Below are 54,360 nucleotides of genomic sequence, written 5' to 3' on the forward strand. Positions count from 1 at the left end.
AGCGTCTCGCTGCGCGAGGCCGCGAGATTGGCGACCTCCTCGGCAGCCTTTTCCTTTTCGGCCTCGGCCTCGGCCTTGCTCGTGTGAGCCTCGTCGAGCAGCTTGGAGATGGCTTGCTGGCGCTCCTTCACGATCGTGGCGACCGGGCGGAACAGGAACCGGCTGAGCAGCCAGATGAGGACGAGGACGTTGATCGTCTGAAGGCCGAGTGTCCACCAGTCGATCTTCATCGCGGTGCGAGGCTCAATGCACGAAAGGGTTGGCGAAGAGGACAAGCAACGCGATCACGAGGCAGTAGATTGCCATCGTCTCGATCATGGCAAGCCCGACAAAGAGCGTCCGCGACAGGGTTCCGGCCGCCTCGGGCTGGCGAGCGATGGCGTCCATCGCTGCGGCCACCGCACGGCCCTCGGCGAGCGCCGGCCCGATGGCGCCGAAGGAGACGGCAAGCGCCGCTGCAATGATGCTGACGATCTCGATCACGTTCATGGCGTGTCCGGCTCCTGGTACGCGGTTTGGGAGGATGTGCGGCGCTCGCCGACGGCAGCTCCGATGAACACGCTCGACAGCACGGCGAATATGTAGGCCTGTACCGCCCCCGTCAGCAGATCGAGCGCCATGAGCGGAATTGGCACGAGGAGACCTGCCAGCGAGAGGATGATGCCGACGATGAAGACGCCGCTCATGACATTCCCGAAAAGGCGCACCACCAGCGAAAATGTGCGCGTGACCTGCTCGACGAGATTGAGCGGGATCATCACCCAGCTCGGCTCCGCGAAAGTCTTGAGATAGCCGGCAAAGCCGCGGCTGCGGACGCCGTAGAGGATGGTCGCGCAGAAGACGATCAGCGCCAACGCTGCATCCGTCTCCAGATGTGCGGTCGGCGGTTCGATGCCCGGTACGAGCGACGACCAATTGGCAACGAGCACGTAGATGAAGATCGTCCCTATCAGAGCGCGATAGGGACCTGGATCGGTTTGCATCGTCTCATTGATCTGCGTGTCCATCGCGCCGATCATTGTCTCGACCACGGCCTGCGCCGTGGAAGGAACGAGTGTGAGGCTCCGCGTGGCGAGCCTCGCCAGCACGGTCACGAGGATCAAGATCATCCAGGTGACGACAACCGGCGCCGTGATCGGCACTGGGCCGGCAAAGAAGAGCGGCTGTGTCATCAGCGGCGAGTTCATGGCGCTGACCCAAGGCGCCTCAGCACGAAGCCGCGTGCGGCCAGAAGGCCGAACGCGCCACCGACGAGGGCGGCTACGGCGACCTTCGCCAGGGCTGCAAGAATGGCGATCAACAGCCCGAACCGGAGGATCTTGATGGCGACGGCCCGTGCCGCTCCTCCCTCGACGTAGAGCCGGACGATCACCCGAAGGGAAACGAAGTGAAACAGCCCGAGGAGCGCCCCCACGAACAGGCCGAGAGATGCATAAAGCGCCTGAGCGCCGGAAAGAGTTTGGATCAACACAGTCTCCATCAAGCGCGGTGCATCCATTTCCAGGCCGACCAGAGGCCGATGGCGGCACCGATCATGATCAGCGGCGCAGAAAAGAAGATGCCCGTGTCGAGAATTCGGTCGAGCCACCGCCCGACGAAGACCGCGACCAATGTCGGTACGACGATGGTCCAGCCAAGAATTCCGATTTGGCCGAACCGAGCGCCGAGAGACGGCTCGGGATTTTCTTCACCCTGCTTCGCGCGTTCGGCGGCTTGGCGCGCGGCCTCGGTCAACCGATCCTTGGGCCCGGTTGGACGAGGCGCTGTCATGATCTGTCTCGTTGCAATGGGGGAGTCTCGGCAAAGCCAGTGCCGCCGGGCCGCAGATAGCGCATCAGCTGGCGCACTGCGCGCGCGTGAAGGCGCATCTGCTCCACCCTGGCCCGGCGATCGGCATCGGTCTCGGCGGCACGCATCGCACGGACTTCGGCCTCGAGCTTCGCCAGATCGTCGCCGAGAGTACCCTGTCGGCAGGCAATGGCGACCTGACGCCCCTCGGTGACAGTCAGAACACCGCCGCGCAGCGCGCAATAGTGCCTTATATCGTCGTCGCTGCGCCATCGAACGACCGAAGCAGAAAGAACGGTCAGGAGATCGGCATGGCCGGGCAGAATGCCGAACCCGCCGCTTTCATCTTCGGCACGAACGGAGCGGACCTGCACGCGATCCGCCAGAATGGCGGAGGGCGTGGTGATCGTCAGATGAAGCGTCGCGCTCATGCCGCCGGCACCCTGTCCTGCCGCCCGCCGGAGGAGCCGTCCGATCTGCGCGCGGCTTCCTCCCTCTGCCGTGCCTCCTCGATCGTCCCGAGCATGTAGAGCGAACTCTCCCGCCAGTCGTCACAGGCGCCCGAGAGAATTGCCCTGCATCCGGCGATCGTATCGACGATCGGAACGGAGCGACCTGCGACCCCGGTGAACGCCTCCGTGACGGTGAAGGGCTGCGTCAGGAAACGCTGCAGCCGGCGGGCCCGCTCTACGATCCGGCGATCCTCGGCGCCCAGTTCCTCCATGCCGAGCAGGGAGATCACGTCCTGGAGCTCGCGATAGTGCTCGATCGTTCGCCGCACTTCGATCGCCACTTCGGCATGCTCGGCACCGACGATCAAGGGATCGAGCAGGATCGATGACGAGGCAATCGGATCGACTGCCGGATACATGCCTTCCGCTGCCATGTTGCGCGACAAGACAACCATGCTGTCGACATGGGCAGCAATCGTCGTCACAGCCGGATCGGTAAAATCGTCGGCGGGAACATAGACCGCCTCGATGGCTGTCACGGCAGCATCGCCCACCGAGGCGATCCGCTCCTGCAGCGCCGCAACTTCGCTCGCCAGCGTCGGCTGATAGCCGACACGTGACGGCAGCCGTCCCAGAAGCCCGGATACTTCCGCGCCTGCCTGGACGAAGCGAAAGACGTTATCCATCAACAGCAGGACATTGCGGTGGCGCTCGTCGCGAAAATATTCCGCAATCGTGAGCGCGGTCATCGGTACGCGCCAGCGCGCGCCCGGCGGCTCGTTCATCTGCCCGTAGACGAGGACCGTGCGATCGAGCACGCCGGAATGCGTCATGTCGAGCAGCATCTCGTGGCCCTCGCGTGAACGCTCCCCGACGCCGGCGAACACCGAAATGCCCTGGTAGCTCGCCACCATGGCGTGGATGAGCTCCATCACCAGCACGGTTTTGCCGACGCCTGCCCCCCCGAACATCGCCGCCTTGCCGCCTTGCGCCAACGGCGCCAGGAGATCGATGACCTTGACGCCAGTTGCGAAGAGCGTCGTCGCACCCGTCTGCTCCGATAGCGGCGGAGACTTGCGATGGATCGGCCGGCGCGGAACATCGGCCGGCAGGTCTTGGCCTCGGTCGCCGACGCGGCCCGTAACATCGAGAAGACGGCCGAGGACCGCTTCGCCGACCGGCACGACGACGGGACTGCCGATCCTTGCAACGGCGTCACCGCGCCTCAGGCCGGTGGTGGCCTGAAGCGCAATCGCGCGCACGGTCCTCTCATCGAGATGGGCCTGGACCTCCGCCAGAACCCGGCCATGCTCGGCATCCCTAATCGAAAGCGCTTCGTCGATCCCGGGTAGATCGGCATCGCAGAACTCGATGTCGATCACCGCTCCCCGGATTGCAACGACCCTGCCGTCCGTCCGCATTCGTGCACCGTCGCTCTCAGCGCAACCGCCCTATCCTAGCATCGATCCTGTATCGATGAACCGCTGGTGCCAGGACAAGGCTTCGCCCGGCAGCGAGGGCGTTTGCTGGCCGTAGGAATGCGCCCTGGCACGCCGGAAATAGTCGAGCAGCCCAGGCTTGTAGTCGGGATGGGCGCAGTTCTCGATGATGAGTTTCGCGCGCTGCTTGGGCGAGAGGCCTCGCAGGTCCGCCAGTCCTTGCTCGGTGACGATCACCTGGACGTCCTGGGTGATGTGGTCCACATGGCTCGCCTGAGGCACGATCGCAGTGATCTTGCCGCCCTTGGCGGTTGAAGGCGTCATGAAAATCGAGACATAGGCATTGCGCGCGAAGTCGCCCGACCCGCCGATGCCGTTCTGAATGCGCGACCCCATGACGTGGGTTGAGTTCACATTGCCGTAGATGTCGGCTTCGATCAGGCCATTCATGGCGATGCAACCCAGTCGCCGGATCAGCTCCGGATGATTGCTGATCTCCTGAGGTCGAAGGATCATCTTGTCGCGAAATCTTGCCATCTCGGCATTGAGCCTTGCCGCCGCCTCCGGGCTCAGCGAGAACGCAGTCGCCGAGGCCACGCGCAGCTTACCGGCAGCGAGCAGGTCGAGCATGCCGTCCTGGATCACCTCGGTGTAGGCGGTCATGTTCTCGAACGGACCATCGAGCAGCCCCCCGAGGACGGCATTGGCGACGTTGCCGACGCCGGACTGGATCGGCAGCAAGGAGGCGGGAAGACGGCCCTTCGCCACCTCGTGCCGGAAGAACTCGAGAAGATGCCCGGCGATCGCCCGCGCGACATCGTCCGATGGCGCGAACGGAAGATTGCGATCTGGAACATCGGTCTCGACGATCGCGACGATCTTGCCGGGGTCGCAGCGGAAACAGGGCTCGCCGATCCGGTCACCGGCATGCACGAGCGGAATAGGTACGCGATTGGGCGGCAGCGCAGTGCCGTAATAGATGTCGTGCATCCCTTCCAGCGCGGCATTCTGCCAGCTGTTGACCTCCAGGATCACTTGGCTGGCACGGTCGAGCCAGGTCTTGTTGTTGCCTACCGAGGATGACGGGATCAGCGCACCGTCCGGCCTGATCGCCGTCACTTCGATGACGGCGGTATCGAGCGGCCCCAGAAAGCCTTGCCACGCCATCGGCGCAACCTGGCTCAGATGCATGTCGAAATATTCCATCTCGCCGCGATTGATCATCTCGCGCGCGACCGGATCGGAGTTGTACGGCAGGCGAAACTCTATGCCGTCTGCCTTCGCCAGCGCGCCGTCCAATTCGGGGCCTGTCGAGGCACCGGTCCACACCCGCACGCGAAAGGGATTGCCGGCCGCATGCTCGGCCTCGATCCGCGCTGCCAGCGCAAGCGGCACAGCCTTCGGATAGCCGGAGCCGGTAAAGCCGCTCATGCCAACCGTGCTCCCGGAGGTGATGAAGGCAGCCGCAGCGTCGGCGCTCATCATCTTGCTACGCAGATCGATACGACCAATCCGTTTCTGATCCACAGATTTGCTCCCTGCAAGCCGTGGCTCATATCGTGTAGGCGCCGGAAGGGAATTGCGGCAAATCAAATCGAAAGCTACGGGAGTCGAAATCGAAGGCCACCTGGGCACAGCCGGAGACGGCATCCGGGGAAAGCTCAGTGCTCTCGCCGGTCGGAGCTATACGGACTGGCCTTACGCCGTTCGGGGAGCGGTTCAGCGTTCCTATTGTTCAGGCCGTCGCGAAGTTTCTCCGAAAGGCTTCGAACTTCGCCCTTGTATTGCTGGATTCTTCCAGTTTCAGGCCGAGAGTGCCGCGGTATTGCCATCGCACGCCTCCGGTCATCCAGCCAAGGTCCTCGCTGAAAAGCTCGATGCGATCACCGGTCGAAATGTTTTTCAACTGGTCGCCAACCACCCGCACGCCGGTTTCGGACACATCGACGATAAAGCCGGGGTAGCTCTTGCCGCGGACGCGAACCTGCGCCGGGACGCGACAGCTGTGTCTTGGTGCTCGCCTCAGATCTACGCTCATGAGTGCCTCGCTAGAGTCCAGCCGTGAACTGTTGTATTCCAAATTTCTAATCAAAACCTTTATAATTTAGCATCGCCTGCGTAGAGCCAGGGCGCTCCTCTGATGGCGACGCGCCTTGGAAGTGCGTCTGTGATCATTTGCATACGAAAGTCCGCTTGTTCTGAAAAAAGTGGCTGCAGCCTTGCACGAATGCTTCAGCCATTCTCAAGCTAGCTGAGAAGATTCGAGCTCATCTCGCGTTTTGCTGCGCATGGAGCATGCTCTGTCTTCCCGAGCCTGACCCGAAAGCCGCCTTAAGGACCAAGCGTCATCACATTTCACGACGGCACAACGGGTCCCGCAGCACCAGCCATCTCGCAACTGCGAAGAGAAGGGTCTGTTCTGCCCTTGTCTGCGCAATCTTTGAGACAAAATTCCTGCCCGGGCAATGTGCAGGCAAAGCAGTCCTTTGATGAAAGGACGTGCATTTCACATCATGGGAACCGAGGTTTCGCACATCGCGTTGCCGTCTCGTCCATCCAACAGGGGCTATTATGGTTGACCTTACGAAAGTTTCGCGCCGTCTCCTTTCCGGAGCGATGACAAGGCGCGCGAGCCTCGCCGCAATTCTGGCCTCCTCGCTTGCGGTGATCGCCATCGCCGCGCCGGTTCCGGCCTCGGCGGACGACAAGAAGGTGGTCAAGGTCGGGATCATGGCGGGCGAGGACGAGGACGTCTGGCGCGTCGTCGCTCAGGAAGGCGCCAAGCGCGGCCTCACCATCGAGCCCGTCGTCTTCAACGACTACACGCAGCCGAACGAGGCACTGGAGCGTGGTGAGCTCGACGCCAATGCCTTCCAGCACAAGCCCTATCTCGACCAGCAGATCCAGACGCAGGGCTATCATATCGTCCCCGTCGGCTACACCGCCGTATGGCCGATCGGCCTCTACTCCAAGAAGCATGCGAAAGTCGCGGACCTGCCTGACGGCGCCGTGATCGGCGTGCCTAACGATCCGTCCAACGAGGGCCGCGCGCTGATCGTCCTGCAGAACGAAAAGCTGATCAAGCTAAGGGAAGGCACGGGCATTCTCGCAACGACCGCCGACATCGTCGAGAACCCGAAGAACATCGAGATCAAGGAGCTCGACGCCGGCATCGTCGGCCGGTCCGTCGACGATCTCGATGCCGCGGTCGTGAATACCGATTGGGCGCTGAAGAGCGGCCTCACTCCGGAAAACCGCATCGCCCAAGAGCCGATCGCCGACAATCCCTATCGCAACTTCATTGCGGTGAAAGCCGGCGCGGAGCATGAGCCCTGGGTGAAGACGCTGGTCGAGTCCTACCAGAACGACACGGTCAAGGCCGAGTTCGATCGCGTCTACAAGGGCACCGGCGTTAGCGCGTACTGACCTGCCTGTCCGGCAACTGATCACTGAAAAAAGGCGGTCCGCGTCGAAGGCGCGGGCCGCCGGTCTATATATGTCGGATGCTCCCCTCCAATAACCACAGGGAAGAACCTGCGTTGAACCAGCATTTCTCCGCAGAGACGCAATACACGCCGCCGGCCGATGCTGCCGCCCCGCAGGAAGATGTCGTGCGCCTGGTCGATCTCAAGCGCCGGTTCGGTGCGACCGCTGCCCTGGATGGAGTTTCGCTCACCGTTCGCAAAGGCGAGATCCTCGGCATTATCGGCCGCAGCGGCGCCGGCAAGTCGACGCTGATCCGTTGCCTGAACGGGCTCGAGCGGCCGGACTCCGGCCAGGTCATCGTCGAAGGGCGCGACATCGCCCGGCTCGGTGAGCGCGAGCTGCAGCCGCTGCGCCGGCGCATCGGCATGATCTTCCAGCATTTCAACCTGCTGTCGGCCAAGACCGTCGAGGACAATGTCGCACTGCCGCTCAAGATCGAAGGGCGCTCGAAGGCGGAGCGTCTCGCACGCGCGGCCGAGCTCCTGGACCTTGTCGGCCTCTCCGAAAAGGCGAAGGCTTATCCTGCCTCGCTGTCGGGCGGACAAAAACAGCGCGTCGGCATCGCCAGAGCGCTCGCGGCACGCCCGGCGCTGCTCCTCTCCGACGAGGCGACTTCCGCGCTCGACCCGGAAACGACGCGTTCGATCCTCGCACTACTCAGGGACATCAACCGCCGCCTCGACCTCACCATCCTGCTGATCACCCACGAGATGGAAGTGATACGCTCGATCGCCGACCGAGTCGCGGTGATCGACGCCGGCCGCATTGTCGAACAAGGTCCGGTATGGTCCGTCTTTGCAGATCCGCGGTCGGCGATCACCAAAAGCCTCCTCGGCGGCATCCGTCCACAATTGCCCGAAGAGATTGCGGCCAGACTTTCCCAGTCGGCTGGCCCAGAAGCGGTCCTGCGGGTCGACATCGCCGGAGAGATCGCTCGACAGCCGCTCCTGTCCGATCTCGCCACCACCGTGCCGGGCTCTTTCCGGCTCATCCATGGCGGCATCGATCATGTCCAGCAGCAGCCGGTGGCAAGCCTGTTCCTCGGCATTCCCGCCGACGCCGGGCATGTGAAGCAGGTACTCGATTTTCTCAAGGGGCGCGGCGCCCGCGCGGAGGTTGTCGGCTATGTCTCCGATAATGATTGAGCTGCTCTTGCGCTCGCTCTGGGAAACGGTGCTGATGACCGCGGCATCGGGCTTCATCTCGCTGGTCGCCGGCCTGCCTCTTGGGCTGGCGCTCGTCGCCACCGACCGCGGCGGCATTGCCGAGCACCTCTGGGTGAACCGCGCCCTCGGCGCCGTAGTCAACGGCTTCCGCTCGGTTCCCTTCATCATTCTCCTGGTCGCGTTGATCCCGGTGACACGCTTCATCGTCGGCACTTCGATCGGCACCTGGGCGGCAATCGTTCCGCTTTCCATCGCTGCAACGCCCTACTATGCCCGCATTGCGGAAGTCTCGCTGCGCGAAGTCGATCACGGGCTGATCGAAGCCGCACGCGCCATGGGCGGCAATCGCTGGACGATCATACGCGAAGTCCTCGTTCCCGAGGCGCTGCCCGGCATCGTCGCCGGCTTCACCGTGACGCTGGTAACGCTCGTAGGGGCTTCGGCGATGGCCGGCGCGATCGGCGCCGGCGGGCTCGGCGACCTCGCCATTCGCTACGGATACCAGCGCTTCGAGACCGCAGTCATGGTCGCAGTTGTGGTCGTGCTGATCATCCTTGTCAGCGGCATCCAATGGGTCGGTGACCGCCTGGTCGCCCGCCTCGATCGCCGAGGCTGATCCCGAGCCAGATTCTTAGTCGGCTTTCTGCCTGCTTCGAAATTCAGCTTCTTTCGCGTAAACGATTGCTGTAGCAATCCGGTCCGAAGCCGTGGCGGCGCCGGACCGGCGATCGCTCGGGCCAGAGCGTGATCCCGGAAGTTGCAACGTTTCGGATAGATCATGCGGCAAAACAAAAGTTAGAGCGGGTTGAATGTGTTCGCTCCATTGACCTGCTCTGGTGACAGGAGCCACGCCTCAAATGAGATCGAAGTCCCAGCGGCAGGAGACCATCCTCGCCGAATTGCGGGCGACGCCTGCCATCCGCATCGTCGAGCTTGCCGCTAAATTCGCCGTTTCGACGGAGACCGTCAGGCGCGACCTGGACGAGCTGAGCGCCAGGGGATTGATCAGCCGCACCTATGGCGGTGCGACTGGCACGGCGCTCCCCGAGCCGCTGCTCAGCGACCGCTATCTCTCCAACCAGGAGCAGCGCGCCGCAATGGCAAAGACGCTCGCTCACCTGATCCGCAACGGCGACAGTCTCATGATCGATGCCGGTGCGACCACGATCTTCGTCGCGCGGCGCCTGGCGGCGGAATTGAAGGACATCACGGTCGTGACGACGAGCTTCGGGGTCGCTTCCGCGCTGGCGACGAATCCGTCGATCCGGATCCGCGTCTGCCCCGGCGAATATGATTCAGGCGACGGCGGCGTGACCGGCCCCGACGCGATCAATTACCTTACGCAGTTCCGCGTCAATCACGCCATCATCGGCGCCAGCCGGCTGGACAATGACGGGCCGAGCGACTTCAACCCCGCCTCGGTCTGGATCAAGCGGACGATGATCAGGCAGGCCGACCAGACCATTCTGGTGCTCGACAACACGAAGCTGGACAAGGTTGCGTTCGAGCGCATCGCAGCTCTCGAGGAAATCGACCATGTCGTCACCGACATGCCTCCCTCGGAGACGCTGATGCAGGCGTTGAAGGCCGCCGATGTGACGACGCATGTTTCGGGGTAGCAATGCCGCGTGATGTGGGCGGGCGGTTGCGTTTCTTCCGGCACGGCCGCGCTCTTCGAGTACCCCTGCACCACTTTGCTGCGGTTCCTACGGATGCATGCCGTGGGTCGCGCGCAGTGAAGCGTAGCGGAACGCAGCGTGACTCACGGTATGCATCCCAAGGAACCGCAGCGAAGGGGTACGGGGGTGCTCCAGCTTGGCGCAGTCCTTAAATCAGCTGCTGCAGCGCCATGGCGACTGCCATGTCGCCTTCGATCTTGAGCTTGCCGGTCATGAAGGCAGTCGTCGGGCTAAGCTCGCCGGACATGAGATCCTCGAGATCCGAGAGCGACAGCTTGATCGTGCAGTCGGCAGGGCCATCGGTCGTCGAGATCGTATTGCGGTCGATGACGATGACGCCGTCGCCGCCCGTATCGAACTTCACCGACCGATCGAAGCTTCCGCTTTCGACGCGTGGCTTGAGCTTCGCGGCGATGTCCTCAATTCCCATGACCTGCTCCTATCGATATCGCGTGGGACTGAGGGGACAGTCTACCTTTTGCCGCGAGTGCGACCTGGGTGAAATACCGCGCCTTCGCGCGGCAAAAAGTAAACTGTCCCCGGCGGCCAACCTCTACCGCGGTCTGACGACAAGAACAAATGGCCAGCTCTTAATGAGCCGGTTCTTCGGCCGGTTGTTCCGCGGCGGCCGCGTCCTTCGCTTTGGCGGTCTCCGGCCTCTCATCGCCCATGAGACTCCGGCGCAGCATGTTGTTGCGGATCTCCTCCTTGGAGAGATAGTCGACCTGCTCGATCATCACGTCGTGGATCAGATCTTCTCCAAGCCGCTTGTTGATCGCCTCCCTGACGCCGTTGCGAAATTGGTCGAGGTCCAGTTTTTTGGTCTCGGTGAAGTCGATGCTGGGATTGGCGAAGAGGTAGGTATACAGCTCGTCGCTGAACAGCGTCTCGGCGGGCACCGACAGCTTCTTCGCCCTCTCCGGTTCGACCGTATAGACCAGCTGGGCAAGGAAATAGCCGACCACGCCGCCCTGTTTCAGCACCGGCACCGACAGGACCTCGGTCTTGACATAGTCCAACCCGCCGAGCAGCGCAGGTGGCGGCTCGGGCGCGCCCTTGGCGCCGGACATCTGGAAAGAAAAGAAGACTGCGCCGATGGTGGCGGCGCAGATCCACAGACCGGCGACAATGAATTTGATCATCGCCGGGCGAACTCTCCGGCCGAATAGGTGCCATCAGCCTCGGCGCGCTGGATCGCCCCCTGAATGAGCGTCGCCACTTCGTTCACGGCGCTGAGGTGGGCAAGGATCGCGGCCTCGTTCTTGGCGAGCTTCTCGCGCAGCCTCACGATCGCCGCGCGCTGCTCGTCGGCAAGCTCGGCGCCGCCGTTGTTTTTGACCGCCCTCGACAGCTCGTAGAGATAGCGGCTCTTGCGGGCGTTCGAGGCCCTCAGGTCGAAGCTCGTATCGGTACGCATGGCGACAGTCTCCTCTTCGACGGCCTGCTCGATGCGGCTGATGATGCTGGCGAGCCCTGCATGGCCCGCCGATCGCGGCGCCGGCAAGTCGGCAGCTCTTTCGGCGCGCGCCGACTCGTCCTTGGGTTGCGTCTGATCGACCATATCGATCTACTCCCTGATGATGGAAACAAAGAGCTAGGGTAGGATGAAAACCCCGCCGAATTCATCCTGCTCTAGCGGCTCGCGGCCGGCGGACTGGCTTCGCCGGTAATGTCGGACGTCAGCCGCCGCTGCATCTCCTGGACCAACGCCGCCGACAGGCTGTGCTCCTGGTCGAGGCGCGCTTTATCCGGGCCGCCGGACACGCCTGACATGGCCACCTTCGTGTCGCCCTCGTAATAGTGGTCCTTGAGCAGGCGGTCGGCGATGCCGATCCCGCCGCGATCGGCGATCACGGTGCCGAGCTGCTGCGACAACAGTGATTTCCACATATCGCCCGACAGCCCCTCGCCATAGACCGCGCCAGCCCCCTTGGGCAGCATGGACTGGACGAAGGTCGAGAGCACCATGGCCTCGAACTTCCTGTAGGTCTCGGGCGTTGCTTCTGCAGCCGCAGCTGCGTCGGCCAAGCCCGAGCTGCGAAGGTCGCCAACTGAGAAGGCCTCGCTCGGCCCGGCTGCGGCGCCTCGGCTCGCAAGCCGTGCACGCGCAGCCTCGAGCGCCTCCGGCTCGACCGCGCGTGCTACGTCCAGCACAATGTCGCTTGGGGGGGAAATCGCCAATTGAGATGCTCCGTTTTCTCTTTCGACAACGACGAATATGACGGTGAAAGCTTGCCGCAGCCTGACTTTGGATTCCGCAATCCGACGCGCTTACTGCGGTGCGGAATTCATCTTCCTTTGGGCCGCCCGCGCAGGATCATTTCGAGCCTTTCGCGGTCCGCTTGCGCTCGCTCTTCCTGGCGGGTGACGCTCCGATAGGCCCGATCGACCATGTTGCTGCGCGCGGTTGCGGCCGCGAGCTGCATCGCCTCCGCTTCGGCCAGCGTCATGTTGGCCGCCGCTCGATCGAGTGCTCGCTCGATGCGGCGATGGTAGATTTCCGGAAACAGCGCCGACATCGAGTCGCCCATATCGAACGCCTCGCGCATCGCATTGGCTTCTCGCTCGGCAGCCAAGGCCTCGGCGCGAAAGCCTGCCAGCCGCATTTCATGGAACGCCTTGAGCTTTTCCTGCACGCTCGCAAGCTTCTGCAATCTTTCTCGTCGCGTCGTCATCTCACCGCCCGATAGTTACGTCGACGAAGCCGTCGGCAAACAGGCTGAGCAGGGTCGGCACTGCGAAATAGAGGAGGATCAGCCCGCCGGCGATGACGAAAGGCAGCGAGATGAAGTAGACCGGTATCTGCGGCACGAGCTTGTTGATGAAGCCGATGCCGAGATTAACGAGGATCGCATAGGCGATGAATGGGCTGCCGAGCCTGATCATCACCATGAAGGATTCCGACACGGTGTCTGTCATGTCCACGAGCGCCGATTGCGGGTTGAACATCGCGCTGATCGGCGCGACGTCGTAAGACATCACCAGCGCCTTGATGATCTCGTGGTGGAAGTCGAACACGAAGAGCAGCATGAGCGCCGAGAACGAGATGATCGAGCCGAGCGCCGACTGCGGCTCCACCTCCTCGATGCCGGCGCCGCCCGCCGCGCCGAAGCCGATCAAGGTGGCGATCGACGAAGCGATGAACTGCAGGGCAAGCACGTAGAGCCTCGCCATCAGCCCGATAAGGGCGCCGATCAGGCTCTCCGAAGCTATGAGCACGAGCAGCACTGTCGGCTCGCGCGTCGCAAACGGGGCGATGCGGTCCCACAGATGGATGAGGAGCGCTCCGCTTGCGGAGAGCGCCACGAACAGCCTCACCTGCAACGGTACGCGGGCGCTCGACAGGCCCGGCATCAGCATGAAACAGCCGCCGACGCGGCAGAACGCCAGGAAGGCGGCAATGATGATGCTCTGGAGAGCGACGTTCACGAGATCGTGCCGAGCACCCTGATCTCGACTCCCTTGGCGATCTCGACATGGCTGAGCACGGGCAATGTCGGGAACAGGCGTTCGATGATCATGCGCACATAGGGCCGAGCGTCGGGCGCGGTGACGATCACGAAGCGCTCGCCGGCGTCGATGTGAGCACGCACCGCCTTAGAAGCTTCCTGGCCGAACTCCTCGAGCTGCCGCGGATCGATATCGAACTCACGTACCTCGCCCTTGGCGTCGCGCTTCAGACTCTGATGGAAGGCGAGATCCCAGCGGTTGCCGAGCCTCAGCACCTTCAGCGCTCCGTTCTCGGAAAGATCGCCGCAGATCTGCTGCGACATGCGGATGCGTACATGCTCCACGATCTGCTCGGTGCGTCGCACATGCGGCGCGATCTCGGCGATCGCTTCGATGATCAGGTGGAGGTTGCGGATCGAGACGCGCTCGGCGAGCAGCAGCTTCAGCACGGCCTGCAGGCCGGGATAGGTGATATGCGAAGTGCATATCTCGTCGGTGAGCTTCTTGTATTCCGGGTCGAGCCGCTCGATCAGCGCCTTCATGTCCTTGTAGGACAGGAGCTGCGGCAGGTTGTTGCGGATCACCTCGGAGAGGTGCGTGAGCAGCACCGACATGTTGTCGGCGAAGGCGAAGTTCTCGCGCTTCAGATCTTCGCTCAACGTCTCCGGCACGGAATAGGCGCGCATGCCGAAAGCAGGCTCGCGCACCTCCTCGCCGGGAATATCCGGCGCCGGGCGGTTGCCGAGCAGCGCCAGCACCTCTCCGATGCGAACCTGATACTCGGAGACCACCGTGCCGTGCACCTTGATCTGGTAGCTCTTGGAAGGGATGCTGAAGTCGTCGCTGAGGCGCACTTCGGGGACGACGAAGCCGTATTGGGTGGCAAACTTCTTGCGCATCTTGCTCATGCGGAAGGCGAGCTCCTGATGCGAGGTGAGCAGCTTGGTGGAGAGCTGCTTGCCGATCAGAAGCTCGATCTCGGCCGTCTTGAGCGAAGCCTTGACGGAGCTCCGCTCTTCTTCTTCCTTCGACGCCTGCTTTGCCTTTTCCGCTTTCTCGGCTTCGGCCGCGCGGCGCTGGTTCTGCAGGGGGATCATATAGCCGATGCCGGCCATCGAGCAGGCGAGCACCAGGAAGGGGAGCATCGGCAGGCCCGGCATCAGCGACAGCACGGCGAGCAGCAGCGCCGCGACGTGCAGGGCGCGCGGATAGGCGCCGAGCTGGCCGAACACCGCCTGGTCTGCCGAGCCGCGAGTGCCGCCCTTCGACACCAGCAGGCCGGCCGCGAGCGACACGATGAGCGCGGGAATCTGCGTGACCAGGCCATCGCCGACCGACAGCTTGACGAAGACATCCGCCGCCTCGCCGATTGCCATGCCGTGGCGGAAATAGCCGATCATGATGCCGCCGACGATATTGATGGCAGTGATGATCAATCCGGCGATCGCATCGCCGCGCACGAATTTCGACGCACCGTCCATCGAGCCGAAGAACGAGCTCTCCTCCTCGAGCTCGCGCCGCCGAAGCTGTGCTTCCTTCTCGTTGATGATGCCGGCCGACAGGTCGGCGTCGATCGACATCTGCTTGCCGGGAATGGCGTCGAGGGTGAAACGCGCGCCGACCTCGGCGATGCGGGTCGCGCCCTTGGTGATGACGATGAAGTTGACGATGATCAGGATCATGAAGACGATGAGCCCGATGACGAAATCGCCGCTCATCACCAGTTGCGAGAATCCGCTGATCACATAGCCCGCCGCCTGCGTCCCCTCCCCACCATGCGACAGGATCATGCGGGTGGTGGCGATGTTGAGCGACAGCCTGAGCATCGTCGCGATCAGGAGGATGGTCGGGAACGAGGAGAAATCCAGTGGCCGCTGGATCCACAGCGCCACCATCAGGATCAGCACCGATAGCGCGATCGAGACGGCCAGGCCCATGTCGATGAAGAAGGCCGGGATCGGCAGGAACAGCACCGACAAGATGATGATGATGCCGATCGCGAAGCCCACGTCGCGGCCATTGCCCGCAGCCTGTTTGGGTTGAATGCTTTCGCTGATCGCCATGAGCCGACGCTGACCTGTTTCGAAGCGGCGCGCCCTCGGCACGCGGTGCGGGGAACGCTAGTCGCGGAAGCTTGCGCGGGGGTGTTCTGGCGTGACTAGGGCCTTCTGTTCTGAGGTTGGCGCTGCCCCTCACCCTCTCCCCGTGAAAGACGGGGAGAGGGGATTCTGAGACGTTGCCGCCCCCTCTCCCCGTCCTGACGGGGAGAGGGTGAGGGTGAGGGGCAGCGCCTGTGTTCTAGCGATTTGCTGGACGCTTTAGCTAAAACCCGTTTTCGATGCGCTGGAACACGACGTTCGAAAAGGCCGAGATCTGGCCGCCGATGAAGGAGCCGGAGAATGCGATGACAATCAGGATTGCGAGGATCTTCGGCACGAAAGTCAGCGTGACTTCCTGGACCTGCGTCAGTGCCTGCAAGAGCGCGATGCCGATGCCGACGAGCATGGCGACGCCGACGGCCGGGCCCGCCGCGGTCAGCACCGTCCAGATAGCGAACTGCACCAGGTCGAGAGCATCTGCCTCGTTCATGGGTATGCCTGGACCAGATCAGGCTGCGGGCTGGCTGCTCGCATCCTTGATCGTCACGCCGGGCCCGACGACGAGCTGGCTGCCGTCCTTGAGGATGGCCATGAGCCCGTCGGAATAGACCTTGACCTGCGAGATGATGCCGCTCGTCTTGCCGTCCGCAGAGGTGATCTCGCGGCCGATCAGCGAGCCCGCCTGCGTGAGGGTATTCGACTGCAGGATCTGGTCGAGCTTGGCGTTCGACTGGACGCTCTGCTCGACCTGCGAGAAGGTGGCGAGCTGGGCGACGAAGTCGGTCGATTCCATCGGCTTGGTCGGATCCTGGTTCTTCAGCTCCGCGACGAGCAGCTTGAGGAAGGAATTGTAGTCGACCCTGGTCTTCGACGTTGCGTCTGTCTGCGAACTCGGGTTCGACGCGGGCGGATTGGAGACGGGAGCGATGGTGGTCATCTTCTGATCCCTTCTGCAGCAAGCAGTTCACGGCTCTCCGTGGGCATCGGCGCCGCCTGCCTGCCTTGATTGAGAATTTCATTCTCGACTGCGTAAAGCGCCCGGATTTCTTTCAGCGCCTCGTAAACTTCACCCTGGTTGACCAGCCTGTCGATGTTCTTCAAGGCTGTGCGCACCTGCTCGTTGGTGAAGCTTGCGATCAGCAACGGCAGCGACTTCCGGAAAATGCCGAGCGCCTGGTCGGCACCCTCCGGGTTCATCAGCATGACCTGCACGATGAAGTAGAGCTGGCGGAGCGGCGTCGAGGCGTCCTCGGCCTGCAGCACATGGTTTTCAAGCAGGAACTGCACATCGTTGAGGAGCTCGATCGAGACCTTCCGGTCGACGCGGAGCACAGCGCCGTTGATGTAGATCTTCTCGTTGGGCTTCAACGAGATCTTCAAGGTGCGCTTCATTGTATGCCGTCACGGATGATCTGCGACACCTCGATCAGCCCCTCGAAATTGTTCGAACGGCCCTGGCGCACCTCTTCGGCCTCCCGGAGGAGCCATAGCCCGATCGAAATCAGGTTGGCGCGAAGCTCGATCGGCAGCTCGTTCTCGGCACTTCCGAGGTCCTCGATGAAGGAGGTCCAGACCCGATTGAGGAAGTGGATGGCCTCTATGGCCTCCACAGAGTCGTTCCCCTTGTGGTGCGCGACGGCGAGCAGGTCGATGGAGCGCGTGAGCAGCTGCCTTTCGCGATCCTTGGCGTCGGCCACCGAGTCTGACTGAATTTCCGCGTATGAGAACTGATACATTTTGCGTCCGTTTGTTCGGCGTCCAAGCTGCACGGTTCAGGTCAGGTATTTCACGAGGCTGAGCTGCTGCATTCTTGCAGTAAGGGCGTATGAGGTCTCGATCTGCTGCTGAAGTTGCGAAACGCGGGTCGCGGCTTCGTAGGGATCGACGCCCTCAATATCGAGGATGTTCTTCTGGAAGAGATCCACCTGCAGCTTGATGCGATCGGTTGCGTTCGTGACCCGATTCTCGATGATGCCGGTCTTTGCGCTCAGATCGGCAACGTTGGCGATGGTCTCGCCAAGCATGCTTACCGCATGAGAGACGACCGACTGGCGAGCAGCATCGCTCATATTCGAGCTGTAGGCGACATATACGGTTGCCGCGGCCATCGCCAGTTTTCGCAGCCCTTGCTCGTTGGCGCTGACCGAGGTTTCGGCTGTTTCGTTGAGCGAGATCCGCGAGGTGATGCCTTCGTCGGTCGCGTTGGACCATGTGCCTTGCCAGCCAGCGCCGAGGAACTGCGGTTCGACCACGGTGGTCAGGAACCCGTCCATCTGGGCCGCCGTGATATTGGCGGCCTGGGGATCGCTCGAGGGGAAGCCGAAATAGGTAGAGAAGGCCGTGTCGAATGCCACCCTGTTGGGCGAGCTGGGATCCATGAAATCGTTGATCGGCTCGACGTCGGTATTGATGCCCGCGAACAGATACTCGCCGTTGAAGCTGGTGTTCAGAACCGAGTTGAATGACTTCAGTGTGCTCTCGGCATCTGCGAGCACGACCGCCGCCGTCGTTCCTCCCGATGAGCCGGTGATCAAGGTGGACATGAAATTCTTCGTGGCGGTGGTGATCTGCGTCAGCGCGTCCTGGGTCGTCGAAAGCCGCGATGATGCAAGCTCGTTGGTGTCTACGATCCCCTTCAGCCGATCGAGATCGCGAGAGAGCGATACCGAGTATCCAGTCCGGGCGCCGAGTGCCAGGCCAAGATCGGAGACGCGACCGGTCGTTGCTTCCTTTGCAGCCTTGGTCAGATCGCTCTGCATGCGCAGTAGTGAATAGCGCAGGGCTTGGGAAACGGCAGCAGTCGAAACGAATGTCGATTTCATCTTGTTATCTCACCGCATCCAGGAGAGCGCGCAGCATGTCGTTGATAGTCTGGATGATCCGAGCCGACGCTTCATAGGCATTTTCAAGATCGAGCAGCATCGACATTTCCGTGTCGACGTTGACGCCGGTAAGGTTTGAAAGCGATTCAGCTGTTTGCGTCGCCAGCGCCGCCTTGGCGTCGGCTGCGGTCGAAGCATTGCTTCTCATGCCCTCGAACCAGCTGATCGCATTGGTCGAGAAGGACGACAGGCTGAGGGTAGTTCCGTTCGACGCGGCCGGATCGAAAGCCATCGGGGCATCGAGGTTTTTGGAATAGGAAAACAGGAGGTCCGAATAGGATGCCGCGCCGGTGGTATTGTGCTTGTAAGCCACGCCGTTAGCGCCGCCGTCACGCAGCAGGCTTGGATCGCCGCCGGCTGCCGAATCGAAGGCGGCATTGAGGGAGATCGTTCCAGCAAGTCCGCTGACGAGCGTGCCCGATGCAGGGATGGCCGGACCGCCGGACCATGTGAACAGCCCGGCCTGCGGCGCCAGCGTCCCGCTGGGATCCGTCTCGGCGAATGCAGTGATCAGGCCTCGCGCGATCTCGTCGAGCTGGCTCTGCATGGTCCCGCCGACCTCGTCGCGCAGCTGGAGCAGTCCGGCGATTTTGCCGCCCGCATTCGTGTTGCCTCCGGCGCCCGCGGCGAGAGGCACGCCGTCGACATAGACCGCATTGCCTGACGTGGTGGCGCTGTAGATGGCGTTTGGATTGAAGGTGACGCTTCTCGGAACCGTCTCGAACAGCGTTGCGCCGTCGGCGGTCATGATCACCATGTCATTGTCCGTCCGGGTGAACGTCGAGACCGAGACGAGGCTCGATATCTGCTTGAGGAGCGCATCGCGCCGGTCGAGCGCGTCCGAGACGTCGCTGCCGCTGTGGGTGCCTTTGACGATTTCGGTGTTGGCGTCCTTGAACTGGCCGAGGAGGTCGTTGAGCTGATTGACCGCGATGCCGATCTGGGAGTCCATGTCGCCGCGGAAGGACTGGATGGCATTCGTGCCGTCATTGAGCGACCGCACCAGATCGCGCGCCGCTTCGACCGCATTCTGGCCGAGATTGCGGTTGGAGGGGGCGGACGAATATGTCTGCAGGGCCTCTTGCAGCTTTCCAAGCATGGTCGCCGCGGAGGAGACGTTCTCAACACCATTCACCGCAAGGCCGAGACGCTCCATCCCGTCATAGAGGGTCTGCTGTGCCTGGAACGCCGACTGCGCATTCAGATTGTTCTTGAAGAGCAGCGCGTCCACGGCGCGCTGCACGCTGATGGAGCGGGCGCCGGGTGCCGTGCTGCTGACCGCCGCTATGCGGCGCGTGTAATCGGGGTTCTGAGCCTCGGAAATGTTGCGCGAGACGATGCTCGTCTGCTTTCCCGTGGTGCGAAGCGCCGATTGCGCGATGGCCAAAGCGGTGGTCAGCGACGACATTCTTTACCTTTCTTGGACGGATACGATCCGGCTATCTCTTCAAGTTGACGAGAATGTCCATTAGATCGGCGCCGGTCTGGAACACCTTGGAGTTCGCAGTGTAGCTGCGCTGCGACTCGATCATGTTCGTGAGCTCTTCGGCGATGTCGACATTGGAATTCTCGAGCGCGCCGGAAACAACGGATCCCATGCCGCCCTCGCCCGGGAAGCCGATCCGCACAGCGCCGGAATCGGAGCTTTGCGAGAAAACGTTGCCGGACTCGACGGTCAGTTGATCCGGACTTGGCACGGTCGCGATCGGGATGCGGTAGAGCTCCTTGAAGGAACCGTCCTCATATTGGGCGTAGACGGTGCCGTCCGCGTCGATCTGGATCTTGTCGATGCCGCTCGGCGCGTTGCCGTCCACTTTGGCATCGAGCTCCTGATATTTCGCCGAGAGCTGGGTCATCTTCGAGAGGTCGAGCGTCAGCGACGCGCCGTTGGGCACGTTAAAGGTGATGTTGGTGACGCTGGTCGCATCGAGCTTGCCAGTGGTGCCGTCAAAAGTGAGTGTGTCCGTGCCGAGCAGACCGCCGGCTCCGTAGGGGAAAGGTGTCGTACCGCTATTCGCCTTCGAGTGGTCGTAGACAGCGACCTCCCACGTGTTGTCCGCCGTCTTGGTATAGTAAAGGTCGAGCATCACCTGCTTGCCGAGATTGTCGTAGGCGACCAGCGACGATTTTGCCGAGGAGGTCGCCGTTGCGCCGTTTGCCGACGGCAGGTCAGCGGCCGCGACAATCGTGGCGTCGGCGGGCAGGTTGGCCGTGAAGACGCCGGTTTTCGACGCAGTCGCGGTAAGTTCATTTTGCGCAATCGTCACCGGCACCAGGCCCCCGAAACCGTTGGCAACCGTGCTCGGCGTGCCGTTGGCGGCACTATAGCCGAGGAGGTAGAAGCCGGCGGCATTGACGAGCCGGCCCTGGTCGTCGGGAACGAAGGAACCGGCACGGGTGAGGAACGGCCTGCCGCTTGCATCCTGCACGACGAAGAAGCCTTCGCCGTTGATCGCCAGATCGGACCCGGAGGTGGTGTATTTGAAGTCGCCCTGCTGCGAGATCGCGTAGCGGATGCTGGTGTTGACGCCGCCTGACGTGTAGTTGCCCGTGCCGCTCGGTATCACCAGCGAAGCGAATTCCGTGCTTGACCTCTTGTAGCCGGTGGTGCCGGAGTTGGCGATATTGTCGGCCACCGTCGAAAGACGGTTGGCTTGCGCATTCATGCCGGACACGCCGGTCCGCATCATCCCGTAGAGGCTCATCGACACATCTCCTGGAAGCCCGTCGCAATGGGCCGAAGGCTAGCGGAACTGACTTGCGCGAGGCTGGCTCGGAGCTGTTCGCTGAGGACTTTCCGCAGGGCCGTTCGCGGAAGCCAGGGCGCCCCTTTTGTAGCGCTCGGCATTGCCGGAAGCGCCGTCATCAGACGATCAGCCGGTAACCGAGGAAACGCTTGGAATCGATCGGATCGTGGCCGAGCCGGTCGCGCAGTTTCTTGCGCAGCTTGCTGATGTGGCTTTCGACGACGTTCTCTTCGACCTCGTCGTCGAAGATGCCGTAGATCGCATTGAAGACCTGGGTCTTGGTGACGCGCCGCCCGCTGTTGGAGGCGAGGTATTCGAGGATGCGGCGCTCGCGGCGTGGCAGTGGCAGCGGCTCGCCGTTGATCTCGGGATCGCGTCCGTCCATGAAGATGCGCATCGCGCCGACCTGGACGTAATTGACCGTCTCTTTGGAACGGCTCCGGATCGCAGTTATGCGGGCAAGGAGCTCGCGGATATGGACCGGCTTGCGGACGACGTCGTCGACGCCTGCCTCGAACAGCCGAAGAGTGTTTTCGAGAGAATTTTGCTCGCTGAGCGCGATCACCGGCGCGGCCGTGCGATCGCGGATCCTGCGGGGCGTATCGGGACCGCAATCGCCGATCAGGAAGGCGCGGACCGACTGGAGGTCCTCATCCGCCGCGCTCGTCATCCATTCACCGAACTCGCTCGACCCGAACCCGGCGCTTGCCACGCCTTCGCGGTCGAAAAGTGAATGGTAACCCTCTTTTACGAGATCGCGTTCATCCACGATCACTATCATCGGCGCCGCCCTCCGAATCAGTTGCTAAAGTGTTACTTCAAAAGTTAACCATGCGCGAAATTTGCGCTAACCGTGATTTCTTGGGTCTAGTTTCTTGGGAGTGGCGCAAAGCCAAGTCCGACGCAGTTGATTCGTGGCGCGGGCGAGTTCGCCTGTCACTGGCCGCAGAAGGATCGGGCATTGGCGGTCCACCGCCCGAAACCCGTCGCCACCATATTGGCGATGACGCGGCAGACATATTGCTTCTGCGCGGGATCATTATCGGGGCCGGCGTGATAGCGCGCGACGGCCATCGACCAGCTGTCGTGACGACCTTTCAGCGTGACCAGGAACCGGGCTGCGTAGTCGACATTTTGTCGCGGGTCGAGCATGTCGGCGAGGCTGCGGAAATGCGACCCGTGATAGTGCTGGTTGATCTGCATGCAGCCGAGGTCGATGAGCCTGGCCCCGCCACGGCGGGCCTCCTCGACGGCGGCTACGGCCGCGCTTCTGGAGGCAGGGAACACGGCCCTTCCCTCGATATTCAGGGCGTTCGGCTGCAAGCTTCCCTTGTGGCCGGTTTCGGCAAGACCGACGGCGTAAAGAATTCCGAGCGGAATCCTGTAGCGTGTGGCAGCCTTCACGATCTCCGGTTCGCAGGGATTGGCCGCGGCATTCGCCGCAACAATCGAGCTGCTAGATATACAGGCCGTCGCCAGAGCTACGCTGATAAGCCTGCTCACTGCGTTCCGTGCCACCGCGATCCCCCCATCCGCTCGCTCCTTGGCCGCTCGCCCCTTCTGCGCTCGCTTGACCGCCTGAGCGTTCGCCGCTGTTGCTCGAATTTCCGGATTGGAAAGACGAGGCATCGCGAGAAAGCGATCCTGCATCCGAGCTCGTGGCGCCTCCATTCGCAGCCTGTGGCTGTTGGATCGTAATCCGGTCGATATCGTAGCCCAGTGAGCGCAGCGAGCTGGCGATCGCATCGGTGTCGGCGCTGAGGCGACGATAGGCTTCGTGATTGTCGACCTGCAGCTCGACCGTGAGATGGTCTCCGGCACTCTTCAGCTTGGCAGTCACCACGCCGAGCTCGGCCGGATGCAGCTGGATCTTTAGTGTGCGCATGGGCTGTGCGCTCTTGAATGCCGATGCCGAATGGACCGCCGAGCCGGATGCTGCCGCGCGCACGTCCTGGTCGGCGCCGAGCGCGGAAACGATTGCGGCGGCATTGGCGGTGAGCGCAGGGGCCGCGGGCGCCGGTGCAGCTTGCTGCGAGAGAACCGATATCGGACCGGTAGCGGATTGCTGTCCCCCGCGGCGCGCCTCGGCTGCCCGTTTCGAGGAGGCGAAAGAATCCGCAGCCGAATTTCCTCCGCTCCTCGAACCGTCTGCCGTCGGCTTGCGCGAGCCTGCAAGAGCGACTGCTGCCGAGAGGCTCTTCTCGACGCCGGTGTCGGAACTGCCGACATGCCTGCCGGCTCCGGATGTATCGACGGCCTGGGGCTTCAGCTTGTTCGGGAGTGCTCCGATTGTCGACGCAAGTGTTTTGTCGGCGGCCGGATCGCCGACCGCCTTTTCGCCGAGGTTCGGCGTCCTCGCCCTACCTGTGCTCTCCGCCAGGCCCTCTGCATTTGCCGGGGCCAGCTGCTCCTTGGCCAGGGTTTCCGAAGCCTGCTCGCCCGTGGTCCCGGCGCGGACGGCACGATGTGCAGCCGACTTTCGATCCGAGCCTGCGGACTCCGGCCCGCCGGCGTTTCTCGCATGCTGTCCTGCTTCGGCAGAGCCGCGTCGAGTGATCGGCGCCATGGCCATCCAGGCCGAAATCGTCTGTTCTGCCTTGATCTGGGCCGGAACGCCGGCTTCCTCGCCGTCAGCGCCCCTGTCGGAACCAACTTCATCCGATACGGCCTGATCGAGCGCGCTCAGAGCATCGCCATCGTCGCCGTTTGTCTCGGTTCCGGCTGAGGCCCCTTCCTCTGCCTCGGCAGCGGCTAGCGCATCATGCACGGAGATCCCTTTGTCCTTTGCGTCCCGGTGCTGCCGATGATGCACGTTCGATCCCGCATGATGCGGGCCGAGCGCTTCCGAGAAGCCATTCGAGGAGTGGTCGGCTTGCGCGGAACGATAGCCGGCAGGCGCGAAGCCCGCCGCCATGGAAGCCTGTGCGACGCCTGCTGTCATTGTGCGGTGTCCTTGAGGAGCTTGTCGATCTCATCGAGTCTCTTGCGAGTGTCGGCCACTATCGCGTCTTCAGGCCCGGCGGAATTTGCGTCGGCCTTGCCTGAAACGGCGGCATTCCCCGGCTGCTCGGCTGCTCCCCCGGCTCCGCCCTGTTGCACGAGCTGCGGCGGAGCAGTTTGCGGCGGGGGAGCCGGCGAGCCGGCCGCTTCCGTCGACCGCGCGGCTTGCGCCGGTGGTGAAGCGTCCGCAGATCGCGGCGCATCGATGGGCTCTGCCTCAGGCAAATCGTCTTGAGTTCCGGCGGCAACGGAAGCCTGCGCCGCCTGCTCGCGGTCAAGCTGATCTGCCACTCCACGGTTTGGCACCGCCTCCGCGGGTGCTGCCGGCGGCGCGGTCACCTCGGCGGCGATCGCCTCGGCCGCTTCCAGGAGCTTGAGGTCGCTCTCGGATAGCCGCGAACGATCGATCCCCTTCAGCTTCGACAAGACCTGATCGACCGTGGCAGAGGTGACGGTAGCGAGGCCGGAGTAAAGCAGGGTGCGCGGATCGGAATCCTGCCCAGCGCCTCCGAGCTTGACCGCATCGGCCTTGCTGGAAGCGTATTCCGCGAGATCCGGAATGCCGTCGATCGCTGCCCGCCTGGCAAGCCTCAGATAGATGACCTTCTGCCGCTCCGGGTCCATGCCGGCAATCACCTGATCGACCTCGGCAAGATCGATGGTCCCATGGAGCGCGACGACACCGGCCACGAAGGCGTCGGCAAACTGGTTGGCGTAGGGTGAATACAGGAAGCGGCGGGCATACTGCCCGCTGATCGTGACGAAACGCGCCGCATCGAGATTGTGTGCGCCCAGCCCAATGGAGCGCCTCAGCGCGGCCTCCTCGACCAGCGTGCCCGTGCCAAGCAGGCGCGCCTCATCGAACATCTTCAACGCCGCCTTCGGATCCTCCGGCACGGCCACCGAGCCCTTCACGAGGGCCAGGAATGCGCCGACCTCAGGCATGAGCTTCAATGGATCGACCGTATCGAGCGAGCCGCGCGCCGACACTGTATCGCCGTTCAGATAACCGAGAATGCCGTCACCCAGCGCGCGGTCCGCCTCATCGAGGTGGAGCTTTCTCAGCAGAAGGTCGATCGTCGCCGGATTGCCGCCGCTCATCGCATAGACAAGCAGGGCCTGGTAGTTGCGCTTGTCTGCAAACTCTTCGGCAGGCGCAGAGCGAAAGCGTCCATCGATCATCTCGAGCAGCTTGCGTTGCATCGGCAAAGCGGCATGGTCGCCCGAAGCGATCCGGTCCTGCACGAGTTGCAGCGAGCGCACCATCTGATAGGGCTCGAGCGGAGCTTCGCCTTGGGCGAACGCCGCGTCGATGCCGCCGGCAAGAGAGAATGCCGTGACGGTCGCTCTAGCGCATCGGACCGAAAAGTGCCCAGCGGTTTTCGGGCAAATCCGATGCGCAAGCAAAAGGATGTAGTGGCGAGGCCACATCATCCGCCGACCTCGAGCAGGATCTCGATGCGGCGGTTGGCGGAGCTGAAGGGGTCGTCCTTGATCTTCAGCTGGCGGTCGGCGAAACCTGCTACCTCCTTCACCCGCTTCTCATCGAGACCGGCGCGAACCAGCATGTAATAGGCGGAGTGAGCGCGCGCGGTGGAAAGGCGCCAGTTGTCATAGGTGTCGCTCTTGAACGGCCGTCCGTCCGTGTGCCCGTTGATGGTGACGGACCCGTTCTTGCTCGCCAGGATCTTGCCGATCTTCTCCATCGCCAGCACCAGGTCGCGCCGCGGCACGGCCGAGCCAATCTCGAACATGCCGAAATCGAAGTCGTCAGTGATCGAGATCGTCACGCCCTTGTCGGTCGCCACGACATCGAGGCCGTTGCCGAGCTTGTCGCCGGTGCCCATGGCCTGAGCAATCTGCCTTTTGATGTCCTTCGCCTGCTCGACCGCCTGCGAGGTCGGCGTTGTGTCCTTGTCCGCAGGTTTCGCCTCCGCGGAGTCCTTCGCTTCGCCGTTCTCGGGAGATTTCTTGTCGTCCTGAGCGGACGTGTCCTTCTTCGCCGGCTGCGCTCTGTCGGAAGCGGTCTTCTGCTCTCCGGCGGCCGTCGGCGTGCCGTCGTTCTTCGCGCCCTCAGCCGCCCTTCTTTCGACAGCAGGCGCTTCGATGCTCGGCTCCGTCTCTACAGGCGCCTCGACCTGCTTTGTCCAGAAGTCGGGCGCGAACGGGTCGCGATAGGATTCTCCACCGGATGCACCGGTCGCCGGGCCCGAAGTCTGCGCCCCGCCGTCGCCCTTGGCCGAGATGTTCTGCTTAACGCCGGTGTCCTGGGCGATCTCTGCGAGCACCGCGTAAGGATCGGAGAACAGATATTCATCCGAGAAGAACCGCTTGTCCTTCGAGTTCTTCGAATTGCGGACGTCTTGCTGGCCGCCGCGATACCGCCCCTCGGAGCCATTCCTGGAGCTTGGCTGCTCCGGCTTCTCCATCTCGGAGCTGCCATTGCTCGGGCCCTCGCCAGAATCGTCCAATCCCTTGCTGTTCGAACTGCGGTCGACCAGCTTGACCGGGTTGAAATAGCTCGCGACCGAGGCCTTGGTCTGCTCGTTGGTGGCGTTGATCAGCCACATGACGAGAAAGAAACACATCATCGCGGTCATGAAATCGGCAAAGGCGATCTTCCAGACGCCGCCGTGATGACCCTCCTCGTGATCGCCGCGGCTATGCCTGACGATGATGATCTCGTGCGGATGGTGGTCGGCTCCGCCTGCGCTCATGCAAGGACTCCTGCGAGTTCAGCGGACCATTCGGAAAGCCGCGTCTCATAGAGGCTGCTGTCGATGCTGACCGTCAGGTCGAACGATGCCCGTTCGGTGAATTCGATGGCCGCGGAACGATCGCCGAGCAGACCGCTGAGCGCCTCCCACAGGGACTGCGGTCCGAAAACCTTGATGCGCACGGCTTCGCTTTCACGCAATGCTTCGCGGACCTTGACGGACAGCGCGTCGATGGCGCGCTTCTGGATTTCGTCGGTCAGCAGGCCGCCGAGGATGCGCGCGACGGCCGAAGTCGTGCCGGCCAGCAACTGCTCTTCCATGGCGGCAAGGCGCACCTCGATCAGCGCCGCCGCCTCGCTGCCGAGACTTTGGCGCAGCTCGTCACGCTCGGCGGCATGGTTGTCGCGCTCGGCCTGAAGCGTGGCCTCATAGATTGCCGAAAGCCGCTCCGTCAGAGCAGCTTCGGCCTTCGCCACCTCCTCCGCGACGAGCTTCGACGTATCGACCGCCGGTGTCTGCAGAGGCTCGAGGACGGGCTCAGGCCTGACTGCCGGGGCTTGCACCGGCCTGCCATTGCCCCGGCTACCGAAGTCGGGCAGAAAATCGGACAGCGCGGGCGCGGGCATCAGGCAACCGCCTCCCTCGCAACCCATTTACGCAGGATCTGAGCCGAGCGTTCCTCGTTGAGGTCGACCATACGGGCAAGCCGATCCTGCGGCGCCGGCTTGATCTTGTTGCGGATGTCGTCGATCGGGTTGGGCCGCTCGGCTGCCACTGCCGCGGGATCTGAAGTGATTGCGGCCACCGCCGCGTCAGGCGTCGGCAGCGAGCGCTGCACCTCCTCGAAGCTCGGCGCCGGCAGCGCCGGCGTCGCCTGGGTGGTGAGCGCGGCAGCCATTGGCCTCAGGCCGAACCAGGCGACGAGAAAAGCGACGACGATGAAGGCCAGTGCGTTGATGAGCGTGCCGGCCTGGAGGTTGATCGAATCGAAGAAGCCGGGCTCGGGCACCGCGACGCCGTCGAGACCGTCGATGAACTCGACCGCCGATACGTTGATGAAATCGCCTCGCTGCTCGTTGAAGCCTGTCGCCGAGGTGACCACCTTCTGGATTTCGGCGATGCGGCTGTTGATCTGATCCTGCGTTGCGTCCTTGCCGAGGATTGCCATCAGCCGCTGCTGGTTTACCACGACCGAGATCGACATCCTGGTCAGCGAATAGCCGTTGCTGACGGTCGCGATGCGCTTGGAGTTTATCTCGTAGTTGGTGGTCTCTTCTTTGCGATCTGCGGCGGAAGAGCTCTCTGGCCCGGCGGTAGGGGTAGTGTCCGCTTCCGGCAGGTTCTGCTCGACGCTTGTCTGCTGAGCAGCCGACTTCTGCGTGTTGTTCTCGTTCGACTTCACGACCTGAACGGAGCGCTCGACGCGCGATTCCGGATCGTAGATCGTCTCTTCGGTCTGGCGCTGGTCGGTGTTGACGTCGGCCTTGACGCTGGCACGGAAATTGTCGGGCCCGAGGTAGGGCGTCAGCGCACGGCGGATGTTGTCCTCGATCTCGGTTTCGACCGTGCGCTCGACGCCGATCGAGCGGCTGGCGCTGCTGTTGTTCGGATCGTCGCCGGCTGCGAGCAGCGTTCCGCTCGAATCGAGCACCGTCACCTTGTCGGCGTTGAGGCCGGGCACGGCGGCCGCTACGAGATAGCGAATAGACATCGCGCTCTTCACGGCATCGATGCCCGAGGCGCGGATCACGACGGAGGCCGTCGGCTGCTGCTCCTCGCGTCGAAAATTGGCGCGTTCGCCCATCACGATATGGACGCGCGCCGCCTTGATGCCCTGGATGGACTGGATGGTGCGCGCGATCTCTCCCTCCAGCGCCCGCACGCGGGTCACCTGCTGCATGAAGGAGGTGAGGCCGAGCGACCCGACATTGTCGAAGAGCTCGTAGCCGGCATTGGCGCTGGTCGGCAGTCCCTTTTCGGCGAGCAGCATGCGGGCCTTGGCCGTGCTGCCTGCCGGCACCAGCACCGTCGTTCCGTCGGAGGCGACGTCGAAGTCTATGCCCGCCTCGCCGAGCACGAGACCGATCTGGTTCACGTCGGAGCGGTCGAGGCCGACATAGAGCGTCTCGAAGGCGGGACGGTTGAGGTAGTACGAGCCGAGCCCGATCGTCGCCAGCACCAGCGCCGCGATCCCGGCCATGATGCCCAGCTTGCGCGGGCCGAAGCTGCGGAGATTGGCAAGGATAGTCTGGATCTGCTCAGGCATTGGCACGCATCTTCCGGCAAACGGCTTTCGCCAGACTAGGGGCCCAACCTTGTGCGAAAATGATCGGGCCGCGCTTCGGAAAAGCGCGGCCCGCTGAACGGAAGAGCTGTCGAGCGAGTGAACTCCCGCTCCGCTACCTTACTGCCGGAACAGGGAGAGGATGTTCTGGGCGTTGGAGTTGGCGATCGACAGCGACTGGATGCCGAGTTGCTGCTGGACCTGCAGGGCCGAGAGCCGTGCCGATTCCTCTTCCATGTCGGCGTCGACGAGACGGCCGATGCCGCGGTCGAGCGAGTCGGTCAGCTTCGAGATGAAGTCGTTCTGCATGTCGATGCGCGACGAGATCGAGCCGAGCGAGGCGGCCGCGCTGGCCATGTCCTTCAGGGCAGCATCGACGCCTTTGAGCAGGTCGCCAACCTTGCCGGCCTGTGTGGTGTTGGTCAGGTCGATATCGAGTATCGAGGCACCGGCAGGGACGTTGGTTGCCGGAGCGGCGGCGGGGCTGGTGTCGACTGCCCAGTCGCCCGCAGTAATGGTGCCGGAAGCAGTCGTTTGAGCGGCGATGTCCTGACCGGCGACGGTAGTGGCGTCAACAGCCGCGACCCAAACGCCCTGGACCTGTACGAAATCGCCGGAAGCGGTTTTCGCGTAGTTGCCCTGGAATTCGCTGCCCCCCTGCGCGATCAGGTCGTCAGTGGTGTAGGCGGCAACCGTGTATTCGGTCTCGGTGCCGTTGGTGTTGACCTTCAGCGTGACGCTGTTCTGAGAGACGTTGTACTGCTTGTCGAGAAGGCCGGCGTCATTACCAGAGCTGTCGATGAGGATCGTGCTGGAGTCGAGCGTATAGTCGATGGTCTTGATCGAGACGCCGCCTGAAGAATCACGCACGAACGAGCCGACCACGGTCTTGATTGCGGTCGTCGTGGCATCGCCAGTGAGCCAGTTTTCGCCGGAAAAGGAAGCCGACGCGACAATACCCTTCAACTGCTCCTGGAGCTGAGAGATTTCGCCCTGGATCTTCGCCTTGTCGGCGCTGGGTTCCTGGGCGGTGACCAGCTTCTTCTTGATCTCCTTGACGATGTTGATGGCGGCATCCATGCCGGAATAGGCCGTATCAACCTTCGAGGCGCCGAGGCCGAGCGCTTCCTGGACGGCGCCGAGCGCCTCGTTGTCCGAGCGCATTGTGGTGGCGATCGACCAGTAGGCGGCATTGTCAGCAGCCTTGGAGACTTTTTGGCCGGTGGAAATACGGCCTTGCGTGGTGGCGAGATCCTTGTTGATCTGAGTCAGCGTCTGCAGCGCCGTCATTGCAGACGAGTTTGTGAGAAGACTGGACATCAGTCTTGTTCCTTCGCGATCGAATCTTTTGGGAACATGCCGGATCGGCGCGGCGGCGCGGCATCATGCCCCGTGACCCTCTTCAGGAGGATCACCCGCCCAGTGGCGTCATCTATGGCGGACAATTCTTACCAAAGCAATAATTTAGTAAGGTTAATTATTAAGCGCTCGGCAACTCTCTTCGCTTGCCCAAAAATAAACTCGGGCCGCGCGGTATGCGCGGCCCGAGCTTTTGGAGGCCTGAGACAGTTCGATCGCGACTTAGCGGAACAGCGAGAGAATGTTCTGCGAGTTGGAGTTGGCGATCGACAGCGACTGGATGCCGAGCTGCTGCTGAACCTGCAGGGCCGAGAGCCGTGCCGATTCCTCTTCCATGTCGGCGTCGACGAGACGGCCGACACCACGATCGAGAGAGTCCGACAGCTTGGAGATGAAGTCGTTCTGCATGTCGATGCGCGACGAGATCGAGCCGAGCGAGGCGGCTGCGCTGGTCATGTCCTGCAGGGCAGCATCGACGCCCTTGATCAGGTCGGCAACCTTGCCGGCCTGTGTCGTGTTGGTGAGATCGATAGCGAGGATCGAGGCACCGGCAGCGACGTTGGTTGCGGGAGCGGCGCCGGTGTCGATTGCCCAGTCGCCCGCGGTAATGGTGCCGGAAGCAGTCGTCTGAGCGGCGATGTCCTGACCCGCGACGGTGGTGGCGTCAACGGCCGCGACCCAAACGCCCTGGACCTGTACGAAATCGCCAGAAGTGGTTTTCGCGTAGTTGCCCTGGAATTCGCTGCCGCCCTGCGCGATCAGGTCGTCCGTCGAATAGGCAGCAACCGTATATTCGGTCTGGGTGCCGTTGGTGTTGACCTTCAGCGTGACGCTGTTCTGAGAGACGTTGTACTGCTTGTCGAGAAGGCCGAGGTTGCCACCGGAGCTGTCGACGAGGATCCCCTTGGAGTCGAGCTTGTAGTCGATGGTCTTGACAGAGACGCTGCCTGAAGAATCACGCACGAACGAACCGACGACGGTCTTGATCGCCGTCGTGCTGGCATCGCCGGTCAGCCAGTTTTCGCCGGAGAAGGAAGCCGACGCGACAATACCCTTCAGCTGATCCTGGAGCTGAGTGATTTCGCCCTGGATCTTCGCCTTGTCGGCGCTGGGTTCCTGAGCGGTGACCAGCTTCTTCTTGATCTCCTTGACGACGTTGATGGCGGCATCCATGCCTGAATAGGCAGTGTCGACCTTGGCCGCGCCGAGGCCGAGCGCTTCCTGTACGGAGCCGAGAGCTTCGTTGTCGGAGCGCATGGTCGTCGCGATCGACCAATAGGCGGCGTTGTCGGACGCCTGGGCAACCTTCTGGCCCGTGGCAATGCGGCTCTGGGTGGTGGAGAGGTTCTTGTTGACCATGGACAGCGTCTGCAGCGCCGTCATTGCAGACGAGTTCGTGAGAAGACTGGACATCAGTCTTGTTCCTTCTAATCAATACTTTTTTAGGAACATGCCGGATTGGCCGGCGCGGCGGCGCGGCATCATGCCTAATGATCGCTCAAAACAATGGATCACCCGCCCAACGCGGAGATCTATGGCGGATAATTCCTGCCAAAATAATAATATCGATGTTAAAAGATGCGATGAGCGATCAGTTCGTCGATTCAAGCTTCCAGGTCGCGGCGTTTGGTAAACAATGCCTAAAAGACTATGGTTAATTTTCTGTAAAAATACTTACCGGCCTGCCAAGTTCAGTTGAACGAACGCACCAGGCTGCCGACGAGCAGGTTCCACCCGTCGATCAGCACGAAGAACATGATCTTGAAGGGCAGCGACACGACGGTCGGCGGCAGCATCATCATGCCCATCGCCATCGTGATCGTCGCGACGATCAGGTCGATGACCAGGAACGGCAGGACGATCAGGAAGCCGATCTCGAAGCCGCGTCTGATCTCCGAGATCATGAAGGCCGGAACGAGCACGCGCAGGTCGATCGTCTCTCTGGCCGTGTCCGTGGCGCCGCGCTCGCGGGCGAGATCGGCGAAGAGGTCGAAATCCTTGTCGCGGACATTGCGCGCCATGAAATCCCGGAACGGCGCCGAAATGCGCTCCATCGCGACCGTCTGGCTGATCTCGTTGTTCATCAGCGGCTTGACGCCGCTGTTCCACGCCTGATCGAAAGCCGGCGCCATCACGTAGAATGTCATGAACAGCGAAAGGCTGATCAGGATCAAATTGGCCGGCGTCGACTGCAGGCCCATCCCGGCGCGCAGGATAGAGAAGGCGATGACGAAGCGCGTGAAGCTCGTCACCATGATCAGCAGCCCGGGCGCGACCGAAAGCACCGTCAGCACGCCGAACATCTGGATGATGTAGCCGACCGTCGAGCCGTCGGTCTGGCCAAGCGCGCCGAGATTTATCTGCTGCGCCGAAGCCGGCATCGCCGCGAACGCCAGCAGCAGGAGTGCCAGTCCGAGCTTTCTCATTCGAAGATCAGGGTCCTGATATAGACGGCCGTGACGAGGCCGTTGCTGCGGATCGCTGCGCGCTCGGCAAGATCCGCCTTGAGGTGCTGGAAGCCGCTTGCCCCCTCGATCTGATGCAGCTTCACCGTGCGGATGAAGGCGAGCAGGTCCTGCTGGATGGTATCGGCGAGCGTGGCATCCTCAGTGGGTGCATCAAGCCGGATGGAGAGGTCGAGCCTCACCCAGGTGTCGCTCGGCGCGGCAAGGTTGGTGGTGATGGGCGCAAGGTCGACAACCTTCGGACCTTTCGTTTTGTCACCTTCTTCGCCGGCCTTCGCCTTTTCGTTCCCCTTCGCGGCCGGCTCGCTGGCAGCAGCCGCCGGCTGATCACGTTTCGTCGTGCTGTTCAGATAGGAACCGGAGAGCCAGCCTATGCCGATCGCCGCGGCCGTCATGATCGCCAGGATCGCGACCTGGATAATGATCGAGGGGCCGGCCTTCTTGTCAGGAGCTTGTTCTACGGTCGCCACGGTAAGGCTCAGAAAGGCGAAACGATGTCGATCAATTGCTGACCGTAAGGCGGCTGCTGCACCTCGGTCAGCCGGCCTCGGCCGCCATAGGAGACACGCGCCTCGGCGATGCGGTCGTAAGAGATCGTATTGCGGGGGCCGATATCGACCGGGCGCACGATGCCCGCGATCGTCAGTATCCTGAGTTCCGCGTTGACGCGCACCTCCTGCGAGCCGCTGATCAGCAGATTGCCGTTGGGCAGCACCCGGGTGACCACCGCCGCCATGGCAAGGTTGATGGCTTCGGAGCGGTCGGTGGCGGCTGTTCCCTGCGTGTCCGTCTGGGAATTGATCTTGCCGTCGGCGTTGAACTGATCCCCGACGCCGTCCACGTCGTACGACGCGCCTAGCCCGAGGGTCCTCTTGGCGGTGCGGTTGCGGTTGGTGTCGTTCTTCAGCTTGGCGCGGTCGTTGATGGAGATCAGCACGGTCAGCACGTCGCCCGCATCTAGGGCGCGCGCGTCGGTGAAGAGCCGGGCCTGGCGGTCGTCCCAGACCGAGAATTTGTGGAGAGGTCTCGCCGGCTTCTCGGGGTAATCGTAAAGCGAATAGCCCTCGGCTTCGATTCCGGATCCGACCTTCGACATCGTGGGCGGCACGCCGATCTCCTTGAAGGCTGTCGATGTGCAGCCCGAGGCCGCGACGCAAGCGACGAGAACGAACAGCTTGCGGATCATGAGGGGTCTTCCTTGCGTGTCGCGCTCACCATGATGCCGGTGATGGTGGCAGCCGCCTTCCGGTCCATTTCGTTGAGGATCGTGCTCGCCTGCCGGGCATCGAGCTTCATCAATATGCCGGCCGCAACGTCTATCCTGGTCTCCGAGAGGCGCTCGGCGGCAGCATCCGGCTTCATCTTCGCGTAGATCTTGACCACGTTGTCCTGCGCCAGGGCGAGGAAATCGTCGCGACGCTTCAGCCATTGCTCATATTCGAGCCGCTTGGCCTCGAGAGCCTTGATACGCTCATCGATGTCCGACTTGAGCTTTTCCAGTTCCTTGGCCTGCAAGGCGTAGCGCCGGTCGCGGGCGGCGTCGGCTATATTGGAGCAGAAGCGCTCCACCTCTGTGCTGCTGTCTGTGGGCGCTGCAGCCTGAACGGGTTCGCCCTGTGCAGTCCGTGCAGGGCCGGCCGCGAAGAGCACGGCCGCGATGCCGATCGCTGCATACAGTGCTCGTCGGACGGGTGCGTGCTCCGGAATCGCCGCGCCCTGCAGACCCCTCATCCGTCTCGGCGCTGCGCGCCGAGCCACCTTCTCCCACAAGGGGAGAAGGGGGAGCCTGGCAGTTAGCTCGCTGCAAATCGCGAAAGTCGGCGATTGGCGGAAACGCAAATGCAACACGCCCCCCTTCTCCCCCTGTGGGAGAAGGGGGCTCGGCGCTTTGGCGCCGAGACGGATGAGGGGTCTGCAGAGTGCGACGTAGCGGGAAAAAACTGTCATGGCCGCCCCTATTGCACCACGAGGTCCGCCTGCAGCGCGCCGGCCGACTTGATGCCCTGGAGAATGGCGATGATGCCGTCAGGCTTCACGCCGAGTCGGTTGAGGCCGCTCACCAGCGTCTCGAGGTCGGGGCCGTCGATGACGGCGACGCGGGCGTTGGGCTGCGAGGCGTCGATCGTCGTATAGGGCTCGACCGCCGTCTGTCCCCTCGAAAAGGGTTCGGGCTGGACGACCCTTGGCGCCTCGGTAATGCGAACGGTGAGCGTGCCGTAGCTGATCGCTACCTTGGAGATGCGCACGTCCTGGCCGATCACGATCGTGCCTGTGCGCTCGTCGAGCACCACGCGTGCCGGCGTATCGGCTTCGACGAGCAGGTTCTCGATCTCTGCGACGAAGCGCGCCGCCGAGATGCCTGCCGGCTTGCGGATGATGACGGTGCGCGAGTCCTGCTCGCTCGCGACACGCTTGCCGAAGCGATCGCGCGAATATTCGTTGATGACGTCGGCGACCATGACGGCGGTGGAAAAATCGGCGTTGCGAAGTTGCAGGGTCATCGCGCCGAGGTCGGCAAATTCGCCGGCGACCTGCCGCTCGACGATCGCGCCATTCGGCACGCGGCCGGCGGTCGGCACGCCCTGTGTCAGCTGCTGAGCCTGCCCTTTCACTGAGAAGCCGGAAACAGAGACGGAACCCTGCGCCACCGCATAGATCTGGCCGTCGGCAGCCTTGAGCGGCGTCATGACGAGTATGCCGCCCTGAAGGGATGTAGCATCGCCGAGCGAGGAGACGCTGACGTCGATGCGCGCCCCGGATTCAACGAAGGCGGGGAGCGTGGCCGTGACTATCACGGCTGCCACATTCTTGGCGCGGGCTCGCCCGCCCTCGAGCGCGATGCCGAGATTCTCCAGCATCGCCTTGATGGACTGCTCGGTATAGGGGGCGTTGCGCAGGCTGTCGCCCGTGCCCTGCAGACCGATCACGAGGCCATAGCCGACAAGCTGGTTGTCGCGTGCGCTTTGCACCGTCGCGATATCCTTGATGCGCGAGATCGGTCCGGCGCTGGCTGGAACCACCTGCCCGCCGCGCCCGCCGGCAGCATTGCCGGGACCGAGATCAGCACCGAGGACAGCCAGCGGCTGCAGGCCGGCCAGGATGCCGAGAGCCAGCCCGAACGCGCGCGAGATCATGTTGCGCCGACCCGGATGGTGCCGTCGGCCATGACAGTGCCCGAGAAGACCGCGCCGCTGTCCATATTCCGCACCTTGACGACGTCGCCGGCGGATCCGGATTCGAGCACTATCGCGGTCGCCGAGATCGTCATCCCGCCCTGGACCAATATCGCCTGCACAGACGCCCCCTGGTTGACCAGGAAGGCGTCGCGAACCGCGGCGAGCGGGACGAACCGGCCGGGCAGCAGCGTTCGCTTGGCAACCTTGCCGACGAGTTCCTCGGTCCTGTGCGCGAATTCTGTCGTGGTCGGCTTGCCTTTCCTGACCCGCGCCATCTGCAGGGATTCGGCGTTGATGGTCTCGCCGGGATAGATGACGTGCGTCGGAGTGACGCCGAGTTCCTCCGCTGCGGCCGGCAACGACCACGCGACAATCGCGAGCCCCAGGCCCGCGATTCGGCTAAGCAGGTTCCGCAAAAGTGTCCCACGGTTTTGCGACAAGAACCTGCTACAGATAGAGGGCACTGAGCAGGCATTTGTGGGCCAGCCCACGAATGCCTGCTTAGTGCGGCGCGACGGCACTGCGCGATTCATCTGATGTTCTTCGAGACCACGGCAGCCATTTCGTCAGCCGCCTGGATGACCTTGGAGTTCATTTCATAGGCGCGCTGCGCGGCGATCAGCTCGGTGATTTCCTTCACCGGATCGACATTCGAGTTCTCCAGATAGCCCTGTTCGACCTTGGCGTAGCCCGGGTCGCCTGGAACACCGACATTGGGAGCGCCGGATGCGACGGTCTCCTGGAACAGATTGTCGCCGAGCGGCGCGAGGCCGGCCTCATTGGCGAAAGTAGCGAGCGTCAGCTGGCCGAGCTGCTGGAGCTGGTTCTGCCCGTCGATGCGCGCGAAGACCTGTCCGGTCTTGTTGACGATGACCTCGACAGCGTCGGCGGGCACGGTGATCGCCGGCTGGACCAGATAGCCGTCTGCCGTGACGAGCTCGCCATTGGCATTGGTGTTGAAGGCGCCGGCGCGCGTGTAGAGCGTTTCGCCGTCCGCCCCTTCGATCTGAAACCAGCCCACTCCCGTGAGCGCCAGGTCGAACTTGTTGCCGGTCGCAGTAAGCCCGCCCTGGATATGAAGGTTGCGGATCGCCGTGGTCTTCACGCCGAGGCCGATGCTGGCGCCTTCCGGCACGATGTTCTGGTCGGCGCGGTTCGGCACGCCCTGCAGGCGCTCGGTCTGGTAGAGCAGGTCCGAGAATTCCGCCCGCGCCCGCTTGAAGCCGGTGGTATTGATGTTGGCGATATTGTTGGCGATCACTTCGAGATTGGTCTGCTGGGCGTTCATGCCCGTCGCTGCAATGGCGAGTGCCTTCATGTTCGGTCTCCTCAGATCGCCATGCGGCTGATTTCGAGATAGGCAGTGACGATCTTGTCGCGGATCGCGACGGCCGCCTGCAGCGACTGCTCGGCCGTCATGACCGCATCGACGACGCTGCGCGTATCGCCTTGGCCTTGCAGCGCCTTGGCGGAGACCTGCTCGGCCTGTTCCAGGTTGCTGACCACGCGTGTCGCGGCATTCCCGATCATGCTTGAAAATGAGGCGGCGATGCCCCCGGAAGGCTGCGCGGTGTTGCCCAGAAACGTGGCTGTGCCCTCGCCTATTCCTTCGATGAGCTTTGTGCCGAGGGGTGCGACCAAGGGGATCATTGCTGGCTCCTGAGGAGATCGATGGTCATGCTGATCAGTTCGCGAGCCTGCTTGATCACCTGCAGATCGGCTTCATAAGAGCGGTTGGCCTCACGCATATCGGCCATCTCGATCAGCACGTTCACGTTCGGCATCTTGACGTAGCCGGCATCATTCGCAGCTTCATTGCCGGGTTGATATTCGATCGGAAAGTCGGACCGGTCGTGGCCGATTGCGGCCACTTCGACGAAGGAGGTGCCGCTCGGGCGATCGAGCTGGGCGGCAAAGCTGATGGTCTTGCGGCGATAGGGATCGCTGCCCGGCGTCTGGCCGGTCGATTGCGCGTTGGCGAGGTTTTCCGAAACGATGCGCAGCCGCTCCGACTGGGCGGTGAGCCCTGTAGCGGCGACCTTCAGTGCGGTGGAGAGCGGATCCATGCGGGTTAACCCTTCGACGCCAGCATCGTCATGCGGTTGAACACCTTGACGATCGCTGTGTTGAGCTCGAACGAGCGGCGAACATCGCCGGCATCGATGAGCTCATTCTCGAGCACGACGCTGTTGCCCGAAGGGAGCACGGCGGCGCCCTGCTCCTCGCGTGACCGGACGGCGACGGCCTCTGCCCCGGCACCGCCGACGAGATGATTCGGCTGAGTCGCCTGCATGGCGACGCGATTGCCGTCGAGCACCTTCGCGAACGGCTCCACTTCGAGTGCGTGATAGCCGGGCGTATTGACGTTGGCGATATTGCCGGCGATCGCCGACTGACGGACCGACAGCCACTGCGCCTGCTTAGTGGCCAGATCGAACAGATTCACTTGCATCTGCGCTTCCCCGAGGACGGACGTTAATAGAGTATTAAGTCAGTCTTGCGCGGGCCTTGCGCGAGGGTGAAGCGGCCCTGCCCTTCTTCGCCAACGTCGCGCACGTCACGTACCCCTCAACCGTCTCGGCGCTTTAGCGCCGAGACGGTTGAGGGGTCTGCAGGGCGCTGCTTTGCCGGAAAAAGGCCTTGCACCCTCTCCTACGGCGTCATCTCAATGACGCGGTCGTTCGACGTCACGAGCACCCATTTGCCGCCGCGCTCCTCTATGCTGGAGACGCGGCTCGAATCCGGCAGGAGCGAGCCTGGCTGGACGACCCACAAGCCGGCATCGTCTCCGATCATGGCGCGGCCATTGGCGACATGCACCAGCCTGAACTGCTGGGCGTCCGTGGGGAACGGCTGCTCGTCCAGCCCGGGAGCAGCGTCGTCGCCGCCCTTCTTGCGCAATGCCGTGCCCGTCGCGAGAGGGTCGAGCTGTATGAGCGGTAGCTTTCCGATACCGATGGGCATGCCCATGCGCATCGCTTGCGATCCGATGGGCTCGGCGACCGGCGGCGCGCGACCTTCGAGCTTCACCGCGGGGAAACCGAACTTGTCCTGGTTGAGGAAGATGTACCAGGGGAAAAGCGCGCAGATCAGGCCGAGCGCAACCCCGAGTGCCGCTATCGTCATGTCGCTCGACCGCTCTGCCTGCGACGAGCCTTTCGGCTTGGCGGAACGGAAGCGAAAGCGAAGCTTCTGCGGCGCGGCAGGGAGACCGCCGGGACGCCGAGGCTTGTCCTCTATCTCGCGCTTACGCCTGAACAACGGCATTCGGTCGCTCCTTGTTCTTCAGGTGTCGTGCAAGATCGCCGAACGCGTCACGAGACGCGCCATCCCTCGGCGATTGGCTGAGCGCTTCATAGATCAGGGGCACCTGGCGCACGGCCATATCGAGCTCGGGGTCGACGCCCGGCTGGTAGGCGCCGAGCAGGCGAATGTCACGCGTGTCCTCGAAGCGGGCGATCATGGCGCGCAGGCGCGTTACGAGAACCCGCTCGTCGTCGCTCCAGGCCTTGGGCGCCAGGCGTGAGATCGAAGACAGCGGATTGACCGGCGGGTAGCGCCCCTGCTCCGCGATGGAGCGGTCGAGCACGACGTGACCGTCGAGAATGCCGCGCACCGAATCGGCAACCGGGTCGTTGTGGTCGTCGCCGTCGACAAGCACGGAGATGACGGCGGTGATGGATCCCGTGCCGATCGCGCCGGGGCCGGCGCGCTCCAGGAGTTTCGGGAGATCCGTGAAGACCGAGGCCGGGTAGCCGCGCGCGACGGGATGCTCACCCGACCCCGTCGCGACTTCCCGTAGGGCATGCGCGAAGCGCGTGATGGAATCGAGGACCAGGAGCACACGGTCACCGCGGTCGCGAAAGTGCTCGGCGATGCGCATCGCTGTGCCCGGGGCATGCTTTCGCATCATCGCGCTTTCGTCGCTGGTCGCCACGACCGCGACGGTCTTCGCCATGTTCTTGTGTCCGATCGTATCTTCGAGGAATTCGCGGACTTCGCGGCCGCGCTCGCCGACGAGCGCAACGACGACCGTGTCGAAGGCGTCGGCCGAAGCAAGCATGGCAAGCAGCGTCGATTTGCCGACGCCCGAACCCGCGAAGACGCCGATACGCTGGCCGAAGCAGAGGGGCGTGAATATGTCGATGACACGCACCCCGGTCTTCAGCGCCATGCCGACCCGCTCGCGGTTTAGCGCTGCAGGCGTTCCGGCAGGCAGGCTCTCGCCGCGCATAAGGGTGGGACCGGAATCGATCGGCCGTCCCAGCGCGTTGAGGACGCGACCACGCCACGAGACGTCCGGCGCGACGCTGAAGGGGCCGCGGTTGAAGACGGGATCGCCGACCCCGGCGTCAGCACTATGCTCGAACGGCGCCACAAGGACGAGGTCCGCGCTTATCTGAACGATCTCGCCGGCGCGTGAACCGCCCTGCGATCTGTGCTCGACGACATCGCCGAGCCGCGCGCTTTGCGACAGGCCGCGCACCCGGTAATGCGTCGCGGAAATTTCGGTGATCCTGCCGCCCGCGCGGACCAGCGTGCGACCGTCGGAGAATGCCTGCCATATACGCTCGAGCGCCAGAAGCGCTTCGCCTTGTCCGGCAGGCGCCGTCTGCCTCACCGGTACAGGCGATTGCGTCGTCATCTAAGAGCCCGGACTACTGATTGCTGCCAAGTGTTTTGACGGCGTCGTCGAAGGTCGTTTCGGTGTCGCGCGTCATCGCCATCGCGTTCTCGAACGAGCGCTGCACCATGATCAGCCTCGTCATTTCGAGCACCGGATTGACGTTGGATTCCTCGACGAAGCCTTGCGCCACGCCGACATCGACACGGTCCACGATCGGATCCGGCTCGCCTGCCGGAATCACGCCCGAATTGCCGAAGCGGTTGAAGTTCGGCCCAGGATTGTAGGCGAAGAGCCCGATCGCGCCGACGAGCCGTCCGTTCTGGCGGATAGTGCCGTCGCGGCTGGCTTCCGGCGGGCCGTTCAGCGGGTCGAGCTGGATCGGCGCGCCGCCGGCATCGAGCACCGGATAGCCTTCATGGGTGACCAGCTGTCCGGCATCCGTCAGGGTGAAGCGGCCGTCGCGCGTCATCACCGTGCCGGCCGGCGTTTCGATTCCGAACCAGGCATCGCCCTGTATCGCGAAGTCGAACGGGTTTTGCGTCTCGCGCAATCCTCCGGCCTTCGGGGAGAGATAGGTATCGCCGGGAGAAGCGAACGATACCGAGTTGGGGCCGGCCCCCGAAACGATATCCTTGAACTTCACCTCCGTAGCTCGGAAGCCCACCGTCGACATATTGGCGACGTTGTCGGCGATGGTCGTGAGGCGCTTGTCGAGGGCGACCTGCGCGGAAAGGGCAACGTAGAGACCGTCTTGCATGCGGGGTTCAGCGCTTCATGTTCTGCAGGGTGAGCAGGAGATTGGTCGAGATACCGGCTTCCGTCGGCCGAGCGAACAGCACGCTGGCCGAAGCCTGGGTCGGCGTGCTCGGATTCTTGATTTCCCAAAGCGCCGTGAAGCGCGTGAGGAACTTGCCGAGCTTCTCGGGATCCTGGAGATCCGCGATGTCGAGCTTCTTCTTGAAATAGGCGACCTGGTGGTCGATGTCGGCTGTGGCAAAGGAGTCGGGCACCCCGAGCGCCGTATAGAGGACCTGCCTCAACGCCTTGTCGCTCAGCATGCTGTAGAATGATTTGATCCCCGGCGCGTTGCGCTCGAAGTAGAGGGCGAGCTGGACGCCCTGGTTCTGCTGGCCGGCATTCTCCTCCAGCGTCTGGCGCACATATTTGTCGACCGCCACCTTTTGGACCGGGTTGTAGGTGGTCGTGTTTTCACCCAGTTCCTGGAAGTTGAAAGCGGAGACGAAAGCCTTGTAGCGCACGTCGCCCGATTTGTTGGCGGGGCTGTTCGGATCACTCAGACCGCCTTCGAGAAGCTGGCGGACATGGTCCTTGGTCTCATTCGCGGGGTTGATGCCGTACGCCTTCAAGGCATATGCCACGAGCCTGTCGTTCTTCAGGAAGTCATCGATCGACTTCACCTTGACGATATTGGCGAGGTAGTAGTTCGTCTCGGTCTTTACCGCCTCCGAGTTCGGATCGACGCCTGCAATGGTCGCCTGCGTGGCGTAATTTGCGGTCACCTCCTGCTGGGCTTTCACGTAGGAGGTCGTTTGCTCGCCATTGGCCGCGAAGTTGTAAGTCTTGACGAATTCCGCATACCGCTTGTCGGTGAGCTTGTTGGCGAAGCTGTTGGGATCGGAAACGCCCCCCTTCATCGCCTTGACCATGAACGCCTTGGCGTAGGTCATGTCTTGCAGGCCGAACGCCTTCATTGCGTAGCTGAACAGCCGGTAGTTGTTGACGAAATCGTCGACCGATTTCACCTTCGTGATGTTCTCGAGATAATAAGCGGTCTCGCGATCGACCACCGGCTGCTTCTCGACGCGACCAAGAGCTTTCGGAAGATCCCTCATGATCAGCTGATAACTCGTATAGGTATCGAGCACGCGCAATCCTCCGGCCATTCGGACTGTGTGAGAATAGGCCGAATTCCTTGCGCGAAACTGAAGGGACGAAAACCGGGCTGTCTTGCGCCTGCATTCAAGCCTCACACAAGGCACGCACGTTAACCAATTTCGACAGGCCATCCACGAAAGGTGTGCAGGTGGGAATCCTTATCGGTATCGTCGTGACACTCGGCTGCGTGCTTGGGGGCTTCATGGCCATGGGCGGCCACCTGCACGTGCTGATGCAGCCATGGGAGGCCGTGATCATCTGCGGCGCAGCGCTCGGCTGCTTTCTGGTCGCCAATCCGATGTCGACCGTCAAGGATGCCGGCAGGGGTATCATGGAAGCGTTCAGGCAGGCCGTGCCGAAGGAGCGCGACTATCTCGAGACGCTCGGCGTCCTGCACAGCCTTATGCGTGAGCTCAGGACCAAGTCGCGCAGCGAGGTCGAGGCGCATATCGACAATCCCGAGGAGTCGGCCATCTTCCAAGCCTTCCCGACAATCCTGAAGAACCGCGACCTCACCAATTTCATCTGCGACTATTGCCGCATCATCATCATCGGCAACGCCAGGCCGCACGAGATCGAGGCGTTGATGGACGAAGAAATCCACACCATCCGCGCCGACAAGCTGAAGTCGTACCATGCGCTGGTGCAGGTCGGCGATGGGCTGCCGGCGCTCGGCATCGTCGCGGCTGTTCTCGGCGTGGTCAAGGCGATGGGCGCGCTCGACCAATCCCCCGAAATCCTCGGCGGGCTGATCGGTGCGGCGCTCGTCGGTACCTTCCTCGGAATTTTCACATCCTATGCGGTGGTCGGCCCGATCGCGGCCAAGATAAAGATGGTCCGCGACAAGCAGAACCGCCTCTACATCATCGTCAAGCAGACGCTGCTCGCCTACATGAACGGATCGCTGCCGCAAGTCGCAATCGAGTTCGGGCGCAAGACGATCTCGGCCTATGACCGTCCGACCATCGATGCCGTCGAGCAGAGCACGCTGAACACAGGCGCTGGCGACGCCAAGAAGGCTGCCTGATCTATGGCCGAAGTCGAACAGCCCGGTTGCGTGAAGCGATGAGCAGCCCCGCGGAATCCCGCAACTTCATCGTCGAGCGCCTCGTCGGCGAAACCGGCGAGCCCGACCGCGTCATCGAAGCCGCACGCGCGCTGGCCGAGCGCGCGGTGCCTGCGGTGCTGGCCTCGCTCAACGACGGACTCGCCTCTCCCGTCAATATCGACGTGAGCAAGGTCGAGCTCGCCCGGATGGCGAAAGCGCGCCCGCAAGGTCCGACCAATCATGCAATGACGATCGCGCCTTCGGACTCCTCGCCCGATGCGATGATGATGCTGATCGACGCCGACGCGATCGCGATCGTCGTCGATGCGCTGTTCGGAGGAGACCCAGACCTCCCTTTCACGCCGATCAAACGAAGCCTGTCACCGACGGAGACGAGTGTCGCCGGCTTGGTCTTCAATAAGCTTGCCGAGGCGGTGAACGGGTCCGGCACCCGCGCATTCAACATCCGTTTCCCGCTGCCTCCGGCAATCACCGGCACGGAAATGGCGAAGCACATCATTCGCGACGGCCCGGCAGTGCGCATCGATTTCAGCATCTTCACCGGAGGCGGTTCGGGTAGTTTGAGCCTCGTCATGCCGCAGCGCGTTCTGCTGAAGCATCGCGGCGATACGGTGCAGGCCAAGAGCGACGAGCATGGCGCCACCTGGGGCGAGCGGCTCGGTGAAGAAGTGATGCGCTCGGCAGTGAGGCTCGAGGCGACCATGCCGCTACCCAAGATGACGCTCGGGGAGATCGCCGCTCTTCGTGCTGGGCAGGTGATCGCCATCGACCCGGCTGCGCAGTCGCGTGCGCTGCTTTCGGCTCGCAAGCAGACCTTGTTCGTGTGCGAGTTCGGCAAGCTGGGCCAGAACTACACAGTCCGAGTAAGACATGCTTACGATGCTGCTCAGGAATTCATGGACGGGCTCTTGCCCACCTGAATCGGCATGCGAGATGGAGATGAAAGATGAGCGAGCGCAATCCCGTCCCGACTGACGACATCCAGGAGGAGCAGCTCAATCGCGCTATCGAGGAATTGCGGGGCGCGCTCAGCGAAGGCGCGTCGTCCATGTCGGCAGGCGGGGGCAACGCCAGCGTCATCATGAACATTCCGGTCGACGTGCAGATCGTGCTCGGCAGCGCCGAAATGCCGGTATCGGAGCTGATGGCGCTGCAGAAAGGGTCGACGGTCGCCCTCAACCGCAGGATAGGCGAGGCTGTTGACGTCGTCGTCAACGGACGCAAGATCGCCAAAGGCGAGATTACGGTGCTGGAGAACGATCCATCGCGCTTCGGCATCCGACTGACCGAAGTGATCACGGCAAAGCCGGTCTGATGACGAGGGCGCTTAGGCAATTGGCAAGAGGTAGCCTGCCGTGACGACCGCTCTCGCTCTCACGCGCCCTCAGAAGGCTGCGGCGATCCTCGTCGCAATGGGCAAGCCGTCCGCCAGCAGGCTTCTCAAATTCTTCAAGCAGGAAGAATTGCGCGCACTGGTGGATGCAGCGCGCATGCTGCGCACGATTCCCCAGAGCGAGCTCGAAAGGATCGTCGCCGAATTCGAGGCGGAATTTACGGAAGGGGCGGGCCTGCTCGATTCCGCCGACACGATGGAGCGGATGCTCAACGAGTCGCTCTCACCGGAAGAGATGAACGCGCTGATGGGCGTCGAGACGGAGCAGGAAGCCGACGCGCCTCCGCCGATCTGGCCCGACGTCGAGAAGCTCGAATCCGCCAGGCTCGGCGCATTCCTGGCCGGCGAGCATCCCCAGACGGCCGCCGTGGTTCTCTCCAAGCTCGCCCCGCAGGCTGCCGCCAATGTGCTGCTCACGCTGGAGAAGTCGTCACGCGGCGAAATCATCAAACGCATGATGACCATGGCGAACGTGCCGGACAGCGCGGTCAGGATCGTCGAGGATCAGATCCGGGCACGGCTGCTCGTCGAGAATGCGGTAAAGGACATGTCGGCGGGCCAGGCACGTGTCGCCAACGTCCTCAACGAGCTCGAGAAGGACAAGCTCGAAGAGATGATGCGGGACCTCGAAGCCTCGGGGGCAAGCGACCTCGACGGCATCCGGGCACGTCTCTTCGCCTTCGAGGACATATTGCTACTCACGCAGAAGGCGCGCGTGACGCTTTTCGACGGCATCTCGACCGAATTGGTCACGCTCGCCTTGCGCGGCGCCGAGCCCGCAATGACGGAATCCGTGCTTTCCTCGATCGGCGCGCGCTCGCGCCGCATGATCGAAGCCGAGCTCGCGACCGACATCGGCAATATCAGCAGCGACGACATTTCGCGGGCGCGCAAGTCGATCGCGTCGGCCGCCATCAGGCTTGCGGGCGAAGGAGCCTTCGAGCTGCCTTCCACCCAGAAGCAGGACGCTGCCGCCTGATCATCTCCCTCGCGAACCGTGTGACGCATGGCCGAGTCTGACGACAAGGAAAGCAAAACCGAGGAAGCGACCGAGAAGAAGATCCGCGATACCATCGAGAAGGGTCAGCTTCCCCACTCGAAGGAGGCGGCGATCCTCGCCTCGTTCGCGGCGATCCTCGTCTTCACCGTCTTCTTCGCCAAGAACAGCGTCGTCGAGCTCGGCAGCTTCCTTTCAATCTTCATCGAAAAGCCAGAGGATTGGCCGATCGACACGGAGCTCGATGTCGTCAACCTGATGAGGACCATCTTCCTCGAAGTCGGCAAGACCATCGCCGCGATGATCATCCTTCTGGTCGTCGCCGGCGTTGCGGCTTCCGTGCTCCAGCACGTGCCGAGCCTGGTGCTCGATCGCATCACGCCAAAAATGTCGCGTATCTCGATCCGCCAGGGCTGGAAGCGGCTCTTCGGTCTGCAAGGCTTCGTGGAATTCCTGAAATCGCTCGGCAAGCTCGTATTCGCCCTCGCCTTCGTGATATTCGCCGTCAACGAGGCAATGCAGCGCCTGCTGCTCGGCATGATCACGCAGCCGGTCGCCTTCGGACTCGTGATCCGCGAGATCGCCATCAACATCCTTCTGGCGCTCACATTCGCCATGCTCATCATCGGCGCCGCCGATATCGTCTGGTCGCGCTTCTCCTGGCGTCGCGACCTGCGCATGACACGGCAGGAAGTGAAGGACGAGCTGAAGCAGAGCGACGGCGATCCGATCATCAAATCGCGCATGCGTTCGCTCGCACGCGATCGGGCGCGCCGTCGCATGATGGCGGCGGTGCCCCGGGCGACGCTGGTGATCGCCAATCCCACGCACTATTCGATCGCGCTGAAATATGTGCGCGAAGAGGACAATGCACCGGTCGTGCTCGCCAAGGGCGTGGACCTAGTTGCGCTCAAGATCAGGGAGATCGCCGAGGCGAACGGCATACCCGTTTTCGAGGAGGTGACGCTCGCCCGCTCCATGTACAAACAAGTTTCGGTTGATAGCGTCATTCCGCCCCAGTTCTACCAGGCGGTCGCCGAGCTGGTGCGCGTCGTCTACGCAAAACAGGGCGGGCCGCGACAGGTGCAGAGACAGACATGAATCGGCAAGCGTTTTCCGCAGATCGCGAAGTCGTCGTCGCCAATGCGATCAAGGAGGTCGTGAGCGAGCTGCGCATGGTCGATGTCAGCGACTACGTCGCATTCATTCGCATGGGCCATTTCGCCAATGTCTCCGATCTTGTGGATTCGGCCGCCGAACGCTTCTTCATGCCGGGCACGATCAGGCTCGGCCATGGCGGCGAGGCGCATCTTGCCTGGAGCGGCGAGCCGAAGATCGTCCTCGACCTGGAGCTCCGCCCGCGTGGCGCAACCGTCTATTTCACGCTCGCGATGAGCGCCGAGACGGCATCGATCGATGTCAACTACGTGGCCTTCGAGAACGCGGCTGGCACGCCGGCTGAGAACACCGCTTTCCTCGCGACGGCGATCGAGCAGTCGAAGATAAGGAAGGGCAGTAGGGCAGTAGGGCAGTAGGGCAGTAGGGCAGTAGGGAAAGAATGCCCGAAAAGATCGATTCGTATAGAGATCTTGTCGTCTGGCAGCAGGCGATGGACTTAGCTGTAGCTATCTATCAGGCGACAAGAAACTGGCCGAAGGACGAGCTTTACGGACTGACCTCGCAAGTCCGTCGTGCCGCGACTTCTGTTCCGGTCAACATCGCTGAAGGCTATGCCCGCGAGAATCGCGGTTCGTATCAGCAGTTCCTTCGAATCGCGCAAGGCTCGTTGAAGGAGCTCGAGACGCATTTGCTGATTTCGCAGCGTGTAGGCATCGCTTCTTCGGAAACCGTCAAACCGCTGATGACGCACAGCGAAAGCGTCGGCAAACTTCTCAGGCTTCTAATCCGTAGGCTCTCGAGCGGGTAACCCTACTGCCCTACTGCCCTACTGCCCTACTGCCCTACTCAATCAATCCCAGCCTCAGCGCCTTCGCGACCGCATGCATGCGGTTCACCGCATTGAGCTTCTGAGCGGTGTTGGTGAGGTATTGGTTGGCGGTATGAACCGACAGGCCAAGCTCGGCGGCGATCTCCTCGCTGGTCAACCCGTTCGCGGTGAGGGTCAGGCATTCGAGCTCGCGCTTGGAAATTGCCGGACTGCTACCGCCGTCGACCGGCCTCAGCCGCGTTACCGCGGCGAACAGCGCGAAACAGCGCGCATGCGTCTCGAAAAGCAAGCCGTTGTCGATCGTCACGTCGTCGCCGGTAAAGATCACCACGCCGGATTGGCCGCGATCTGCATGGACGGGAAAGACGATGCCCGACATGTCATGCGGGCCGCTGATAGGACCCTCGCACCATTCCAGTGCGTGAAAGGACGCATGGCTGGCTGCTTCCGGTCCTGACGACCACCATAGCGGCACGGTGGAAACGCTGATGCGGCAGGCAATATCATCTGCCAGGCAGGTCGCGACCAATCTCGAAACAGCCGACTGAGTCGGAAAATCGGCATCGAAGCCGTGTATCAGCCGCCGCTTCTCCTCAGGCGGGCCGAGGAACAGCAGCATAAAGCCGGATGCGTTGATATCGATCGCGATCCAGCGGCAGCGGCGCACCGCATCCGCCATCGTTGTGGTGTGATGCGTATCCCCCGCCGGTCGCGTCGCGCCGAACGGGTTTGCGTGCCCTTGGCTGGGCGTCCCGACCCGGCGCAGGTTCGACCGGCCTTTCATATGATACCGCTCCTGATCGCCGTGGCCATTGCCATGGCCCTGTTCTTCGCCTGAAACTTCCGGATCGCGTGGGTGACGTAGCTGTTCACCGTGTTCGACGACACACCCAGGATCATCGCCACGTCGTCGGTGGTTTTTCCGGAGGAGACCCAATAGAGGCATTCGCGCTCGCGCTCGGAGAGCGGGTTCTGCATGGCTGCGGCGGCGAGGATCTCGGGCACCTGCGACAGCGCATAGGTCGCGAGCATCTGAGCCCGGGGCAGGCGCTCCGCGTCGATGCTGTCGGCCTCGGCCGCCGAGAACAGAACGAAGTAGCGGCGCCTCCCGACATGTACCCTGAGGCTGAATATCTCGGCATGGCCGAGTACGTCGAGGAGCCTGGCCTGCTCGCCGCTGATGAGTTCCGGCATGTCCGGCGAGCGGCTGCACTCGAGGGAGCTGGCGCGACCGCCGGGCGGGACTGTCAGCCCGCTCTCGACGAGGTTTATGATGAACTCGTGGCCGATCAGCCTGATCGCGTCGTAGACCCAGTTGGAGGCGATGATGCGGAGCTCCGGGCGCTCGTGGCCGCTGACGACGGCCACCAGCATGTAGCTGCCGGCACCGATCTCGTCGCAAAGCTGCATGAAGAAGCCTGTGACATCAGCGCGTGACGTCAGTCCTTTCCCCAAATCCACGGCTTGGTCGTTTGTGGCGAGCCCGGCCATTCCCCAAATCGCCCCGAATCCCTATGCAGTCCGGATGCGCCTGAAGCACCCGAACCAGCAAAGCTTCAACTTTCACGAAAACGCGCCGCCCCGACGCGAAGTACTAACGATCCCTGAATCCGCCGAGCCTTCGCGAAACCTTCCGCGCCCTGTCCGACCTGCTGCCGGAACAACAAGGATTTAGGTGGTTCGTCGAGCCTGACCGACCCGGCTGATTCGCGCTTACTGTAACCGCAGACGAATCGGACCGTAAATAGCTAAATACGTGGAATCGCTCATTGAATCCGGCATCAACGGCGAAATTTGGAGCTAAGTCATTGTTCGAGAATCGCTTCTCGGCACTTGCCTCTTTTGGAATTCCGGTTCAATTGCCTGAATGTTGGAGAGACGGTAGGCCTGATAGCGGAGGAATTCATTCATGAAACGGTCTCGCGTCAATGAAATCATCAGGGAGGCGGACGCCTTCATCCGCTCGTTCGGCTACGTCATGCCGCCCTTCGCCTACTGGTCGCCGCAGGAGCTAAGGGAAAGGCGCCCGGCTGGGATCGTCGACGTAAGGCTGGGCTGGGACATTACCGACTACGGCCGGGGCAAATTCGACGAGCTTGGATTGTTCCTCTTCACGGTGCGTAACGGCCGCGCCGAAGATCTCGCCCGCGGGAAGGGCATGCTCTATGCCGAGAAGATCATGATCTCGCGGAAGGACCAGCTCTCGCCGATGCACCGGCACGCCATCAAGGCCGAGGACATCATCAACCGCGGCGGCGGCAAACTCGTGCTCGAACTGTTCATGCCGGCGGCCGACGGCGGCATCGACCGCCAGGCGGAAGTCACCGTGCCGACTGATGGCGTCATCCGCAAGCTGCCCGCTGGCGGCCTGCTGAAGCTCGATCCAGGCGAAAGCGTCACACTGCTTCCCGGCGTCTGGCATGCCTTCTGGGGCGAGGGCGCGGACGTGCTCATCGGCGAGGTGTCGACTGTCAATGACGACCTGACCGACAACATCTTCGCCGAGCCGATCGGCCGTTTCTCCGAGATCGAGGAGGACGAAGAGCCCCTGCACCTTCTGGTCTCTGATTACGACCACTGGCTGAGGTAAGGGGTTCCAGGAAATTGGGTTTGGCGCGGCGCCGGTGCCCCCTCCCCCTTGTGGGGAGGGATTCAGGGTGGGGGTGCCTCACGATTACCCTGCAGGGTTAGCTGCGGCGAAACTCCGGCTTGGATTGGCGCGCCTCGCACCCCCACCCTGACTCCCTCCCCACAAGGGGGAGGGGGTCGTCAGCGTCGCGCCTTACGATCGCTAAGGGCTGCCTGCGACGGGCTTCGGCCAATCTCCGCCGCTACGCCACAGTCCACAGCGCCTTCGCTGCGAGCTTCCGGCCGGTGGCCCTCAACACGCCATGGGCGCCGTCGAGCGCGCCGGGCTCGAGCTCCAGCGCCAGGAAGCGGTGCCGCTCGTACGGACCGGGCATCGAAAGCCGGCCGGTCTTTTCGGCCGAAAAGCCGAAGCGCGCGTAATAGGGCGCATCGCCGACAAGCAGGATTGCCGAGTGGCCGAGCCGGCGCGCCTCCTCGACCGCATGCCGCATCAGCTCCGAGCCGATGCCGGCGCTTTTCAGCGCAGGATCGACGGCAAGCGGACCGAGCAGCAATGCCGGCCGGCCGTCTCTGCCTGCCGCGACATTCCACAGCCGCACGGTTCCGACCAGGCGGCCGTCCACGTCCCGCGCGACGAAAGCCAGTCCCTCCGATGGCTTGCGGCAGCGGCGCAGCTTCTCCGACGACTTGCGCTTGCGGCCTGGGCCCATGGCGCGGTCGAGCAAGGCTTCCCTGGCCGCAACATCGCCGACGACTTCGGCGGTGACGACGAAGGCCAGGCCACCGCCGATCTCCCCCCTTGTGGGGGAGATGTCCGGCAGGACAGAGGGGGCAACGTAGAGCGCTGGTCTTGTGGACCTGCAGCATTGAATACCTGAAAAGCCGGCGGGACAGCGCCCCCCTCTGGGCTGCCGCCCATCTCCCCCACAAGGGGGGAGATTGGCCAATCGCCAATGCCGGCGTTCTCAAGCTGGGTTGCCAGGTTGTCCATTTCGTTGATCCTTCACAGGCGGAGGTGTTTTCCACGAGCGAACCCGTCGCCGGCAGGACGCCGGCGAGCGGGGTGATCCGACAGCTCTTGCGAACTGTCAGATCACGTAGGATCGGAGCGGCTCGAAGCCGTTGAAGGCGACCGAGGCGTAGGTGGTCGTATAGGCGCCCGTTCCCTCGATCAGCACCTCGTCGCCAATCGTGAGCGACAGCGGCAGCGGGTACGGCGTCTTCTCGTACATGACGTCGGCCGAATCGCAGGTCGGGCCCGCGAGCACGCAGGGCGCCTTCTCGTCGCTGTCGCGCGCGGTCACGATCGGGTAGCGGATCGCCTCGTCCATGGTCTCTGCGAGACCACCGAACTTGCCGATATCGAGATAGACCCAGCGCACATTGTCGTTGTCGGCCTTGTTGGAGATCAGCACGACTTCCGACTTGATGACGCCGGCATTCCCAACCATGCCGCGGCCCGGCTCGATGATGGTCTCGGGCAGAGCATTGCCGAAGTGCTTCTTGAGCGCCGAGAAGATCGCGCGGCCATAGGCTTCCGCCACCGGCACGTCCTTCAGGTAGCGGGTCGGGAAACCGCCGCCCATGTTGACCATCTTCAGGACGATGCCTTCCTCGGCAAGCCGGGCGAAGACGCGCTTGGCATCGCTGAGCGCACGGTCCCAGGCCGAGAGGTCGGTCTGCTGCGAGCCGACATGGAAGGATACGCCGTAGGCGTCGAGGCCGAGCTTCTTCGCATGGCGCAGCACATCAACGGCCATCGCCGGCACGCAGCCGAACTTGCGCGACAGCGGCCACTCGGCGCCCTCGCCATCGGTCAAAACGCGGCAGAACACACGCGTGCCGGGCGCAACGCGCGCGATCTTCTCCACCTCCTCCTTCGAGTCGACGGCGAAGAGACGGATGCCGAGCTCATAGGCGCGCGCGATGTCGCGCTCCTTCTTGATCGTGTTGCCGTAGGAGATGCGGTCGGACGTGGCTCCGGCCTCGAGCGCCATCTCTATCTCGGCGACGCTCGCCGTGTCGAAGGACGACCCCATAGAGGCAAGCAGGCGCAGGATCTCGGGCGCAGGGTTCGCCTTCACCGCATAGTAGATCCTGGAATCAGGAAGCGCCTTCTCGAAGGCGCGAAAATTGTCGCGCACGACGTCGAGGTCTACGACGAGGCAAGGCCCGTTTGGACGTCGGGTTGCGAGGAAATCGAGGATGCGTTGAGTTGCCATCGGTCTCTCCAAGGCGCGGGGTACACCGCGCTTCAGTAAGGCTGCGCGACACGGGATCCCTCCCCGGCGGTTCGCGCGGTGGACAAAGGCGGGACAACGATCGCATGGAACCAGCCGGTGGAGACCCCGGAACCATGAGATGCCGTCTCGCGGCGATGAGCAGAAGCCTTGCGGCTTAAGCTCGCTTTGTCTGCCTCAGCTTTGGATTGGATGGACCTCTCCGCACTGCCGGCAATGAAGGTGTGCCTCTTTAGTAACCCCGGTCTATGGACAACCGGCTGACACCAGAAAGGCCCGCACCGTCGTTGCTTCAAGACGTCCTCGGATCGGCGGTTGGCCGCTGAACCGACCGGGCTCGTTACTTCCCGGGTACCGTCCCGATTGCCTCGCCATTTCGAGGTTCGGGGGACGCCCACAGGCACGTGCGACTTTGGGCATGCGCGATATAAGGGCGGACGGCTTCACAATCAATTAAAAACTCGCCCCAGCTTGAAAAAATGCGATCACTGAACAAAGCTGGAAAGATCGTTTCCGGGGCTTGAACGATGTCGAACCAAAGAGTGGGCACGCGCGATCGCTTGAACGCATTCCTCGACTTGGACCAAGTGCCTGTTCTGTCGAAGGAATCCGGCCTGCTTGCAGGGCTCAGGCTTGGCGTGAAGGACATCTTCGACGTACTCGGCTACAGGACAGGCTGCGGCAATCCCGAGAAATTTGCGGAGGCAAAGCCTGCGTCGCGGACGATGCCTGCCGTGAAGACACTGCTCGAAGCCGGCGCGCGATTCGCCGGCAAAACGCAGACCGACGAGCTCGCCTATTCGCTCATGGGAATCAACGTGCACTTCCCGTCTCCCGTCAACCCGGCCGCGCCCGATCGCGTGACCGGCGGCTCCTCCTCCGGCTCGGCCGCCGCCGTCGCCGGCCGGCTCGCCGATATCGCGGTCGGCTCCGACACCGGTGGCTCGATCCGTGCGCCGGCAAGCTTCTGCGGCCTGATCGGCCTGCGCAGCACGCATGGCCGGATCCCGCTCGACGGGGCAATGCCGCTCGCTCCCTCATTCGACACATTCGGCTGGTTTGCCGAGGACATCGAGGCCTATGAGGCGGTCGGGCGTATCCTGCTCGGCCGTGACCCGCATCGCAGCGCTCTCAAGCGGCCCATCGTGATCGCGCGGCTCGATGCCCTCGTGCTCGGCAAGGACGAGGCTGGGGCATACGAGCGCTCCAGGAACATCGTCCGCAGCGTGACCGGCGAGGAGACGCTGGAATCGCCCTTTCATGCGAGCATCGACGAGCTCTACTGGTGCTTCCGCAGGCTGCAGGCGCGCGAGGCATGGAAATGCCATGGCGAGTGGCTGAAGGCGAAACCCAGACAGCTCGGCCCCGACACCAAGGACCGATTCGATTTCGGTGCGACGGTCGACGACAAG

General features: G+C 62.9%; 63 protein-coding genes (2 of these 63 cut by a window edge). 13 read left to right on the forward strand and 50 right to left on the reverse strand.

The window, feature by feature from the left end; all coding sequences use genetic code 11:
- The 9 genes from SAZ10_RS21865 to SAZ10_RS21905 form a co-directional block, all read right to left on the reverse strand.
- A protein-coding gene (locus SAZ10_RS21865; RefSeq protein WP_318611480.1) for a F0F1 ATP synthase subunit delta crosses the window boundary here: on the reverse strand, positions 1-230 show its start. 520 nt of this gene lie to the left of the window's left edge; the window shows 230 of its 750 coding nt (coding positions 1-230); it begins with the start codon at positions 228-230; its stop codon lies beyond the left edge, outside the window.
- Between the two features lie 13 nt (positions 231-243).
- Complete coding sequence (locus SAZ10_RS21870) at positions 244-489, reverse strand: F0F1 ATP synthase subunit C (RefSeq protein WP_318611481.1); 246 nt, start codon at positions 487-489, stop codon at positions 244-246.
- Complete coding sequence (locus SAZ10_RS21875; RefSeq protein WP_318611482.1) at positions 486-1,187, reverse strand: F0F1 ATP synthase subunit A; 702 nt, start codon at positions 1,185-1,187, stop codon at positions 486-488. The genes SAZ10_RS21870 and SAZ10_RS21875 overlap by 4 nt, the downstream gene beginning before the upstream one ends.
- Positions 1,184-1,468 (reverse strand): ATP synthase subunit I, encoded by a 285-nt coding sequence (locus tag SAZ10_RS21880; protein WP_318611483.1) that lies wholly within the window; start codon positions 1,466-1,468, stop codon positions 1,184-1,186. Before SAZ10_RS21880 ends, SAZ10_RS21875 begins: the two co-directional genes overlap by 4 nt.
- An 11-nt stretch (positions 1,469-1,479) precedes the next feature.
- The gene (locus SAZ10_RS21885) at positions 1,480-1,770 is read right to left on the reverse strand and encodes an AtpZ/AtpI family protein (RefSeq protein WP_318611484.1); all 291 of its coding nucleotides are present in this window, start codon (positions 1,768-1,770) and stop codon (positions 1,480-1,482) included.
- Entirely contained in the window at positions 1,767-2,219 is a 453-nt protein-coding gene (locus SAZ10_RS21890) for a F0F1 ATP synthase subunit epsilon (RefSeq protein WP_318611485.1), read from the reverse strand. The genes SAZ10_RS21885 and SAZ10_RS21890 overlap by 4 nt, the downstream gene beginning before the upstream one ends.
- On the reverse strand, positions 2,216-3,661 hold the full coding sequence (gene atpD, locus SAZ10_RS21895; protein ID WP_318611486.1) for a F0F1 ATP synthase subunit beta: 1,446 nt from the start codon (positions 3,659-3,661) through the stop codon (positions 2,216-2,218). Before atpD ends, SAZ10_RS21890 begins: the two co-directional genes overlap by 4 nt.
- Positions 3,662-3,691: 30 nt before the next feature.
- Positions 3,692-5,161: an acetyl-CoA hydrolase/transferase family protein gene (locus SAZ10_RS21900; RefSeq protein ID WP_318611570.1), complete on the reverse strand. Its 1,470-nt coding sequence runs from the start codon at positions 5,159-5,161 to the stop codon at positions 3,692-3,694.
- Positions 5,162-5,414: 253 nt separating this feature from the next.
- On the reverse strand, positions 5,415-5,759 hold the full coding sequence (locus SAZ10_RS21905; protein ID WP_318611487.1) for a PilZ domain-containing protein: 345 nt from the start codon (positions 5,757-5,759) through the stop codon (positions 5,415-5,417).
- A gap of 536 nt (positions 5,760-6,295) precedes the next feature.
- On the opposite strand from SAZ10_RS21905, the gene SAZ10_RS21910 reads away from it, so the two are divergent.
- From SAZ10_RS21910 to SAZ10_RS21925, 4 genes are all read left to right on the forward strand, one after another.
- Positions 6,296-7,105 carry a MetQ/NlpA family ABC transporter substrate-binding protein gene (locus tag SAZ10_RS21910; protein WP_318611488.1) on the forward strand — a complete coding sequence of 270 codons (810 nt, stop codon included), beginning with the start codon at positions 6,296-6,298 and terminating at the stop codon, positions 7,103-7,105.
- Positions 7,106-7,218: 113 nt separating this feature from the next.
- Positions 7,219-8,310, forward strand: a complete 1,092-nt coding sequence (locus SAZ10_RS21915; RefSeq protein WP_412535267.1) for a methionine ABC transporter ATP-binding protein — start codon at positions 7,219-7,221, stop codon at positions 8,308-8,310.
- Positions 8,291-8,947 carry a methionine ABC transporter permease gene (locus tag SAZ10_RS21920; RefSeq protein ID WP_318611489.1) on the forward strand — a complete coding sequence of 219 codons (657 nt, stop codon included), beginning with the start codon at positions 8,291-8,293 and terminating at the stop codon, positions 8,945-8,947. The genes SAZ10_RS21915 and SAZ10_RS21920 overlap by 20 nt, the downstream gene beginning before the upstream one ends.
- Positions 8,948-9,188: 241 nt before the next feature.
- The gene (locus SAZ10_RS21925) at positions 9,189-9,950 is read left to right on the forward strand and encodes a DeoR/GlpR family DNA-binding transcription regulator (protein ID WP_318611490.1); all 762 of its coding nucleotides are present in this window, start codon (positions 9,189-9,191) and stop codon (positions 9,948-9,950) included.
- A gap of 208 nt (positions 9,951-10,158) precedes the next feature.
- Here SAZ10_RS21925 and SAZ10_RS21930 read toward each other — a convergent pair whose 3' ends face one another.
- From SAZ10_RS21930 to SAZ10_RS22110, 37 genes are all read right to left on the reverse strand, one after another.
- Positions 10,159-10,440 (reverse strand): SCP2 sterol-binding domain-containing protein, encoded by a 282-nt coding sequence (locus SAZ10_RS21930; RefSeq protein ID WP_318611491.1) that lies wholly within the window; start codon positions 10,438-10,440, stop codon positions 10,159-10,161.
- Between the two features lie 160 nt (positions 10,441-10,600).
- On the reverse strand, positions 10,601-11,152 hold the full coding sequence (locus tag SAZ10_RS21935; RefSeq protein ID WP_318611492.1) for a hypothetical protein: 552 nt from the start codon (positions 11,150-11,152) through the stop codon (positions 10,601-10,603).
- Entirely contained in the window at positions 11,149-11,571 is a 423-nt protein-coding gene (locus SAZ10_RS21940) for a hypothetical protein (protein WP_318611493.1), read from the reverse strand. Before SAZ10_RS21940 ends, SAZ10_RS21935 begins: the two co-directional genes overlap by 4 nt.
- Positions 11,572-11,642: 71 nt before the next feature.
- Complete coding sequence (locus SAZ10_RS21945) at positions 11,643-12,191, reverse strand: rod-binding protein (RefSeq protein ID WP_318611495.1); 549 nt, start codon at positions 12,189-12,191, stop codon at positions 11,643-11,645.
- 107 nt (positions 12,192-12,298) lie between these two features.
- Entirely contained in the window at positions 12,299-12,685 is a 387-nt protein-coding gene (locus SAZ10_RS21950; protein ID WP_318611496.1) for a hypothetical protein, read from the reverse strand.
- A gap of 1 nt (position 12,686) precedes the next feature.
- The gene (fliR, locus tag SAZ10_RS21955) at positions 12,687-13,439 is read right to left on the reverse strand and encodes a flagellar biosynthetic protein FliR (protein WP_318611497.1); all 753 of its coding nucleotides are present in this window, start codon (positions 13,437-13,439) and stop codon (positions 12,687-12,689) included.
- Positions 13,436-15,523 carry a flagellar biosynthesis protein FlhA gene (gene flhA, locus SAZ10_RS21960; RefSeq protein ID WP_318611498.1) on the reverse strand — a complete coding sequence of 696 codons (2,088 nt, stop codon included), beginning with the start codon at positions 15,521-15,523 and terminating at the stop codon, positions 13,436-13,438. The genes fliR and flhA overlap by 4 nt, the downstream gene beginning before the upstream one ends.
- A gap of 259 nt (positions 15,524-15,782) precedes the next feature.
- Positions 15,783-16,049 (reverse strand): flagellar biosynthesis protein FliQ, encoded by a 267-nt coding sequence (gene fliQ, locus SAZ10_RS21965; RefSeq protein ID WP_318611499.1) that lies wholly within the window; start codon positions 16,047-16,049, stop codon positions 15,783-15,785.
- 18 nt (positions 16,050-16,067) lie between these two features.
- Complete coding sequence (gene flgD / locus SAZ10_RS21970; RefSeq protein ID WP_318611500.1) at positions 16,068-16,496, reverse strand: flagellar hook assembly protein FlgD; 429 nt, start codon at positions 16,494-16,496, stop codon at positions 16,068-16,070.
- Positions 16,493-16,951: a flagellar biosynthesis repressor FlbT gene (flbT, locus tag SAZ10_RS21975; RefSeq protein ID WP_318611501.1), complete on the reverse strand. Its 459-nt coding sequence runs from the start codon at positions 16,949-16,951 to the stop codon at positions 16,493-16,495. The genes flgD and flbT overlap by 4 nt, the downstream gene beginning before the upstream one ends.
- Positions 16,948-17,295, reverse strand: a complete 348-nt coding sequence (flaF, locus tag SAZ10_RS21980) for a flagellar biosynthesis regulator FlaF (RefSeq protein ID WP_318611502.1) — start codon at positions 17,293-17,295, stop codon at positions 16,948-16,950. The genes flbT and flaF overlap by 4 nt, the downstream gene beginning before the upstream one ends.
- 36 nt (positions 17,296-17,331) lie before the next feature.
- The gene (locus SAZ10_RS21985; RefSeq protein WP_318611503.1) at positions 17,332-18,381 is read right to left on the reverse strand and encodes a flagellar hook-associated family protein; all 1,050 of its coding nucleotides are present in this window, start codon (positions 18,379-18,381) and stop codon (positions 17,332-17,334) included.
- A 4-nt stretch (positions 18,382-18,385) separates the two neighbouring features.
- Entirely contained in the window at positions 18,386-19,849 is a 1,464-nt protein-coding gene (flgK, locus tag SAZ10_RS21990; RefSeq protein ID WP_318611504.1) for a flagellar hook-associated protein FlgK, read from the reverse strand.
- A 31-nt stretch (positions 19,850-19,880) separates the two neighbouring features.
- Positions 19,881-21,146, reverse strand: coding sequence for a flagellar hook protein FlgE (locus tag SAZ10_RS21995; RefSeq protein WP_318611505.1), 1,266 nt, complete (start codon positions 21,144-21,146; stop codon positions 19,881-19,883).
- Between the two features lie 160 nt (positions 21,147-21,306).
- On the reverse strand, positions 21,307-21,969 hold the full coding sequence (locus tag SAZ10_RS22000) for a response regulator transcription factor (protein ID WP_318611506.1): 663 nt from the start codon (positions 21,967-21,969) through the stop codon (positions 21,307-21,309).
- A 155-nt stretch (positions 21,970-22,124) separates the two neighbouring features.
- Entirely contained in the window at positions 22,125-22,679 is a 555-nt protein-coding gene (locus SAZ10_RS22005; RefSeq protein WP_318611572.1) for a transglycosylase SLT domain-containing protein, read from the reverse strand.
- Entirely contained in the window at positions 22,645-24,129 is a 1,485-nt protein-coding gene (locus SAZ10_RS22010) for a flagellar hook-length control protein FliK (protein WP_318611507.1), read from the reverse strand. The genes SAZ10_RS22005 and SAZ10_RS22010 overlap by 35 nt, the downstream gene beginning before the upstream one ends.
- Complete coding sequence (locus SAZ10_RS22015; RefSeq protein WP_318611508.1) at positions 24,126-25,622, reverse strand: chemotaxis protein MotC; 1,497 nt, start codon at positions 25,620-25,622, stop codon at positions 24,126-24,128. The genes SAZ10_RS22010 and SAZ10_RS22015 overlap by 4 nt, the downstream gene beginning before the upstream one ends.
- Entirely contained in the window at positions 25,619-26,905 is a 1,287-nt protein-coding gene (locus SAZ10_RS22020) for a MotB family protein (protein ID WP_318611509.1), read from the reverse strand. The genes SAZ10_RS22015 and SAZ10_RS22020 overlap by 4 nt, the downstream gene beginning before the upstream one ends.
- A complete protein-coding gene (locus tag SAZ10_RS22025; RefSeq protein WP_318611510.1) occupies positions 26,902-27,531 on the reverse strand; it encodes a hypothetical protein in 630 nt (209 codons plus the stop codon). The genes SAZ10_RS22020 and SAZ10_RS22025 overlap by 4 nt, the downstream gene beginning before the upstream one ends.
- Entirely contained in the window at positions 27,531-29,171 is a 1,641-nt protein-coding gene (fliF, locus tag SAZ10_RS22030; protein WP_318611511.1) for a flagellar basal-body MS-ring/collar protein FliF, read from the reverse strand. The genes SAZ10_RS22025 and fliF overlap by 1 nt, the downstream gene beginning before the upstream one ends.
- Before the next feature lie 138 nt (positions 29,172-29,309).
- Positions 29,310-30,509 carry a flagellin gene (locus tag SAZ10_RS22035; RefSeq protein ID WP_318611512.1) on the reverse strand — a complete coding sequence of 400 codons (1,200 nt, stop codon included), beginning with the start codon at positions 30,507-30,509 and terminating at the stop codon, positions 29,310-29,312.
- Positions 30,510-30,770: 261 nt separating this feature from the next.
- The gene (locus SAZ10_RS22040) at positions 30,771-31,961 is read right to left on the reverse strand and encodes a flagellin (RefSeq protein WP_318611513.1); all 1,191 of its coding nucleotides are present in this window, start codon (positions 31,959-31,961) and stop codon (positions 30,771-30,773) included.
- A gap of 278 nt (positions 31,962-32,239) precedes the next feature.
- Entirely contained in the window at positions 32,240-32,974 is a 735-nt protein-coding gene (fliP, locus tag SAZ10_RS22045) for a flagellar type III secretion system pore protein FliP (RefSeq protein ID WP_318611514.1), read from the reverse strand.
- Positions 32,971-33,483 (reverse strand): flagellar basal body-associated protein FliL, encoded by a 513-nt coding sequence (gene fliL, locus SAZ10_RS22050; RefSeq protein WP_318611515.1) that lies wholly within the window; start codon positions 33,481-33,483, stop codon positions 32,971-32,973. Before fliL ends, fliP begins: the two co-directional genes overlap by 4 nt.
- Before the next feature lie 8 nt (positions 33,484-33,491).
- Positions 33,492-34,199, reverse strand: coding sequence for a flagellar basal body L-ring protein FlgH (flgH, locus tag SAZ10_RS22055; RefSeq protein WP_318611516.1), 708 nt, complete (start codon positions 34,197-34,199; stop codon positions 33,492-33,494).
- Complete coding sequence (locus tag SAZ10_RS22060) at positions 34,196-34,744, reverse strand: MotE family protein (protein WP_318611517.1); 549 nt, start codon at positions 34,742-34,744, stop codon at positions 34,196-34,198. Before SAZ10_RS22060 ends, flgH begins: the two co-directional genes overlap by 4 nt.
- Positions 34,745-34,968: 224 nt before the next feature.
- Complete coding sequence (locus SAZ10_RS22065; protein WP_412535268.1) at positions 34,969-36,147, reverse strand: flagellar basal body P-ring protein FlgI; 1,179 nt, start codon at positions 36,145-36,147, stop codon at positions 34,969-34,971.
- Positions 36,144-36,548: a flagellar basal body P-ring formation chaperone FlgA gene (flgA, locus tag SAZ10_RS22070; RefSeq protein ID WP_318611518.1), complete on the reverse strand. Its 405-nt coding sequence runs from the start codon at positions 36,546-36,548 to the stop codon at positions 36,144-36,146. The genes SAZ10_RS22065 and flgA overlap by 4 nt, the downstream gene beginning before the upstream one ends.
- 170 nt (positions 36,549-36,718) lie before the next feature.
- Positions 36,719-37,507 carry a flagellar basal-body rod protein FlgG gene (gene flgG / locus SAZ10_RS22075; RefSeq protein ID WP_318611519.1) on the reverse strand — a complete coding sequence of 263 codons (789 nt, stop codon included), beginning with the start codon at positions 37,505-37,507 and terminating at the stop codon, positions 36,719-36,721.
- An 11-nt stretch (positions 37,508-37,518) separates the two neighbouring features.
- Positions 37,519-37,839: a flagellar hook-basal body complex protein FliE gene (locus SAZ10_RS22080; protein WP_318611520.1), complete on the reverse strand. Its 321-nt coding sequence runs from the start codon at positions 37,837-37,839 to the stop codon at positions 37,519-37,521.
- A complete protein-coding gene (gene flgC / locus SAZ10_RS22085) occupies positions 37,836-38,255 on the reverse strand; it encodes a flagellar basal body rod protein FlgC (RefSeq protein ID WP_318611521.1) in 420 nt (139 codons plus the stop codon). Before flgC ends, SAZ10_RS22080 begins: the two co-directional genes overlap by 4 nt.
- Before the next feature lie 5 nt (positions 38,256-38,260).
- Positions 38,261-38,641, reverse strand: a complete 381-nt coding sequence (gene flgB, locus SAZ10_RS22090; protein ID WP_318611522.1) for a flagellar basal body rod protein FlgB — start codon at positions 38,639-38,641, stop codon at positions 38,261-38,263.
- Positions 38,642-38,841: 200 nt separating this feature from the next.
- Positions 38,842-39,456 (reverse strand): hypothetical protein, encoded by a 615-nt coding sequence (locus SAZ10_RS22095; protein WP_318611523.1) that lies wholly within the window; start codon positions 39,454-39,456, stop codon positions 38,842-38,844.
- The gene (gene fliI, locus SAZ10_RS22100; protein ID WP_318611524.1) at positions 39,437-40,834 is read right to left on the reverse strand and encodes a flagellar protein export ATPase FliI; all 1,398 of its coding nucleotides are present in this window, start codon (positions 40,832-40,834) and stop codon (positions 39,437-39,439) included. The genes SAZ10_RS22095 and fliI overlap by 20 nt, the downstream gene beginning before the upstream one ends.
- 13 nt (positions 40,835-40,847) lie before the next feature.
- A complete protein-coding gene (gene flgF, locus SAZ10_RS22105; RefSeq protein ID WP_318611525.1) occupies positions 40,848-41,573 on the reverse strand; it encodes a flagellar basal-body rod protein FlgF in 726 nt (241 codons plus the stop codon).
- 7 nt (positions 41,574-41,580) lie between these two features.
- Entirely contained in the window at positions 41,581-42,702 is a 1,122-nt protein-coding gene (locus SAZ10_RS22110) for a DUF1217 domain-containing protein (protein WP_318611526.1), read from the reverse strand.
- Positions 42,703-42,860: 158 nt separating this feature from the next.
- On the opposite strand from SAZ10_RS22110, the gene motA reads away from it, so the two are divergent.
- From motA to SAZ10_RS22145, 7 genes are read left to right on the forward strand one after another with little or no spacing between them, the layout of a single operon-like run.
- Positions 42,861-43,739, forward strand: coding sequence for a flagellar motor stator protein MotA (motA, locus tag SAZ10_RS22115; protein ID WP_318611527.1), 879 nt, complete (start codon positions 42,861-42,863; stop codon positions 43,737-43,739).
- A gap of 38 nt (positions 43,740-43,777) precedes the next feature.
- A complete protein-coding gene (locus SAZ10_RS22120) occupies positions 43,778-44,701 on the forward strand; it encodes a FliM/FliN family flagellar motor switch protein (RefSeq protein WP_318611528.1) in 924 nt (307 codons plus the stop codon).
- Positions 44,702-44,727: 26 nt separating this feature from the next.
- Positions 44,728-45,096, forward strand: coding sequence for a flagellar motor switch protein FliN (fliN, locus tag SAZ10_RS22125; protein ID WP_318611529.1), 369 nt, complete (start codon positions 44,728-44,730; stop codon positions 45,094-45,096).
- Positions 45,097-45,136: 40 nt separating this feature from the next.
- Positions 45,137-46,153 carry a flagellar motor switch protein FliG gene (locus SAZ10_RS22130; protein WP_318611530.1) on the forward strand — a complete coding sequence of 339 codons (1,017 nt, stop codon included), beginning with the start codon at positions 45,137-45,139 and terminating at the stop codon, positions 46,151-46,153.
- 27 nt (positions 46,154-46,180) lie between these two features.
- Positions 46,181-47,272 (forward strand): flagellar biosynthesis protein FlhB, encoded by a 1,092-nt coding sequence (gene flhB / locus SAZ10_RS22135; RefSeq protein ID WP_318611531.1) that lies wholly within the window; start codon positions 46,181-46,183, stop codon positions 47,270-47,272.
- Positions 47,269-47,706, forward strand: a complete 438-nt coding sequence (locus SAZ10_RS22140) for a hypothetical protein (RefSeq protein ID WP_318611532.1) — start codon at positions 47,269-47,271, stop codon at positions 47,704-47,706. Before flhB ends, SAZ10_RS22140 begins: the two co-directional genes overlap by 4 nt.
- Before the next feature lie 23 nt (positions 47,707-47,729).
- Positions 47,730-48,098: a four helix bundle protein gene (locus tag SAZ10_RS22145; RefSeq protein WP_318611533.1), complete on the forward strand. Its 369-nt coding sequence runs from the start codon at positions 47,730-47,732 to the stop codon at positions 48,096-48,098.
- Positions 48,099-48,132: 34 nt separating this feature from the next.
- Here the strand turns inward: SAZ10_RS22145 and SAZ10_RS22150 are convergent, their stop codons facing one another.
- Positions 48,133-48,903 carry a helix-turn-helix transcriptional regulator gene (locus SAZ10_RS22150; RefSeq protein WP_318611534.1) on the reverse strand — a complete coding sequence of 257 codons (771 nt, stop codon included), beginning with the start codon at positions 48,901-48,903 and terminating at the stop codon, positions 48,133-48,135.
- Entirely contained in the window at positions 48,900-49,610 is a 711-nt protein-coding gene (locus tag SAZ10_RS22155) for a helix-turn-helix transcriptional regulator (protein ID WP_318611535.1), read from the reverse strand. Before SAZ10_RS22155 ends, SAZ10_RS22150 begins: the two co-directional genes overlap by 4 nt.
- A gap of 418 nt (positions 49,611-50,028) precedes the next feature.
- On the opposite strand from SAZ10_RS22155, the gene SAZ10_RS22160 reads away from it, so the two are divergent.
- Positions 50,029-50,709, forward strand: coding sequence for a D-lyxose/D-mannose family sugar isomerase (locus SAZ10_RS22160; RefSeq protein ID WP_318611536.1), 681 nt, complete (start codon positions 50,029-50,031; stop codon positions 50,707-50,709).
- 241 nt (positions 50,710-50,950) lie between these two features.
- On the opposite strand, the gene SAZ10_RS22165 is transcribed toward SAZ10_RS22160, so the two are convergent.
- Positions 50,951-51,520, reverse strand: coding sequence for a GNAT family N-acetyltransferase (locus SAZ10_RS22165; RefSeq protein ID WP_412535276.1), 570 nt, complete (start codon positions 51,518-51,520; stop codon positions 50,951-50,953).
- A 276-nt stretch (positions 51,521-51,796) separates the two neighbouring features.
- Positions 51,797-52,930 carry an ornithine/lysine decarboxylase gene (odc2, locus tag SAZ10_RS22170; RefSeq protein ID WP_318611537.1) on the reverse strand — a complete coding sequence of 378 codons (1,134 nt, stop codon included), beginning with the start codon at positions 52,928-52,930 and terminating at the stop codon, positions 51,797-51,799.
- Between the two features lie 545 nt (positions 52,931-53,475).
- Between odc2 and SAZ10_RS22175 the strand changes: the two genes are divergently transcribed.
- A protein-coding gene (locus tag SAZ10_RS22175) for an amidase (protein ID WP_318611538.1) crosses the window boundary here: on the forward strand, positions 53,476-54,360 show its 5' portion. 330 nt of this gene lie beyond the right edge of the window; only the first 885 of its 1,215 coding nucleotides appear in the window; the start codon lies at positions 53,476-53,478; its stop codon lies beyond the right edge, outside the window.

Source organism: Mesorhizobium sp. BAC0120 (genome assembly GCF_033542235.1).
Lineage (GTDB): Bacteria > Pseudomonadota > Alphaproteobacteria > Rhizobiales > Rhizobiaceae > JAWRCU01.

Bases quoted from the DNA above. Each gene is read 5' to 3' on its own strand.
- SAZ10_RS21870 (WP_318611481.1), bottom strand. From the start codon at position 489: ATGAACGTGATCGAGATCGTCAGCATCATTGCAGCGGCGCTTGCCGTC.
- SAZ10_RS21875 (WP_318611482.1), bottom strand. From the start codon at position 1,187: ATGAACTCGCCGCTGATGACACAGCCGCTCTTCTTTGCCGGCCCAGTG.
- SAZ10_RS21885 (WP_318611484.1), bottom strand. From the start codon at position 1,770: ATGACAGCGCCTCGTCCAACCGGGCCCAAGGATCGGTTGACCGAGGCC.
- SAZ10_RS21890 (WP_318611485.1), bottom strand. From the start codon at position 2,219: ATGAGCGCGACGCTTCATCTGACGATCACCACGCCCTCCGCCATTCTG.
- atpD (WP_318611486.1), bottom strand. From the start codon at position 3,661: ATGCGGACGGACGGCAGGGTCGTTGCAATCCGGGGAGCGGTGATCGAC.
- SAZ10_RS21900 (WP_318611570.1), bottom strand. From the start codon at position 5,161: ATGAGCGCCGACGCTGCGGCTGCCTTCATCACCTCCGGGAGCACGGTT.
- SAZ10_RS21910 (WP_318611488.1), top strand. From the start codon at position 6,296: ATGACAAGGCGCGCGAGCCTCGCCGCAATTCTGGCCTCCTCGCTTGCG.
- SAZ10_RS21920 (WP_318611489.1), top strand. From the start codon at position 8,291: ATGTCTCCGATAATGATTGAGCTGCTCTTGCGCTCGCTCTGGGAAACG.
- SAZ10_RS21925 (WP_318611490.1), top strand. From the start codon at position 9,189: ATGAGATCGAAGTCCCAGCGGCAGGAGACCATCCTCGCCGAATTGCGG.
- SAZ10_RS21930 (WP_318611491.1), bottom strand. From the start codon at position 10,440: ATGGGAATTGAGGACATCGCCGCGAAGCTCAAGCCACGCGTCGAAAGC.
- SAZ10_RS21935 (WP_318611492.1), bottom strand. From the start codon at position 11,152: ATGATCAAATTCATTGTCGCCGGTCTGTGGATCTGCGCCGCCACCATC.
- SAZ10_RS21940 (WP_318611493.1), bottom strand. From the start codon at position 11,571: ATGGTCGATCAGACGCAACCCAAGGACGAGTCGGCGCGCGCCGAAAGA.
- SAZ10_RS21950 (WP_318611496.1), bottom strand. From the start codon at position 12,685: ATGACGACGCGACGAGAAAGATTGCAGAAGCTTGCGAGCGTGCAGGAA.
- flhA (WP_318611498.1), bottom strand. From the start codon at position 15,523: ATGGCGATCAGCGAAAGCATTCAACCCAAACAGGCTGCGGGCAATGGC.
- fliQ (WP_318611499.1), bottom strand. From the start codon at position 16,049: ATGAACGAGGCAGATGCTCTCGACCTGGTGCAGTTCGCTATCTGGACG.
- flgD (WP_318611500.1), bottom strand. From the start codon at position 16,496: ATGACCACCATCGCTCCCGTCTCCAATCCGCCCGCGTCGAACCCGAGT.
- flbT (WP_318611501.1), bottom strand. From the start codon at position 16,951: ATGAAGCGCACCTTGAAGATCTCGTTGAAGCCCAACGAGAAGATCTAC.
- flaF (WP_318611502.1), bottom strand. From the start codon at position 17,295: ATGTATCAGTTCTCATACGCGGAAATTCAGTCAGACTCGGTGGCCGAC.
- SAZ10_RS21985 (WP_318611503.1), bottom strand. From the start codon at position 18,381: ATGAAATCGACATTCGTTTCGACTGCTGCCGTTTCCCAAGCCCTGCGC.
- flgK (WP_318611504.1), bottom strand. From the start codon at position 19,849: ATGTCGTCGCTGACCACCGCTTTGGCCATCGCGCAATCGGCGCTTCGC.
- SAZ10_RS21995 (WP_318611505.1), bottom strand. From the start codon at position 21,146: ATGAGCCTCTACGGGATGATGCGGACCGGCGTGTCCGGCATGAATGCG.
- SAZ10_RS22000 (WP_318611506.1), bottom strand. From the start codon at position 21,969: ATGATAGTGATCGTGGATGAACGCGATCTCGTAAAAGAGGGTTACCAT.
- SAZ10_RS22010 (WP_318611507.1), bottom strand. From the start codon at position 24,129: ATGACAGCAGGCGTCGCACAGGCTTCCATGGCGGCGGGCTTCGCGCCT.
- SAZ10_RS22015 (WP_318611508.1), bottom strand. From the start codon at position 25,622: ATGATGTGGCCTCGCCACTACATCCTTTTGCTTGCGCATCGGATTTGC.
- SAZ10_RS22020 (WP_318611509.1), bottom strand. From the start codon at position 26,905: ATGAGCGCAGGCGGAGCCGACCACCATCCGCACGAGATCATCATCGTC.
- SAZ10_RS22025 (WP_318611510.1), bottom strand. From the start codon at position 27,531: ATGCCCGCGCCCGCGCTGTCCGATTTTCTGCCCGACTTCGGTAGCCGG.
- fliF (WP_318611511.1), bottom strand. From the start codon at position 29,171: ATGCCTGAGCAGATCCAGACTATCCTTGCCAATCTCCGCAGCTTCGGC.
- SAZ10_RS22035 (WP_318611512.1), bottom strand. From the start codon at position 30,509: ATGTCCAGTCTTCTCACAAACTCGTCTGCAATGACGGCGCTGCAGACG.
- SAZ10_RS22040 (WP_318611513.1), bottom strand. From the start codon at position 31,961: ATGTCCAGTCTTCTCACGAACTCGTCTGCAATGACGGCGCTGCAGACG.
- fliP (WP_318611514.1), bottom strand. From the start codon at position 32,974: ATGAGAAAGCTCGGACTGGCACTCCTGCTGCTGGCGTTCGCGGCGATG.
- flgH (WP_318611516.1), bottom strand. From the start codon at position 34,199: ATGATCCGCAAGCTGTTCGTTCTCGTCGCTTGCGTCGCGGCCTCGGGC.
- SAZ10_RS22060 (WP_318611517.1), bottom strand. From the start codon at position 34,744: ATGAGGGGTCTGCAGGGCGCGGCGATTCCGGAGCACGCACCCGTCCGA.
- SAZ10_RS22065 (WP_412535268.1), bottom strand. From the start codon at position 36,147: ATGATCTCGCGCGCGTTCGGGCTGGCTCTCGGCATCCTGGCCGGCCTG.
- flgG (WP_318611519.1), bottom strand. From the start codon at position 37,507: ATGAAGGCACTCGCCATTGCAGCGACGGGCATGAACGCCCAGCAGACC.
- SAZ10_RS22080 (WP_318611520.1), bottom strand. From the start codon at position 37,839: ATGATCCCCTTGGTCGCACCCCTCGGCACAAAGCTCATCGAAGGAATA.
- flgC (WP_318611521.1), bottom strand. From the start codon at position 38,255: ATGGATCCGCTCTCCACCGCACTGAAGGTCGCCGCTACAGGGCTCACC.
- flgB (WP_318611522.1), bottom strand. From the start codon at position 38,641: ATGCAAGTGAATCTGTTCGATCTGGCCACTAAGCAGGCGCAGTGGCTG.
- SAZ10_RS22095 (WP_318611523.1), bottom strand. From the start codon at position 39,456: ATGCCGTTGTTCAGGCGTAAGCGCGAGATAGAGGACAAGCCTCGGCGT.
- fliI (WP_318611524.1), bottom strand. From the start codon at position 40,834: ATGACGACGCAATCGCCTGTACCGGTGAGGCAGACGGCGCCTGCCGGA.
- flgF (WP_318611525.1), bottom strand. From the start codon at position 41,573: ATGCAAGACGGTCTCTACGTTGCCCTTTCCGCGCAGGTCGCCCTCGAC.
- SAZ10_RS22120 (WP_318611528.1), top strand. From the start codon at position 43,778: ATGAGCAGCCCCGCGGAATCCCGCAACTTCATCGTCGAGCGCCTCGTC.
- fliN (WP_318611529.1), top strand. From the start codon at position 44,728: ATGAGCGAGCGCAATCCCGTCCCGACTGACGACATCCAGGAGGAGCAG.
- flhB (WP_318611531.1), top strand. From the start codon at position 46,181: ATGGCCGAGTCTGACGACAAGGAAAGCAAAACCGAGGAAGCGACCGAG.
- SAZ10_RS22140 (WP_318611532.1), top strand. From the start codon at position 47,269: ATGAATCGGCAAGCGTTTTCCGCAGATCGCGAAGTCGTCGTCGCCAAT.
- SAZ10_RS22145 (WP_318611533.1), top strand. From the start codon at position 47,730: ATGCCCGAAAAGATCGATTCGTATAGAGATCTTGTCGTCTGGCAGCAG.
- SAZ10_RS22150 (WP_318611534.1), bottom strand. From the start codon at position 48,903: ATGAAAGGCCGGTCGAACCTGCGCCGGGTCGGGACGCCCAGCCAAGGG.
- SAZ10_RS22155 (WP_318611535.1), bottom strand. From the start codon at position 49,610: ATGGCCGGGCTCGCCACAAACGACCAAGCCGTGGATTTGGGGAAAGGA.
- SAZ10_RS22160 (WP_318611536.1), top strand. From the start codon at position 50,029: ATGAAACGGTCTCGCGTCAATGAAATCATCAGGGAGGCGGACGCCTTC.
- odc2 (WP_318611537.1), bottom strand. From the start codon at position 52,930: ATGGCAACTCAACGCATCCTCGATTTCCTCGCAACCCGACGTCCAAAC.